Genomic DNA, 57241 nt, shown 5'->3' on the forward strand with positions numbered 1-57241 from the left:
ACCGGCATCCACGTCGGTGTCGACGTACTCATCAACCGACTTGAGCCGGGGAAGCGTCGCTTCTTCGTGCTGTTCGGCCTGCTGGCAGGCGCCTTGTTCACTGGTGCCATCGCCACCATGGGCGCGGGCTTCGTGTGGCACAACGGGGCAGACTTCGCCTTCCACCATGCCATGGGCATGGACACCAGCGAGCTCATCGAAGGCCCGACCACCCCAGACCTCGAGTGGCCCACCTGGATCATTTACTTGGCCATTCCGCTGGGGTCGTCGCTGATGTGCTTCCGCTTCCTGCAGGTCGCCTGGAACTTCGCCCGAGGCGGTGAACTGCCGCACCACGACCACGGCCACGTCGATGGTCTGGACGACGACGAACCAGCCAAAGCCAGCACCTGAGGAGCCTCAACATGAGTGGAATCATCATTTTCGGGCTGTTGTTGGCCCTCATGCTCACGGGCATGCCCATCTCCATTTCGCTGGGCCTGACCGTTCTGACCTTCATTTTCGGCTTCACGCAGGTGCCGGTGGAATCCGTCGCACTGAAGTTGTTCACAGGCATTGAGAAGTTCGAGATCATGGCGATCCCGTTCTTCATTCTCGCCGGCAACTTCCTGACCCATGGCGGCGTTGCCCGACGCATGATCAACTTCGCGACCAGCATGGTGGGTCACTGGTATGGCGGCCTCGGTCTCGCTGGCGTGGTTGCCTGTGCACTGTTTGCTGCTGTTTCAGGCTCGTCTCCGGCAACCGTGGTGGCCATTGGCTCGATCCTGCTGCCTGCCATGGAAAAGGCTGGTTTCCCCAAGCGCTTTGGCGCCGGGATCATCACCACATCCGGTGCGCTGGGCATCCTGATCCCGCCCTCCATCGTGATGGTGATGTACTCCGTATCGACCAACACCTCGGTGGGCTCGCTGTTCATGGCTGGTGTCATCCCGGGCCTGTTGCTGGCTTTCCTACTGGGGCTCACCGCCTGGTGGCGCGCTCGGAAGTTCAACTACCCGCGCATGGAAAAGGCGAGTTGGGGCCAGCGCGCCAAGGCGCTTCGTGAGTCCATCTGGGGTTTGTTGCTGATCGTCATCGTGATGGGCGGCATCTACACCGGCATCTTCACGCCCACAGAAGCCGCAGCCATGAGCGCCGTGTATGCGTTCTTCATCGCGGTGTTTGTCTACAAGGACATGCGCTTGAAGGACGTACCCCGTGTGCTGCTGAGCTCGGCCAACATGAGTGCGATGCTGCTGTACATCATCACCAACGCGGTGCTGTTCAGCTTCGTTCTGGCCAACGAAAACATCCCTCAGCATCTGGCTGACTGGCTCGTTGGCATGGGCCTGGGTCCCATCGCCTTCTTGCTGGTGGTCAATATCCTGCTGCTGGTGGCCGGCAACTTCATGGAACCCTCTTCCATCGTGCTGATCATGGCGCCCATCCTGTTCCCGGTGGCCATGCGCTTGGGCATCGATCCAGTGCACTTCGGCATCCTGATCGTGGTGAACATGGAAGTGGGCATGTGCCACCCGCCTGTGGGCCTGAACCTCTACGTGGCATCTGGCATCACCAAGATGGGCATCACCGAGTTGACCGTGGCGGTCTGGCCATGGCTGCTCACGATGCTGGGCTTCCTGATGCTGGTGACCTACTGGCCAGGCTTGTCACTGTGGCTGCCGCAGATGCTGGGCCGATAAGCTGCGACATACCCTCGAATTCACGCCGACATGCCTCCATGGCTGTCGGCGTTTTTTTTCGCCTGTGCGTTACCTAAAAACACAAACGCGCTACACTTCCGTCAAAATGTGCAAGTTACACTTTTGAATATGAAATCCAACGCTTATGGGGCAGTTGCGCCAACCGCATGGCCCAAGACCGTCCGCGCACTTCACTGGCTCACGGTGATGGTCATCCTGGCCACCTTCGCTTTGATTCTCGGTCGAGAGTTTCTTGATGACGATGATCTGCAAGCCCCCTTGCTGCAATGGCACCGCTACGCAGGCATGGCAGCGTGGCTCATCACACTGGCACGCATCCCGCTCAGAAGCATGGCCGATGCACCCGACCATGAGTTAGGTGCGATGGCCAGAAAAGTATCTTCAGCCGTACATGGCCTGCTCTACCTCATGTTGCTGGCCATGCCGGTGATCGGCTATTTACTGGTCTGCGCCAGAACGGGCAAGGTCGATTTCCTCGGTATGCCCCTGCCCGTTCTGATCGCCCGCAACCGGGATCTGGCCGAAACCATTGAAACCATCCATGGCGTCATCGGCTGGACCATGCTGGGGCTCATTGGCGCCCACGCTGCCGCGGCGCTATGGCACCACTTCTTTGTCAAGGACAACGTGCTGAAAAGCATGCTGGGCAGTCGCCCCCGACTGAACTGATTTTCCCCAACCGAAAAGGACCCCCCATGTCCCTCAAACAAACCCTGCAAAGCCACATCGGCTGGGTCGTGGCCACTGTGGTGACCGTGGCCTTCAGCCAAGCGGCCCAAGCGGTTCCGAGCTACGCCCGCCAAACCGGACAGGACTGCGTCGCCTGCCACATTGGTGGTTTCGGACCTCAGTTGACGCCCTATGGCATCAAGTTCAAGCTGGGCGGCTACACCGACACCGACGGCAAGGATGGCAAAGTGCCACTGTCCGGCATGGTCGCGGCCTCCTACACCAACAACAAGGACAAGACTGCTGACGCCGGCCGCAAGAGCGCCCTCGATGAAGCTTCCTTGTTTGTAGCAGGCAGACTGGCCGACAAACTCGGCACCTTCATCCAGATCACCAACGAACCAGCAGACCACCACACTGCACTGGATCAGGTCGACATCCGTTACGCGGTGCCGCTGACCCTGGCGGGCAAGGACAGCATCGTGGGCCTGTCGGTGAACAACAACCCCGGTGTTCAGGATCCGTTCAACAACCTGTCACCGTGGAGCTTCCCCTATCAGCCCAGCCACGGTGGCAATGCCGTTGGTGCCGAACGTGCCGGCCTGGGCGGACTGGAAGGCAACGTGATCGGCGCCAACGTCTACACCATCTGGGACAACGCGGTGTATGGCGAGCTGGGCCTCTACAACACCCTCTCCCCCACCGTGCAGTCGAAGACCGGCGTTGCATCCCTGCAGGACGCCATTGATTTCGGCCGTCTCAACAACGCTCTCTACTGGCGCCTGGGCTACATGCAGGATCTGCGCACCAGCGCCTGGTCGGTTGGTCTGGTCGGCTTCGACGGCAAGATCAAGGACCGCGGTGGCAACACGACGTTCAGCAACTTCTCGGACATCGGTGTCGATGCCAGCTATCAACTGCTGGGCACCCGTGAACACATCGTGACCGTGAATGGCAGCTACATCCGCGAGCACGACTCCGTCAGTGGCGTCAACACCAACGACTACAAGCTGACCAGCTCATACGTCTACCGCAACACCTATGGCGCAACCCTGGGCCTATTCAAGGCCACGGCCTCGGATCACCAGAACCAGAACAGCGGCTACATCCTGCAAGGCGACTTCACCCCCTGGGGCAAGGAGTCTTCCTGGGCTGAGCCATGGGCAAACCTGCGCTTGGGCGCCCAATACGTGGGTTACAACAGCTACACCGAAGAAGGCACGAAGTTCAAGGCCAGCGACAAGAACACCTTGTACCTGTTTGCCTGGACTTCATTCTGATCGGGACAAGGAGTACACAACATGAAATCACATGTCATGGCACTGCTGTCGGCCAGCATGCTGACGGTGTTGAGCCCGTTTGCGCACGCGGCCCCCAGCATCGAGCGTGGTGGTGATGTCTTCGACGGTCAATGTGCGGAGTGCCACAGCCTCAAGTCGGGCAAAAACAAGAAGGGCCCAAGCTTGTTTGCCAGCATCGGACGCAAGGCCGGCACGGTTCCCGACTATGTCTACTCTGAGGCCATGAAGCAAAGTGGCATCACCTGGACCCCGGAAAAGATGACGGCCTACATCGATGGCCCAAAGAGCGTCGTTCCAGGTGGCAAGATGAAGTTCGATGGCAAGCTGACCCCACAGGAGTCCGCTGACCTGATGGCGTTCCTGTCCACCGTTCATTGAACACGGGATTCCGGTCACGCCCCGGTATCTCGTGCAGAACTCGCAACGCCCCGGCCCTCCGGGGCGTTGTTTTTTCTGGTCATGGTCGTCAGGCCTGACATACAATTCGGCTCGCTAGGAGAGAGTTGCCTTTGAGGCAGCCGCCGAAGGCGCAGGGTCAGGTGCATGCAACTACCCGAACGCTCAGGCAAAAGGACTGGCAGACATGGTTGATTGCAACCATGATCCTCACTGGAGAGAGTCAGGTCACGTCAAACTGACAGCAGCCTGACCACCGAAGGGGCAAGCCCGCACCATGCTGCCAGGCAGCATGATGGGTCAATCTCTCAGGTAAAGCGGACAGCGAGGGCAGCCTATCTGTGTGGAAATCCGTTTCCAGCAGGTGGATCACAACGATTGCCCTCCCTGGTCTCACAAGGCCAGCTTTGCTCATGTCTGCTGAACTGCTCAAGACCCCGCTGCACGCCCTGCACATCGAACTCGGTGCCAAGATGGTGCCTTTCGGCGGCTATGACATGCCGGTGCAATATGCCTCCGGCATCATCACCGAGCACAAGCACACCCGCACGGCCGCTGGCCTGTTTGACGTGTCCCACATGGGGCAGGTCCTGCTGCAGGGTGAAGGTGCCGATGCCGCGCTGGAATCCATCGTCCCCGTCGACATCATCGATCTGCCAAAATTCAAGCAACGCTATGCCCTGTTCACCAATGACCAGGGCGGCATCCTTGACGATCTGATGGTGACCCGCCGCGACCATGATCTGTTCGTGGTCGTCAATGCTGCCTGCAAGGCGCAAGACATCGCCCACATGCAGCAACACATCGGGTCGCGTTGCACCGTGCGCCCTCTGCCAGACCAGGCCCTGCTGGCGCTGCAAGGCCCACAGGCCGTCACCGCCCTCGCCCGGCTGAATGCAGGCGTGCAGACCCTGGTCTTCATGACCGGTGGCCACGTCACGCTGGATGGCATCGACTGTTTCGTCACACGCTCGGGCTATACCGGTGAGGACGGCTTCGAAATCTCCGTGCCGGCAGACAAGGCTGAACAACTGGCCCGCGCCTTGCTGGCACAACCCGAAGTCAAGCCCATTGGCCTGGGTGCACGCGACACCCTGCGCCTGGAAGCCGGTCTGTGCCTCTACGGCCACGACATCGACACCACGACCACCCCCGTGGAGGGCAGCATCACCTGGGCCATTCAGAAAGTGCGTCGCGCTGGCGGCGCCCGTGCGGGCGGCTACCCGGGTGCCAGCGTGATCGATACCCAGCTGGCCCAAGGCGCGTCACGCAAACGCGTGGGCCTCATCAGCTCCGAGCGCATGCCCGTTCGTGAAGGCTCCCGGGTGATCACTGCCGATGGTACCGACATCGGCGTGGTCACCAGCGGCTCCCCCAGCCCCAGCCTGGGCCAACCCATTGCCCTGGCCTACGTCAGCAGCAAGCTGAGCGCGGTCGGCACCGAAGTCTTTGCTGTGGTGCGCGACAAACGTGTGGCCATGACAGTCACCACCCTGCCTTTCGTGCCCAACCGCTACTACCGCGGCTGATTCACCACGCCGTCACGGCTCAGGGCTGAGATACTCACGCCCGTTCGGCAAAACCAATTCAATTTCATTTTTTCAGGATGTCCATCATGACCATCAAGTACACGCCCGATCACGAATGGCTGCAGATCAACGCCGATGGCACGGCCACCGTCGGCATCACCCAGCATGCGCAAGACGCCTTGGGTGACGTGGTGTTCGTCGACCTGCCCGCCGTGGGCGCTTCGTTCCAGCCCAAGGATGTGGCTGGTGTGGTCGAGTCAGTCAAGGCGGCTGCAGACGTGTACATGCCTGTGACCGGCGACATCGTGGAAGTCAACGAAGCCCTGCGCGATGACCCCTCTCTGGCCAACACGGACCCGACCGGTGCAGGCTGGTTCTTCAAGGTCAAGCTGGCCAACCCGGCAGAAATCGACGCCCTGCTGGACGCCACCGCTTACGACGATCTGCTGAAGAACGCCTGAGCGAACGCGCCTGAGAAGGTCGCCTCTTGAGGTGACCTTCTCCCCCCTGTTGTCCTGCCGCCGCCGAACACCATGCCGAACATCACCTTGCCCACGCTCGCCCAACTCGAGAACGCCGCCGAATTCCAGGAACGCCACATCGGCCCCGGTGCCGAAGACCAGGCTCACATGCTGAGCGCCATTGGCGCCGCCAGCCGCGAAGCCCTGATCCGAGACATCGTTCCCGCTTCCATCCGTCGCCCTGCGCCAATGGAATTGCCTGCGCCCGTGACGGAATCCCAGGCACTCGCCGAGCTCAAGGCCATCGCATCGCAAAACAAGCTGATGCGCAACTTCATCGGGCAAGGTTATTACGGCACACACACGCCGGGCGTCATCCTGCGCAACATCCTTGAGAACCCAGCCTGGTATACCGCCTACACGCCATACCAGGCCGAAATTTCCCAAGGGCGCATGGAAGCCCTGGTGAACTTCCAGACCATGGTGACCGATCTGACCGGCCTGGCCATGGCCAACGCCTCGATGCTGGACGAGGCTACCGCTGCAGCGGAAGCCATGACCCTGGCGGCCCGGGCTGGTAAAAGCAAGAGCACCCGCTTTGTGGTCTGCCATGACGTGCTGCCACAGACCCTGGAAGTGATCCAGACCCGTGCTCGTCCACTGGACATCACGGTGGACGTGGTCCACGCCAGCGCCCTGCCGACCTACCTCGACAAGACCGAGTGCTTCGGCGCGCTGCTGCAATACCCTGGCGTGAATGGCCAGATCCGCGACCTGCGCCCGCTGATCAACGCGCTGCACGCCAAGGGTGCACTGGCCATTGTTGCCGCCGACCTGCTGGCGCTGACTGTGCTCACGCCACCGGGAGAACTGGGCGCGGACATTGCCCTGGGCTCCACCCAGCGCTTTGGCATGCCCATGGGCAATGGGGGTCCTCACGCGGCCTATCTGGCCACCAAGGACGAGTTCAAGCGTTCGATGCCAGGCCGCCTGGTCGGTGTCAGCGTCGACAGCCACGGCAACCCGGCCTACCGACTCGCCCTGCAAACCCGCGAGCAGCACATCCGCCGCGAAAAGGCGACATCCAACATCTGCACTGCCCAGGTGCTGCCGGCTGTCATCGCCAGCATGTACGCGGTCTACCACGGCCCCAAAGGGCTGCAGCGCATTGCGCAGCGGGTGGCCAGCTACACCGCCATCCTCGCCGAAGGCCTGAAGTCACTCGGTCGCGAGCTGCTGCATGACAGCTACTTCGACACCATCCAGGTGCTCGCCAACGATGCGGATGCCGTGATCGCCGCTGCGGAAAAGGCAGGCATGAACCTGCGCCGCGCCAGCATCGACACCATTTCGGTTTCGCTGGACGAGACCACCACCCGCAACGACATCATCGATCTGTGGACCGTCTTTGCCGGTGGCAAGGCCCTGCCCTCGTTCGCCGCGTTCGACAACGGCATTGCGCTCGCCGTGCCAGCTGGCCTGCGCCGGGAAAGCGGCTTCCTGACGCACCCGGTGTTCAACAGCCACCACAGCGAAACCGAGATGCTGCGCTACCTGCGCGCCCTGTCTGACAAGGACCTGGCGCTGGACCGCACCATGATCCCGCTGGGCTCTTGCACCATGAAGCTCAATGCGACCAGCGAGATGATCCCCATCACCTGGCCGGAGTTCGCGCACGTGCATCCTTTCGCACCGCGTGAACAACTCAAGGGCTACGACCTGCTCAATGAAGAACTGTGCGCCTGGCTGTCTCAAGCCACGGGCTATGCCGGCATCAGCCTGCAACCCAACGCCGGCTCACAGGGCGAATACGCCGGCCTGCTGATCATCAAGGCGTGGCACGAATCGCGCGGCGAAGGCCATCGCGACATCTGCCTGATTCCAGAATCGGCGCATGGCACGAACCCCGCCAGCGCCCACATGGCGGGCATGAAGGTGGTGGTCACCAAGTGTGATGCCGACGGCAACGTGGATCTGGATGACCTGCGCGCGAAGTGCGAACAGCACAGTGCCAACCTCGCGGCCGTCATGATCACCTACCCATCGACCTACGGGGTGTTCGAAACACGCGTCACCGAACTGTGCAAGCTGGTTCACGAACATGGCGGTCGCGTCTATGTAGACGGCGCCAACATGAATGCACTGGTTGGTTTGGCTGCACCGGGTCAATTCGGAGGTGATGTCAGCCACCTGAACCTGCACAAGACCTTCTGCATCCCCCACGGCGGTGGCGGGCCAGGTGTCGGCCCTGTCTGCGTGGCCGCAGACCTGGTCCCCTTCCTGCCCGCTCACCGCTCGGCCAGCCTGGGCACCGATGTGCAAGTGGGCGCTATTTCCGCAGCCCCGCTGGGCAACGCCGCCGTGCTGCCCATCAGTTGGATGTACATCCGCATGATGGGCGCCGAGGGCCTCAAGGCCGCCACAGAAGTGGCCATCCTCAATGCCAACTACGTGGCTGCCCGCTTGGCAGACCACTACGACATCCACTTCAGTGGTGGCAGCCAAACCGTCAAGGGCGGTGGCGTGGCACACGAGTGCATCCTCGATCTGCGTCCGCTCAAGGAAAGCAGCGGTGTCAGCGCCGAAGACGTCGCCAAGCGCCTGATCGACTATGGCTTCCACGCTCCGACGCTGAGCTTCCCGGTTGCCGGCACCTTGATGGTCGAGCCAACCGAGAGCGAATCCCGTTTTGAACTGGATCGCTTCTGCGACGCGATGATCGCCATCCGCGAGGAAATTCGCCAGGTCGAGCAAGGGCAATGGCCGCAGGATGACAACCCGCTCAAGCATGCTCCGCACACGGCCGCCAGCCTGATGACGAGCGACTGGGCACACCCCTATAGCCGCGAAACTGCCGCCTACCCGGTGGCTGCGTTGCGCCAGCAGAAGTACTGGTCGCCGGTCGGCCGCGTCGACAACGTCTACGGCGACCGCAACCTGTTCTGTTCCTGCGTGCCGGTCAGCGACTACGCTCAGTAAGTCAGCCGCTCGGGCTTCAAGTCATTGAGGATGGTCGTGGCGATCTCCTCAATCGACTTGTGGGTGGACGAGAGCCATGAAATGCCTTCACGGCGCATCATGGCCTCGGCCTGCGATACCTCATGACGGCAGTTTTCCAGGCTGGCATAGCGGCTGCCTGGGCGGCGCTCATTGCGGATCTGCGAAAGCCGTACCGGGTCGATCGTCAAACCGAAGCACTTTTTCTTGTGCGCCTTGAGCATCGGCGGCAGGAAGCCCCGGTCGAAGTCTTCAGGAATCAAGGGAACATTGGCCGCCTTGATGCCGTGCTGCATGGCCAGATACAGCGATGTGGGCGTCTTGCCGCATCGACTCACACCCACCAGCACCACATCGGCCATTTCCAGGTTACGCGCTGACTGACCGTCGTCATGCTCCAGGGCGAAGTTGATGGCGTCGATGCGGCTGTTGTATTCCGAATCCTTCGACACATCGCTGAATCGGCCGACCTTGTGGTTGGAGGGCAGGCCAAACTCCTCCTCCAGTGGCTCCACAAAGGTCTTGATCAGGTCAAAAACCTTGCCTTGACAGGTGCGGACAATGTCCAGCACATCGCGGTTCGCAAACGTGGTGAACACGATGGGGCGCTTGCCCTCGCGCTCAGCCACACCGTTGACCTCGCGAACCAGCTGGAACCCCTTGTCGACGGTATCAATGAAGGGGCGACGGATGTGACGTGCCTTGACAGCAAACTGGGCCATGATGGCGTTGCCCAGTGTCTCGGCAGTGATGCCCGTGCCATCCGACACGAAGAATACGGAACGATCAGACATGGAGACAAATCCGGCACGGCCGGCTCAAACCTGTGATGGCCGGATTGTCTCTCCAAAGAACACTGCCTGAAGGTCAAACGAGGTTCAATGTCACCTCGATATTGCCCCGTGTTGCGTTCGAGTAGGGGCAGACCTGATGCGCGGCCGCCACCAGCGCTTCTGCGACGTCACGTGGCCACTCGGGGACATGGATATTCAGCGTCACGGCAATGCCGAACCCTTTGTCCGTCGGGCCGATGCCCACGGCAGACTGGATCTGCGTGCCTGCCGGCAACAACTTCTTTTGTTGGCCAGCCACAAAGCCCATTGCGCCAATGAAGCAGGCTGCGTAGCCTGCAGCAAACAATTGCTCAGGGTTTGTGCCATCGCCCTTGCCGCCCATTTCGACGGGGCGAGCCAGAGCCACATCGAGTCGACGGTCGTTACTCACTGCTCGCCCGTCACGTCCGCCGGTAGCGGTTGCGTGGGCGGTGTAAATGACTTGCTTGAGAATCGTTGGGGTGCTCATGTCAGTACCTTTCATTTGACTTTCCATCAATTCAATTGTGTACAATTGAATTGATGGAAATGCTAAACAAGATCGAACTCAGGCGCAGATCGCACCCATAAAACCCTGCCAGCACGAGGGCAATTCGTCCGAAAACCCCGGATGACATGGTTTTACGAGCCCATGACCACCGCCAGGCCCGCCTTGCGCCTAAAATCCTCGCCAATCGTTGCAGCCAGACACCGTCGACCAGAACAACAACACCCAGTCGACTCCGTCAGCCAACCCGAATTTTTTACTATCTGGAGTTTGTAATGTCTCAACGCTTCGAGCCGACCGCTTTGGTCGTGCCCTTCGAACAATTGCGCATGTCCGACGTCGAAGTCGTCGGCGGCAAAAATGCCAGCCTGGGTGAAATGATCTCCCAGTTGCCCAACGGTGTACGTGTGCCTACAGGTTTTGCGACGACGGCTCACGCCTTCCGCGAGTTCCTCAAGCACGACGGCCTGTCGGACCGCATCAGCCAACGTCTGGCCACCCTCGACACCGAAGATGTCCGCGCCCTGGCTGCCGCTGGTGCAGAAATCCGCGGCTGGGTTGAAGCACAGCCCTTCCCTGCCGATCTGGAAAAAGCCATCCGCGACGCCTTCGTCACGCTCGCAGGCGACAACCTCGAAGCGTCCTTTGCAGTGCGCTCGTCGGCCACCGCAGAAGACCTGCCCGATGCATCGTTTGCAGGCCAACAGGAAACCTTCCTGAACGTCGTCGGCATCGAAGACATCCTCCACAAGATGAAGGAAGTGTTCGCCTCGCTGTACAACGACCGCGCCATTTCCTACCGTGTGCACAAGGGCTTTGCCCATGACGTGGTAGCCCTGTCTGCCGGTGTGCAGCGCATGGTGCGCTCGGACCTGGGCGCCGCTGGCGTGATGTTCACCATCGACACCGAATCGGGCTTCCCCGATGTGGTGTTCATCACCTCCAGCTACGGCCTGGGTGAAACCGTGGTGCAAGGTGCCGTCAACCCTGACGAGTTCTATGCTCACAAGCCAGCATTGAAAGCCGGCAAGCAAGCCGTCATCCGCCGCAACCTGGGTTCCAAGCTGATCAAGATGGAGTTCAGCACCCCGGAAGAAAAGGCCGCCACCGGCAAGCTGGTCAAGACCGTCGACACCACGGTCGAAGCACGCAACCGTTACAGCCTGACCAACGACGACGTCACCGAGCTGGCCAAGTACGCACTGATCATCGAAGAGCACTATGGCCGCCCGATGGACATCGAGTGGGGCAAGGACGGCATCGACGGCAAGCTCTACATCCTGCAAGCACGCCCTGAAACGGTGAAGAGCCAGCAAACCGGCCAGTCCGAGCAGCGCTTCAAGCTCAAGAGCACCGGCACCGTGCTGGCCGAAGGCCGCGCCATTGGTCAAAAGATCGGCACCGGCCCTGTTCGTCTGGTGCACTCCATCACCGAAATGGACCGCGTGCAACCTGGTGACGTCCTGGTCACCGACATGACGGACCCCAACTGGGAACCCGTGATGAAGCGCGCCAGTGCCATCGTCACCAACCGCGGTGGTCGTACCTGCCACGCCGCCATCATTGCGCGCGAATTGGGCATCCCTGCCGTGGTAGGTTGTGGCGACGCAACCGAGCGACTGAAGGACGGCGCCCTGGTGACCGTGGCCTGCTCTGAAGGCGATACCGGCTTCATCTACGACGGCCTGCTGGAAACCGAAGTCACCGAAGTGACTCGTGGCGAAATGCCGCACGTCGGCGTCAAGATCATGATGAACGTGGGCAATCCCCAACTGGCGTTCGACTTTGCCCAGATGCCCAACAGCGGCGTGGGTCTGGCTCGCCTCGAGTTCATCATCAACAACAACATTGGCGTGCACCCGAAGGCCATCCTCGACTATCCGAATGTCGACAGCGACCTGAAGAAAGCCGTCGAGTCGGTGGCCCGTGGCCATGCCAGCCCCCGCGCGTTCTACGTCGACAAGCTGGCCGAAGGCATCGCGACCATCGCTGCGGCTTTCTGGCCCAAGCCCGTCATCGTCCGCCTGTCCGACTTCAAGTCCAACGAGTACAAGAAGCTGATTGGTGGCTCGCGCTATGAGCCCGAGGAAGAAAACCCCATGCTGGGCTTCCGCGGTGCGTCTCGCTACATCAGCGAAGACTTTGGCGAAGCCTTTGCCATGGAATGCGAAGCCCTCAAGCGGGTGCGCATCGACATGGGCCTGACCAACGTCGAGATCATGGTGCCCTTCGTGCGCACCCTGAAGCAGGCTGAGCGTGTGACCAACATGCTGGCCGACCACGGTCTGATCCGTGGCGCCAAGGGCGGCGCAGATGGCCTGCGCGTCATCATGATGTGTGAAGTGCCCTCCAACGCCATCCTCGCCGAGCAGTTCCTCGAGTTCTTCGACGGCATGTCCATTGGCTCGAACGACCTGACCCAGCTCACACTGGGCCTCGACCGTGACTCCGGTCTCGAACTGCTGGCACAAGACTTCGACGAGCGTGATCCGGCCGTGAAGGCCATGATTTCGCGCGCCATCGCAGCCTGCCGCGCCACCGGCAAATACGTCGGCATCTGCGGTCAAGGCCCCAGCGATCACCCTGATTTCGCTGACTGGCTGGCCGACGAAGGCATCGTGTCCATCTCGCTGAATCCGGACACCGTGTACGACACTTGGCAACGACTGGCAAAAAAGTAATATAATCGAAAGCTTTTCACCCGTCAGTTAATGACTTTCGGGTGGAAAGAGTCCCCTTGCCGTCTGCGGGTTTGACGCTTCGCGGCGGCTTCCATCAACTGGAATCCACAAGGAGTTTCCATGCGTCACTATGAAATCGTGCTGCTGATCCACCCGGATCAAAGCGAACAAGTTCCGGCCATGCTGGAGCGCTACAAGACCCTGATCACCTCCAACGGTGGCCAGGTGCACCGCGTTGAAGACTGGGGTCGCCGTCAACTGGCATACCAGATCAACAAGCTGGCCAAGGCTCACTACCTGTGCCTGAACATCGAGACGACCAAGGAAGTTCTGGCCGAGCTCGAAACCGGCTTCAAGTTCAACGACGCCGTTCTGCGCCACCTGACGGTCCAGAAGTCGAAGGCTGATACCAATCCTTCGATCATGATGAAGCAAGTTGAGCGTGAAGAGGCCCGCAAGGCTGCTCAGCAGGAGCAGGCTGCTGCCTGATTGATGCCGCAAGGCATCCAGCCGTAACGTCTGCAGTTCATGAACCGCGTGCTGTTGTCAGCCCAGATCATTGAACGCAAGGCACTGAGATACACCCCCGCCGGCCTACCCGCCCTGGATCTCGTACTCAAAAACGAGTCTGAAGTCACAGAGGCCCAGTCTTCCCGCAAGGTGACACTGGAAATCAGGTCAGTGGCCATCGGTCCGATTGCACTGCAATTGAACAAGATGGAAATCGGTAGCCCCATCGGGGTCACAGGTTTTCTGGGCATGTCTCGAGCTGGACGTGGCGTGCTGCTGCACATCACCGAACTCAACGAATCTATTTAACGAATCTATCTGGACACAAAGAGGTCATCATGGCTATCTCTCGTTCCAAGAACGGCAAGTTCTCCAAGGACCGCAAGACCAAGCGCAACACGCAGTCGCTGCTGTTCCGTCGCAAGCGTTTCTGCCGCTTCACCGTGGCTGGCGTCGAAGAAATCGACTACAAGGATGTCGACACCCTGCGTGACTTCATCTCTGAAAACGGCAAGATCATCCCCGCCCGCCTGACCGGCACCCGCGCGATCTACCAACGTCAACTGACGACCGCCATCAAGCGCGCCCGCTTCCTGGCACTGCTGCCCTACAGCGATCAGCACAAGGTCTAAGGAGTCATCGACATGCAAATCATCCTCCTCGAAAAAGTTGTCAACCTGGGCAACCTGGGCGATGTCGTCAAGGTGAAGGACGGCTACGCTCGTAACTTCCTGATCCCATCGGGCCGTGCTCGTCGCGCCACCGCTGCTGCCATCAAGGAATTCGAAGCCCGTCGTGCTGAGCTGGAAAAGGCTCAAGCCGAGAAGCTGGCTGCTGCCCAAGCCCTGGGCGAGCGCCTGAACGGCAAGTCGGTCAGCATCACCCAGAAGGCTGGTGTGGACGGTCGCCTGTTCGGCTCCGTGACCAACCACGACATCGCTGACGCACTGAAGGCTGCTGGTTACGACGTGGCCAAGCAACAAGTTCGCATGCCTTTCGGTCCGATCAAGACCGTGAGCGAATCGACCGTTCAAGTGGCTCTGCACACTGACGTGGTCGTTGACGTGAACGTCACCGTCATCGGCGAACACGCCTGATCGACAACGCTCAACCGGGCTTCTTGCCCGGATGATGCACACAAAGCCGGCCGATGCCGGCTTTGTTCATTTGGGGCCGCGTGAAAGTTGTCCACGCAGATCCCCAGCATTTCCCCCGGCTACCCACAGCCTTATCCACAGGCGGATCCCGCTAGCCCACGTATCATCGCTGTATGTCTGCCGTCTTCCCCGACCTTCCTTCTGCCACAGCCAATCTCAGCAAAGATGAAGTGGCCCGTCTGCGCCTGCCACCGCATTCCATCGAGGCTGAACAGAGCGTTCTGGGGGGGCTGCTGCTTGACAACAGCGCCTGGGATCGTGCGGCCGACCTGCTCAATGACAGCGACTTCTATCGCCATGAGCACCAACTGATCTACGCCGCCATCCAGACCCTGGTCAACGCCTCACGCCCTGCGGACGTGATCACGGTGTTCGAGCACCTGCAGTCCCTGGGCAAGGACAAAGAGGTCGGCGGGCTGACGTATCTGAACGCACTGGCGCAATCGGTTCCCAGCGCCGCCAACATGCGCCGCTATGCGGAAATCGTCCGTGAGCGTTCGGTTTTGCGCAAACTGGTATCGGCCAGCGACGAGATCGCCACCTCCGCTCTCAATCCGCAAGGGCGGGACGTCTCCACCATCCTCGACGAAGCCGAAGGCAAGATCCTGAAGATTGGCGAAGAAGGCAACAAGGGCCGCTCAGGCTTCCATGCCATGCCCTCGCTGGTCGTCGACCTGCTTGATCGCGTTCAGGAACTGGCCGACAACGGCGCGGAAGATGTCACCGGCGTGCGCACCGGTTTTTTCGATCTCGACAAAATGACCGCGGGCCTGCAAAAAGGCGACTTGATCATTCTGGCTGCACGCCCTTCCATGGGTAAAACAGCCTTTGCCCTGAACATCGGCGAAAACGTCGCAGTCAACGAAGGGCTGCCCGTCGCCGTGTTCTCCATGGAAATGGGTGCCTCGCAGTTAGCGTTGCGGATGGTCGGCTCCATCGGCCGCATCAACCAGCAGAACCTGCGAACCGGCAATCTGTCCAACGACGAGTGGAGCCGCCTGAGCGAGACGGTTGAAAAGCTGCAGCAGGCCAATGTGTTCATCGACGAAACACCGGCACTCTCGCCCAACGAGCTGCGATCCCGAGCCCGGCGTCTGGCCCGCCAGTTTGGCGGCACGCTGGGTCTGATCATCATCGATTACCTGCAGCTGATGAGCGGCTCTGGCGGCAGCAGCGAAGAAAACCGTGCCACGGTGATCGGTGAAATCTCCCGGGGGCTGAAGGCACTCGCCAAAGAGTTGCAGTGCCCTGTGATTGCCCTGTCTCAGCTGAACCGCTCGGTGGAAACACGACCGGACAAACGCCCGATGATGTCCGACCTGCGCGAGTCTGGGGCCATCGAACAGGATGCCGACGTCATCATGTTCATCTACCGGGACGAGTACTACAACAAAGAGTCCAAAGTGCCCGGCACGGCCGAGATCATCATCGGCAAACAGCGTAATGGCCCCGTGGGCAGCCTTCACCTTGGGTTCATGAAGGCCAACACGCGATTCGAGAACCTGGCGCCGGGCAGCTACGGCTCAGACGAATACTGATCTTCGCCGGCCTTTTCGGTATCGCCCGCCGCCGAACCTGGCAACGGGCGATCAAGCTGACACTTACTCGCGCTCACCGCCCAGCACGCCAAGGATGCTCAAGAGCGACTGGAACACGTTGTAGACATCCAGGTAAACCGCCAGCGTCGCGGTCACATAGTTCGTTTCGCCGCCATCCACGATGCGCTTCAGATCGAACAGGATGAAGGCTGAAAAAATCACGACTGCCATGGCCGACACGGCCAGCATGAGCGCCGGCAGTTGCAGCCAGATGTTGGCCACACCGGCCAGCAACAGCACGATAACGCCCATGAACAGCCACTTGCCCCAGCTGGAAATATCACGCTTGATGGTCGATGCCAGCGAGGCCATGGCGGCGAACACCATGGCCGTACCACCAAATGCCAGAGAGATCAGCTGAACCCCATTCTTGAAGCCCAGCACCGCGCCAATCAGGCGCGACAGCATCAGCCCCATGAAAAAGGTGAAGCCCAGCAGCAGCAGCACACCCACGCCAGAGTTCTTGTATTTCTCAATGCCAAAGAAAAAGGCAAAAGAGATGCCCATGAAGAGCATGAAACCAATCAGCGGGCTGCCAGAGAAAAGACTGAAATTGAACGCCACGCCCAGCCAGGCCCCCAGCACAGTGGGCACCATCGACAGCGCGAGCAGCGCATAGGTGTTGCGTAGCACGCGCTGACGCTGCTGGGCATACGCGCCACCGAACACGACATCCAGGGGCTTCATTGACCGATCCATACAGACTCCTTTCAGATCAGACGACTCATGCTTTCTATGAGTCCAAACAATGCAATTGGTTCGCGCCGACAACTCATCAGGACAGACGTCGTCGCAGCGATTCGTAAAGACAAATGGCGGCGGCAGCCGCCACATTCAAGGACTCTTCTCCGCCCGGCTGGGGAATGGACACGGTATAGGCGCATTGGCGCATCAATGCCTCGCCAACGCCCTGCCCCTCATGCCCCATGACCCAGGCGCAAGGCTCAGCCAACGGCGCCTGGTGCAGTTCATGATCCGCATGGGAACTGGTGGCGATCATCTGCACGCCCAGGCTGACCAGATCTTCTGGCTGCACCTGCTCCACCAGATGCAACGCAAAATGGGCCCCCATGCCAGCGCGCAGCACTTTAGGTGACCACAGCGCTGCGGTGCCCTTCATGGCCACGACTTGCCTCACACCCAGGGCCGAAGCACTGCGCAGGATGCTGCCCACATTGCCCGCATCCTGAACCCGGTCCAACACCACCGTCGCCACACCGGACAACAAACTGGAGTGGGCTTCATCCATAGGGCGCGCAAGCAAAAAGCCCAGACGCGCGGGAGACTCCAGGCCAGAGAATGTGGCCCACAGTGCCTGAGGCACGACCACCACCCTGGCTGCCTGCCGGGCCAACTCGGTCAACCGGACCGCCAGCGGGTCTACCCCGCTACCCATACCATGCTCGCCCAGCCAGGCCACATCGGCAATGACGGCCACGGGCACCTGCTGCCCCCGCTCCAGGCATGCAGAGCACAGGTGATCCCCCTCCAGCCAGACTTCACCCAGCTTGCGGTAGGCATTCGGATCCTGGGCCAGCTTGCGCAGGCGCTGGATGGTCGGGTTGTCTCGCGACGTGATGAGCTGAACTGAAGTCATCTGATTCTTCGAAATCCGGGGAGGCTCAAACAGGGTCCTTCAGCACCGCCTTCACCGGCCCGAAACTTCGGCGGTGGGCTGCGATCGGTCCATGTTCACGCAAGGCTGCCAGGTGGTCTGCTGTGGGGTAGCCCTTGTGGGTTGCGAAGCCATATTCAGGATGAGCGAGATCCAATTCATCACACCAACGGTCACGGTGAACCTTGGCCAGAATGGATGCTGCAGAAATGGCAGGCACCTTCGCATCGCCTTTCACAATGGCCTCAGCGGGGATCTTGAGCACCGGAATGCGATTGCCATCGACCAGCACCATGCCGGGCTTGAGTCTCAAGCCCTCCACCGCGCGGCGCATCGCCAGCATGGTCGCCTGCAGAATATTGAGGCGATCGATTTCCTCCACCGAGGCCTCGGCAATGCAGAAGCACAGGGCTTTGGACCTGATCTCATCGAACAGCCGCTCGCGCTGGCGGGCACTCAGCTTCTTCGAGTCAGCCAGCCCCGCAATGGGCTGCTGATCGTCCAGTATGACGGCGGCAGCCACCACGGGCCCAGCCAAGGGCCCGCGCCCCGCCTCATCCACACCGGCCATCAGGGCATGAACCTGCCACGACAACCCCATTTGCTCAGACATGCGCACCTCCACCAAGCAGCGCTGCAATGGCGTCCGTGGCGCACCGAGCGGTGTCTCTGCGCAAAGTGTGATGCAGCGCCTCAAAGCGGACCTGCAAGGCCGCTACGTGCTCAGGCTGATTCAGCCAGGCCATGATATCTGCCGCAAGCTGCGCTGGAGTTGCTGCATGCTGCAGCCGCTCAGGCACCGCAAAATCACGCAGCAAGATATTCGGCAAGCCCACCCAGGGCAAATAGCCCAGGTTTTTCATCAGCAACCAACTCAGTGGGCTCACTTTGTAGGCGATCACCATCGGGCGCTTGAAAAGCGCCGCCTCCAGCGTGGCCGTGCCACTGGCGATCAACGTGACATCGCAAGCGGCCAATGCATCATGAGACTGCCCCTCTACAACCGCCAGAGGTGCATCTGGCGCGTACTGAGCCACCAATGGGTCGATCATGCTCCGCAGGCTGGGCACCGCCGGCAGCACAAAACGCAGGTTTGGATGCTGGCGACTCAATAGCGCGACAGTCTGCAAAAACGTCGGAGCGATGTGCGCAATTTCAGAACGGCGGCTGCCTGGCAGCACCGCCACGACTTGATCTGCCGCGGCAAAGCCCAAGCGCTGCCTGGCCCCCTCTTTATCCGGGATCAACGGAATCGCATCAGCCAATGGATGCCCTACATAAGTCGCTGCAATGCCCTTGGCGTGGTAGATCTCCGGCTCGAAGGGGAACAGGCAGAGGATGTGATCCGCGGAGCGCGCGATCTTGTTGATGCGCCCTCCCCGCCATGCCCAGATGGAAGGACTGACGAAATGGACCGTTTTGATACCCCGCGACTTCAGGCGCGCCTCCAGGCCCAGATTGAAGTCCGGGGCATCCACCCCGACAAAAACGTCAGGAGGGCTATCGAGCAGACGTTGGGCAAGCTGATCACGGATCCCGGCAATCTCGCGGTAATGCTTCAACGCATCCACGAAACCGAAAACGGACAGCCGCTCATGCGGCCACCAGGCATCAAAGCCTTGCCGGGCCATGTTCGGCCCACCAATGCCCGCAGCCTGCAGCCCCGGCCAGCGCTCGTTCATGCCACCAAGCAACAGGCTGGCAAGCAAGTCACCTGATGCCTCACCCGCGACCATGGCGACACGGGGTGACTGAGTTGCCCCAGCCCCCCCGGAAGGATCCCTTGCTTGCATCACCCGCTCAGCGCACGATGCCGCGAGACGCTTCCGCCAGGAAGGTCAGCATGTTGTCGATATCGACATCTGCCTCCGGCGTCTGCCCGCGCAGCCCTTCGATTTCGGCCTTGGCCGCGTCCAGCGTCAAACCCTTGCGGTACAGCAGCTTGTACATCTGCTTGAGCATGCTCAGGCGCTCTGCGGAGTAGCCGTGCCGACGCGGGCCTTCCTGATGCACGTTCTGAACTTCCCCAGGGTTGCCCGCAGCCATCACGAATGGTGGCAAATCCTGAGACAGACGGGTCTGGAAGCCCAGCATGGCGTAATCACCCACGCGCACAAACTGGTGGATGCCACTCATGCCGCCAATCAGGGTGTGATGGCCCACCGTGACGTGTCCAGCAAATTGCACCGAGTTGGCAATGGTGTTGTCATTGCCGATCACACAGTCATGCGCCACGTGAACGTAGGCCATGATCCAGTTGTCATCCCCGATCTGTGTCTGGCCCTTGTCCTGGACCGTACCTGTGTTGAACGTCGTGAACTCCCGGATCGTGTTGCGGTCACCAATGATGAGCTTCGTCGGCTCACCCTTGTATTTCTTGTCCTGGGGGTCTGCACCCACGGACGCGAATTGGAAAATCCGGTTCTCGCGCCCGATCGTCGTGTGGCCTTCGATCACGCAATGCGGCCCGACAACGGTTCCGTCGCCGATACGGACATGGGGACCCACCATCGTGTAGGCACCGATCGACACATCATTGCCCAGCTCGGCAGCTGGGTCGACCAGCGCCGTCGGGTGGATTTGAGCCATGGCTACCCCCTTCAACCCACCGTACGCTGTGTGCACATCAACTGCGCCTCGACAGCCACCTCGTCGCCAACCAAAGCTTTGGCCGAGAACTTGTAGATGCCAGCCTTCGCACGCTCGACCTTGACATCAAGGATCAGCTGATCACCGGGCTCAACCGGGCGCTTGAAGCGGGCGTTATCGATACCGACGAAGTAGTAGACGGTCTTCTGGTCAGCATTGATGCCCATGCCGTCGAACACCAGAATGCCCGCAGCCTGCGCCAGGGCTTCCAGCATCATCACACCCGGCATCACGGGACGGCCAGGGAAATGCCCCTGAAAGAACGGCTCATTGATGCTCACGTTCTTGATGGCCCGGATGCGAACGTTCTTTTCAATCTCCAGCACCCGATCCACCATCAGCATGGGGTAACGGTGCGGAAGCTTTTCAAGAATCTTGTGAATGTCCATCGTTGTCATGGTTTTTTAGCTGTTTTTCGATCGCCCGCAAGCGATCTCTCATGGAATACAAATGACGAGCTGTGGCGGCGTTCTTTTCCCATGCTGCGTTTTCGTCGAACGGGAACACACCGGTATACAGCCCTGGCTTGTGAATCGAACGGGTAACCAGGGTGCCGGACGACACATGCACGCCTTCGGCCAGCGTCAGGTGCCCCAGCACCATGCCCGCACCACCCACCGTGCAATGGGCACCGATTTTCGCACTTCCGGCCACACCTGCACAGCCGGCCATGGCTACATGCTCGCCAATGTGAACGTTGTGGCCGATCTGAACCAGGTTGTCCAGCTTGACACCGTTTTCAACCACCGTGTCGTCCAGAGCACCTCGATCGATGCAGGTGTTGGCGCCGATTTCGACATGGTCACCGATGCGAACCGCACCCAACTGCTCGATCTTGACCCACTGGCCCTCATGGGGTGCGAAACCGAAACCATCGGCACCGATCACGACCCCGCTGTGGAAAATGCAAGCGGCACCAACTGTGCAATCAAAACCGATCACCACATGGGCGGACAGCCGGGTCGATGCGCCAATCCGCGCATGGCGACCGATCACGCAGTGCGGACCGATCACAGCGTCATCACCGATCACCGCACCGGCTTCGATAACGGCCAAGGGGCCCACTGTGACGCGCTCGCCAATCACGGCGGTGGGGTCAACGACCGCGGAGGGGTGGATCTCGCAACTGGGCGCCGGTCGAGTTCGCGCCGCCCACCACTGGGTCAGCCTGGCAAAGTAAAGATAGGGGTCAGGCGTGACGATCGCTGCGCCACGCTCACATGCGGCGTCTTTCAGTGCCGGAGCAACGATCACGCAAGCAGCTTGTGTCGACTCCAGTTGCGATCGGTACTTGGGGTGGGCCAGAAAAGCGATGCTCTGGCTCCCGGCTGTCTCCAGGGGAGCCATGGTGGCGACCCACAGATCTGCCGCACCGACCAGTTCACCACCCAAAGCCGAAACAATCTCACCCAGCGTAGCCCCCAGGGCGCCGCTGCCCATGGGCTGCTGCGAGGTCATGGTCACTTACCTGCGCCGTTCAGGGCTCGAATCACCTTGTCGGTGATGTCCACGCGAGGGCCAGCAAAGACAGCCTCCTGCACGATCAGGTCATACTTCTCCTGATCGAATATCTGTCGGACCACCCGGTTGGCACGATCGAGCACCACATTGAGTTCTTCGTTCTTGCGCTGAGCCAGATCTTCTTGAAACTCACGGCCCTTGCGCTTGATCTCACGGTCTTGTTCAACCAAGTCGCGCTGACGGCGGGCACGCTCGGCCTCGGACAGCGCCGGGCCTTCCTTGTCAAAGCGATCCGATGCCGATTTCAGACGCTGGGTTCCGTCAACCAGCTCTTTCTCTCGACGGCTGAACTCCTGCTCCAGCTTGGCCTGAGCGGCCTTGGCGGGCGCAGAGTCACGCAAGACCTTGTCCAGATTCACATAGCCGATTTTCAGATCCTGTGCTTGCACGCAGGCCGCAGCCAGCAGCAAGGCCGCTGCCGGCAACAGAGTCTTCAAAGAGAATTTCATAGTCAGGATCAAAACGTCGAACCAATCTGGAACTGCAACTTCTGAATGCTGTCGGTGCTGTACTTGACCACAGGCTGGCCCCAGCTCAGCTTGAGAGGCCCGACTGGCGAGATCCAGCTGATGCCCATACCGACCGAAGCACGCAAGCCTTTGTGCTCGTCTTCAATCTCGTCGTTCCAGACGTTACCGGCATCAAAGTAGCCGAACAACCGCAGGGAGCGATCATTACCGGCCCCCGGGAACGGAATATACAACTCGTTGTTCATGGTGAACTTGCGGCTGCCACCAACGCTGGTGCCGTTGAAGTCCATGGGGCCCAGGGTATTTTGCTCAAAGCCGCGCACCGAGCCCAGGCCACCGGCATAGAAGTTCTTGAAAACAGGGAACTCCTTGCCCCCCAGCCCCTTGCCGTACCCCAACTCCATGTTGAAGCCGTAGGCATACTGACCACCCAATGGGATGTACTGCTGGAATTGGTAGCTGCTCTTGAAGTAGCGGGTGTCCAGTGCGACGCCCAACTCCAAATTCAAGCGCTGATAGCGCCCCTGTGTCGGTGTGATCACGCTGTCGCGCGAGTCACGCGCCCAACCCACGGTCAAAGGCAAGGACGAACTGGTGGAGCCGAACAGATCGCGGTAGTGGCGATAGTTCTCAGGCAAGCCCACATCGCCCTTGATGGTGGTTTGTTCCGCACCGATACCGAAGAACACCGTGTCATATTCGGTGAACGGCACCCCGAAACGCAGGGCCACACCGGGTGTTTCGATTTCGTAGTCACCACCTTGACTCGACAGCGGCTTGGACGTCCGATAGAAGATGTCGAATGACCGAGAAATACCGTCATCGGTGAAGTACGGGTCGACCGTGCTCAGCACGATGGCGCGGTTGTATTTGCTGGTATTGACTTCCAGCCCCAGCGAGTTACCCGAACCAAAGATGTTGTCCTGCTTGATCGAGGCTGTCAGCGACACCTTTTCCGAACTGGAGAAGCCCGCGCCCAGCATCAGGTTGCCGGTTGGTTTTTCTTCCACTGTCACGGTCAGGTCGACCTGATCCTGGGTCCCAGGCACTTCAACCGTGTCGACACTGACCTGCTTGAAGTAGCCCAGGCGGTCAACACGGTCGCGCGACAACTTGATCTTCTGACCGTCATACCAGGCCGACTCGAACTGACGGAACTCCCGGCGAATGACCTCATCGCGCGTCCGAGAGTTACCGGCCACGTTCACTCGACGCACATACACACGGCGCTGAGGGACTGCGTTGAACACGGCTACGACGGTACCCTTCTCCCGGTTGATCTCCGGGCGGAAGTCAACACGTGCAAAGGCGTAGCCGAATGCAGCGAAACGGTCCGTGAATGCCTTGGTGGTCGACGCCACATCTTCTGCACGATAGGCCTCGCCAGGCTGAACTGTCACCAGCGAGCGGAACTCATCATCCTTACCCAGGTAGTCGCCGTCAAGCTTCACACCAGTGACGGTGTACAGCGGACCTTCCGTCACATTGATGGTGATCGAGATGTCCTGCTTGTCTGGTGAAATCGCCACCTGTGTCGAGTCAATCTTGAACTCGAGGTAACCACGGTTCATGTAGTACGACTTGACGCGCTCCAGATCGGCATTCAACTTGGCTCGCGCGTACTGATCTGCCTTGGTGTACCAGGTCAGCCAGCCACCGGTGCGCAGATCCATCTGGGACACCAAGGTGCTTTCCGGGAAGGCCTTGGTCCCCGTGATTCGGATGCTCTTGATCTTGGCCGTTTCGCCTTCGTTCACTGTGAAAGTGACGTTGACACGGTTGCGCTCCATCGGCGTGATGGTGGTGACCACTTCCACGCCATAGAGCGAACGCGACAAATACTGGCGCTTCAACTCTGTTTCGGCACGATCTGCCAGGGCACGGTCGAAAGGCTGGCCCTCACCGATACCCACATCCTTCAGGGCCTTGACCAGATTTTCCTTGTCGAATTCCTTGGTGCCGACGAAGTCCACCTTCGCGATCACCGGACGCTCCTCAACGATCACCACGATGACTTTGCCATCGATCTCGATGCGAGCATCCTTGAAAAGGCCTGTTGCAAACAGCGAGCGCAGCGCCGTTGAGCCCTTGTCGTCCGTGTAGGTGTCGCCCACACGGAACGGCAACGATGCAAACACCGTCCCGGCATCTGCACGCTGCAGCCCTTCGACCCGAATGTCCTTGAGAACAAACGGCTCAACCGCAAAGGCAGCGGTGTGGAACATGGACACCGCGGCCATCGCGGCAACCAGAGTCGGCTTCAGCCGAAATACGTTCGAAGAGAGGAGTTGCATGCAGAAATCAATGCGAGGCCAGCAAGCGAGCCAGGTCGTTGTAAATAGCGAGGGACATCATCAGCAACATCACGGCTACGCCGCCACGCTGCAGTCTTTCCAGCCACATCGGTGAAATGGGCCGACCAGTCAATCCTTCGAAAAGATAATACATGAGGTGCCCACCATCGAGCACCGGCAAAGGCAAGAGATTCAATACGCCGAGGCTGACACTCACCAGTGCCAGGAACCCCAAATAATGCACCCACCCGAGTTCAGCAGTACGCCCAGCATAATCTGCAATCGTCAAGGGACCCGACAGGTTTTTCAAGGAAGCTTGCCCGATCAGCATTTTGCCAAGCATGCCCAAGCTCATCGCGGAGACATCCCAGGTCTTCCTGACGGCGCGGGTCACCCCTTCGATGGGACCGTATTGCACCTTGACGATGGCTGGCTGTGCGCCAATGCCCGCCTCGATGCGAGCCATCTGCTCACCCAGGATGGTCTTGATCACCGGGGTCACCGTCACGTTCAAGCGCTGGGTACCGCGCTCAATGAGCAAGTCGACGGGCTTGGCTTGCCCATGATCCTGGCTTTCGCGTATCCACTGGCGCAATTGCGAGGCATCGACCGGAATACGGCCATTCAATTGCAACACGCGATCACCTTCGCGCAGACCAGCCTGCGCAGCAGGACCTTCTGCCGGCACCATGGCAATCAAAGGCTCAGCGTAAGGGCCATTGAGCCCTAGCCGATCCAGCAGTCGACTGTCCACCTCTGCGGCGGGGATGCTACTGGTACGCAAACGCAGGATGCGATGACCTTGAACAGCCGGGCTGGCCTCGTCAGCACGCCCCGCCACCACATCCAGTTCGAGATCCACACCATCCAAAGCAGCCTGGGTGAACTGCCACTGCAGATCGCTGATGGAACGAATACGCTCCCACTCTCGCTCATGACCACTGGCTGCACCAGCCGGCACCCTGGCTACTGCCAACACCTCGTCGCCAGCCCGCAGGCCAGCCTGTTCCGCCAGGGAAGTAGATTTAGGTTGCCCCAACCATGGACGCAATTCGTCCACGCCAGCCCAGTTCACGCCGGCATACAACAAGACAGCCAGCAACAAATTCGCACAGGGCCCCGCAGCCACGATGAACGCCCGCTGCCAGAGCGTCTTGCGATTGAACGCACGAGCCCGCTCCGCGGGAGCGACGGCGCCCTCACGCTCATCCAGCATCTTGACGTAACCGCCCAAAGGCAAGGCTGACACGACAAATTCCGTTTCACCTCGCATGCGGCTCCAGATTACCTGCCCGAAGCCGACGGAAAACCGCAACACCTTGACGTCGCAGGCCACCGCGGCGCGGTAGTGGCCATATTCATGGATGACCACCAGTACACCGATGGTGACCAGAAATGCGAGGACGGTTAACAGCATGACTCAGACTCTGTTCGACACAGCGGCCGTCAGGCTACCATGGTTGAGACCAGACGGGCCGCTTCTCGGCGTGCCCGCGCATCCAGTTGAAGCAAACCGTGCACCGAAGCACACTCGCCCGCAGCTGCATGAACGGCATCCAGCGTCCGGACGTTCAGCTCATGGATCTGGTCGAAGCGGATACGCCGATTCAAAAACGACTCTACGGCGACCTCGTTGGCGGCGTTCAGGATGGCTGTCGACCCCGCAGGGGCCTTCAAGGTCGCCCAAGCCAACTGCAGACCTGGAAAGCGAGTTGCGTCAGCCTCTTCAAATGTCAGTGCGCTGAGTCTGGAGAAGTCGAGGACATCCGCCCCGGATTCGATGCGATTCGGCCATGACAGGCCGTAGGCAATTGGCACACGCATATCGGGCGTACCCAATTGCGCCAGAATCGAATGGTCACGGCAAACCACCATCGAATGGATGATGCTCTGCGGATGCAACACCACTTTGATGCGTTCAGGCTCCAGGTTAAAGAGCCAGCGCGCCTCAATGACTTCAAGCGCCTTGTTCATCATCGTGGCTGAATCGACGGAGATCTTGCGCCCCATGACCCAATTGGGGTGGGCGCAGGCCTCCTCCGGTGTCACCGAGGACAATGTCGCCGGGTCACGCTGCCGGAAAGGACCACCCGACGCGGTCAGAATGATGTGGTCAACGCGTGCGGACCAGGTCGACGGGTCCTGGGGCAGGCATTGAAAAATGGCTGAATGCTCGCTGTCTATAGGTAGCAACGTTGCGCCGAAATGGGTCACGGCATCCATGAAGAACGCCCCGCCTACGACCAAGGCCTCCTTGTTGGCCAGCAGCAGACGCTTGCCTGCGCGTGCCGCAGCCAGACACGGTGCCAGACCGGCCGCCCCGACGATGGCAGCCATCACCACATCCACATCCGGGTGCGCAGCCACCTCGCACAGCGCCTTGGCACCATCGAGCACTTCCGTCTGCAATCCCTGCTCGCTCAGGCGCTTGCGCAGTTCCCGTGCACGGGTCACGTCGGGCATGACCGCAAACCGAGGTCTCCATTGCACGCACTGCGCAAAGAGTTCGTCAACACGACTGGCACCCGTCAGTGCAAACACTTCAAATTGCCCTGGATGTCGAGACAAGACATCCAGCGTGTTCGTTCCGATCGAGCCAGTCGATCCCAGCACACAGATGCGCTGGCGCGCCACCTCCGGGAGGGGAGACTTCAGTTCAACCATGACACAAAGACATCAAAGCCAACGACATCGGGAAGACAGGCAGCAGTGCGTCGATCCGATCCAGAACTCCACCATGCCCGGGCAGCAATTGACTGCTGTCTTTTGCGCCGGCCTGTCGCTTGACCAATGATTCAAACAGATCACCCACCACACTCATGCCCGTCAAAGCCAGCAAGGCTGCGATCATGCCCCACCAATTCAATCCAGCGAGCAAATGACTGTAAAGACTGGGCGAATCCACGCCCACATGGCGGTCTATCCAGATCCACACACAAGCGAGCAGCATCACGGCCAACATCCCCGACCACACCCCTTCCCAACTCTTGCCTGGGCTGATGGTCGGCGCCAACTTGTGCTTTCCGAATGCACGCCCGCCAAAATAGGCACCGATATCGGCTGCCCAGACCAGGCAAAACACCGACAACAGAAAATTGAGCCCTTGCGCCTTGCTCTCAACAAGAGCCAACCACGCCATGGTCAATATGCAGACCCCGAGCACCGCGCGCCACGAGGAAGCGACCCACTTCCAGTGTGAGTTACCGAAGCGCAGCATGGCCGCACCACCCAAAACCCACAGTGCGGTAGCGACCCACCAAACCACCGACGGCACAACGAAGCCGACGAGCGGCAGCCCGGACAGGTGAACATGAGGCGCTGCAGCCTGCTCAGCCGGGCCGTACGCACCCAGGCCCCAGGGGTCCAGATGCGACGACTGGGCCAGCGCATTGGCCGCCAGAGCAACCACAACGGCCATCCACCAAGCCCTCACACCCGGCCATTCATTGAGTCGAGCCCACTCCCAGCCAGCCGCGCTGATGAACAGCAGGCTCAGCAGCGCAAATGGCCAGAGCGCTTGCACAGCGAGACAGGGTAGCAAGATGGCTACCAGGATGAGCGCGGTGATGACGCGTTGTTTGAGCATGTCGTTCAGTGCCCTGAAGGTTGATCGGTTGAGCCTACTGCCCCACCCAGTGCGCCAGCCCCCTGCCCTGACTCGCCAACGTCGCCAAAACGGCGCTCGCGTTGCGCGAAGGTCGACAGCGCCTGATCAAGTTGGCTGGCGTCAAAGTCTGGCCAGAGACAGTCGGAAAAATACAGCTCGGCATACGCAGACTGCCACAACAGGAAGTTGGAAAGCCTCACCTCGCCTCCGGTGCGAATCAGCAGATCAGGGTCTGGCGCATAAGCCATCGTCATATAGGAGGACAAGGCCGCCTCATCCAACTGTGCGGCAGCCAGGCCGTCGCGCATCGCTTTCTGGCATGCCTGCACGATGTCCCAGCGCCCGCCGTAATTGAAGGCCACGGTCAAGGTCAATCTGGAATTGGCCGCAGTCTTGGCCTGAGCGTCCAGCAATGCATCGCGAATCTTGGGCGACACATTCTCCAGATCGCCCGCGATGCGAATCCGCACGCCATCGGCACACAGCTTCGTGAGGTGCTTGGCAACGGCCACCAACAACAGACTCATCAGGCCGGAGACCTCTTCCTCTGGTCGCTTCCAGTTCTCGGAAGAAAATGCAAACACCGTCAGGTACTCGATACCGCGGTCGACACTGGCTTGCACAACCGAAACCAGCGCATCCACGCCAGCCTTGTGCCCCACGCCGCGCGGCATCATGCGTTTGCGCGCCCATCGGCCGTTACCGTCCATGACGATGGCCACATGACGGGGAACGGTCTCAAATGTTGGGGGCTGAGCCATGGTCTAAGACATTACAGAAATAAAAAGAGGCGGACGATCCGCCTCCTGACGCGTGGAGTCACACACCGGCATCCCGGCAGCAACCCCAACGCGGTGACATGTGCCGACACCTGGTCAGACAGCGAGGATTTCAGCTTCCTTGCCTTGCACCAGCTTGTCGATCTCGGCGATGGTACGGTCGGTCAGCTTCTGGATGTCATCCTGAGAACGACGCTCGTCGTCTTCAGTGATTTCCTTGTCCTTGAGCAGACGCTTGGCCTGTTCATTGGCATCGCGGCGCAGGTTGCGCACCGCCACCTTGGCATCTTCGCCTTCACCCCGAACCACCTTGGTCAGGTCACGACGGCGTTCTTCGGTCAGCGGCGGCATCGGGACACGAATCAGGTCACCTTGAGCCGACGGATTCAAGCCCAGATCGGATTCTCGAATGGCCTTCTCGATCTTCGGGCCAAGACCCTTTTCCCATGGCTGCACGCTGATGTTGCGCGCGTCGATGAGGGTCACGTTGGCAACCTGACTGACCGGCACCATCGAGCCGTAGTACTCGACGTGGACCTGATCGAGGATGCCGGGGTGGGCCCGACCCGTGCGGATCTTGGCCAGTTCATTCTTGAACGCTTCAACCGACTTGAGCATCTTGTGCTCGACGGTTTTCTTGATGTCTGCAATGCTCATGGAGTGCTCCGGATCACACGTGAACCAGGGTGCCTTCATCTTCGCCCATCACCACGCGCTTGAGCGCGCCGGGCTTGAAGATGGAAAACACCTTCAGGGGCAGATTCTGATCGCGACACAGGGCAAATGCCGTCGCATCCAGAACCTGAAGATTCTTGATCAAGGCTTCGTCGAAGGTGATCGAGCTGTAGCGCACAGCCTCGGGATCCTTCTTCGGGTCGGCGGTATAGACCCCATCGACCTTGGTGGCCTTCAGCATCACCTCCGCACCGACTTCCGCGCCACGCAAGGCAGCCGCGGTATCCGTGGTGAAGAAGGGATTGCCTGTGCCTGCGGCAAAGATGACCACCTTGCCCTCTTCCAGATACTGCAAGGCCTTGGGCCGCACATAGGGCTCGACAACCTGCTCGATGCTGATGGCAGACATCACGCGAGCGGTCATGCCTTCCTGGCGCATGGTGTCTGCCAGAGCCAGCGAGTTCATCACCGTCGCCAGCATGCCCATGTAGTCGGCAGTGGCCCGGTCCATACCGACTGAGCCGCCAGCCACACCACGGAAGATATTGCCACCGCCAATCACGACCGCGACCTCACAACCCAGCGCCGTGATCTCCTGAATCTCCTTGACCATGCGAACAATGGTTGCACGGTTGATGCCGTATGCATCGTCGCCCATGAGGGCCTCACCCGAGAGTTTCAGCAGAATGCGCTTGTAGGCTGGCATGCGATCGTCCTTGCAGCTTATTGTTGTGGGCGCATGAACGTGGCTCGATGCGCCTGCTTGAGAGGCAAAGCCGCGCGGGAAGTTCCCTTCCCGCGCAACCATCGGGTTTACTGACCCTTGGCAGCGGCCATGGTGGCGGCCACTTCAGCAGCGAAGTCGTCTTGCTTCTTCTCGATGCCTTCACCCACCACGAACATGGTGAAGCCCTTCACGGCGGTGTTGGCGCCCTTCAGGTATTGCTCGACGGATTGCTTGCCGTCTGCAGCCTTCACGAAGACCTGGTTCAGCAGAGAGACTTCCTTCAGGTACTTCTGCACAGCGCCTTCAATCATCTTGGCGGCGATGTCAGCAGGCTTGCCAGATTCGGCAGCCTTGGCCGTAGCGACACTGCGCTCGGTCTCGATCAGATCGGCAGGCACGTCAGCGGAGGACAGTGCAACCGGCTTCATGGCAGCGATGTGCATGGCCACGTCCTTGGCAGCCACATCATCACCGTCGAACTCGACGATCACGCCAATGCGGCTACCGTGCAGGTAAGTAGCCAGCTTGCCGCCAGCAGCGTAACGCTTGAAGCGACGGATCGACATGTTTTCACCGATCTTGCCGATCAGACCCTTGCGGACTTCTTCCACGGTCGGGCCAAAGCCGTCTTGCGACAGCGGCAGATCAGCGATGGCGGCCACATCAGCAGGGTTGTTCTGGGCGATCAACTGAGCGACCGACTTGGCGAAAGCCAGGAACGAATCGTTCTTGGACACGAAGTCGGTTTCGCAGTTGATTTCGACCAGGGCGCCAGTTGCGCCGTCCACCGTGGAAGCCACCACACCTTCAGCCGTCACGCGGGAAGCGGCCTTCGAAGCCTTGCTACCCAGCTTGACGCGCAGGATTTCTTCAGCCTTGGCGAAATCGCCATCGGCTTCCGTCAGAGCCTTCTTGCACTCCATCATGGGTGCGTCGGTCTTGGCGCGCAGTTCGGCAACCATACTGGCGGTGATTGCGGGCATAACTTTCTCCGTTTAGTTCAGGCGCGGTGTCATCACCGCGACATTTTCAGAATTTGTTGTAAAAAAGGGGCTGAATCAGCCCCCTGTGTGTGTGGCTCAGAGGCGATCAGGCCGCTTCGTTGACTTCCACAAACTCGTCGTCGCCGGTAGCGGCTTGCGCCACGTCGTTGACGGCGTTGGCGCGGCCTTCCAGCACGGCGTCAGCCACAGCCTTGGCGTACAGAGCCACAGCCTTGGCGGAGTCATCGTTGCCAGGGATCACGTAGTCGATGCCTTCGGGCGAGTGGTTGGTGTCCACCACGCCGATCACGGGAATGCCCAGCTTCTTGGCTTCAGCGATGGCAATCTTGTGATAGCCAACGTCGATCACGAACAGGGCGTCCGGCAGAGCAGCCATGTCCTGGATGCCGCCGATATCCTTTTCCAGCTTGGCCAGTTCACGTTGGAACAGCAGGCCTTCCTTCTTGCTCAGTTGTTCCAGACCGGTTTCAACTTGAGCTTGCATGTCCTTGAGCTTCTTCAGGGAACCCTTGACGGTCTTGAAGTTGGTCAGCATGCCACCCAGCCAGCGCTGGTCAACGAAAGGCACGCCAGCGCGCAGAGCTTCTGCAGCGACGAATTCACGTGCTTGACGCTTGGTACCCACCATCATGATGGTGCCGCGGCGAGCCGACAGCTGGCGCACGAACTTCATGGCCTCTTCAAACGCGGGCAGCGTCTTTTCGAGGTTGATGATGTGAATCTTGTTGCGATGCCCGAAGATGAAGGGGGCCATCTTGGGGTTCCAGAAGCGGGTTTGGTGGCCGAAGTGCACACCAGCTTCCAGCATTTCACGCATGGACACTGCCATTTTTTTGCTCCAGAGGTTTGGTCTAGAAGTCCGGCAAATATCGCAGCTGAACGCTGCAACACCTTGGTCGTGCCGGCTTCGCGATTAATTTGGCCGAACCATTTCGGTCAAACCTAAAGATTGTAGCACGTTAGCGAGCCTTTACCGCTTGCGGCTTGACTTTCGCCCCGACGCCTTGCCTGTGGACGTCTTCGCGCCAGCCGCATTGGGTGAACTTCCGCCGGACGATCGAGCCGGCACTTTCTTCGCCGCGCGTTTGGCTGCGCGCTTGACCTCCCGGTCCGTACGCTGAACCTCCAGCAACTCGTCCTGCGGGCTGCCAGCGCCATCCCACTCAGGATTCAACATGCGAGGCTTCTTGCGGCCCGAGGACGCGGATGATGCCTGAGTCGAGCCACCCTCCCCCTCTTTCACCAGGCGGAAATCGATCTTGCGGCTATCCAGATCGACGCGACTGACCTGTACGCGCACACGGGTGCCCACGCCATAACGCACCCCGGTTCTCTCGCCTCGCAACTCCTGGCGAGCCTCATCAAAACGGAAATACTCCCCACCCAATTCCGTGATGTGAATCAGCCCCTCGACATACAAGCTGTCCAACTGAACAAACAAACCGAAGCTGGTTGCCGCGCTGACCGTGCCACCATACTCTTCACCCAGACGCTCACGCATGTACATGCACTTGAGCCACGCCTCGACATCACGAGACGCCTCGTCGGCACGACGCTCATTGGCACTGCAATGAATCCCGGCTGTTTCCCAGGCCGCAACCTCTTCCGGCGGCAACTTGATCCGCATCGTTGACTTCGTTGGCGCCGGCGGCAAGCCCTTGCTTTGACCACCCCTCGAACCAGGCCGCCCCTTGAATGTCCCCACAGAAGATTGCACCGGTGGCAATTTGAGGATGTAGCGGCTGCTACCAAGCAAGGCCTTGATCACCCTGTGCACCAACAGGTCCGGGTACCGCCGAATCGGGCTGGTGAAGTGGGTGTAGGCCTCGTAGGCCAAACCAAAGTGACCACTGTTGATCGGGGTGTACATGGCTTGCTGCATAGAGCGCAGCAGCATGGTATGAATCTGCTGCGCATCAGGGCGGCCTTTGCTGGCCTCCGCCAGCGCCTGGAATTCGCCTGGCGTGGGCTCTTCACTCAGACTCAAGCCCAACCCCAGAGCCTTCAGATAGTTTTTCAGGGTGGATCGCTTCTCCGGCGTCGGCCCTTCGTGCACCCGAAACAGCGAGGGCTGCTTGGCGCGCATGATGAAATCTGCCGAGCACACATTGGCAGCCAGCATGGCCTCCTCGATCAGACGGTGGGCTTCTGTGCGGACACGCGGAACGATCTTGGCAATGCGTCCATTCTCGTCACAGACAATTTGCGTTTCAGTCGTGTCGAAATCAACTGCCCCCCGCTTGGCCCGCGCCTTCAGCAAGGCGCGATAAACATCGTGCAGATCGAGCAGATGCGGCACTACCGCAGCGCGCCGCAGCGCTTCCGGCCCGCGCGTGTTACCAAGAATCGAGGCAACCTCGTTGTACGTCAAGCGGGCATGCGAACAGATGACCGACGGATAAAACTGATAAGCATGGATCTCCCCTTCCGCGGAGATCAGCATGTCGCACACCATAGACAGGCGCTCGACCTCGGGGTTCAGCGAGCACAGCCCGTTGGACAACTTCTCCGGCAGCATGGGAATGACGCGGCGGGGAAAATAAACCGATGTGGCGCGCTCGTAGGCATCGCGATCCAGCGGATCACCAGGCTTCACGTAGTGGCTGACATCCGCAATGGCGACAATCAGACGCCAGCCGTTGGGCTTCTTGCCACGACCAACCACAGCAGGTTCGCAGTAAACCGCATCGTCGAAATCGCGGGCATCCTCCCCGTCAATCGTCACCAGCGGCACGTCGGTGAGATCAATGCGGTTGCGCTTGTCGGCAGGCCGCAATTTTTCAGGCAGCTTGGCCGCCTGGGCCAGCACGTCGTCATTGAATCGATGCGGGACCTCGTACTTGCGCACGGCAATCTCGATTTCCATGCCGGGGTCGTCAATCCCGCCCAGCACCTCGACAACCCGACCAACAGGCTGAGCATGCAAGGAAGGCACCTCGGTCAACTCGACGGAAACAACCTGCCCAGGCTGCGCGCTGGCGATGCCTTTGGCCGGGATGATGATGTCCTGACCAAACCGGCGATCTTCTGGCGCCACGAGCCAGACCCCACCCTCATTCAGCAAACGGCCGATGATCGGGGTCTTGCGACGCTCCATGATTTCAAGAACCTGCCCCTCGGGTCGCCCTCTGCGGTCAAAACGCAACACCCGAACTTTGACGCGGTCACGGTGCAGGACGCTGCGCATTTCCTGGGGAGACAGATAGATGCTGACAGCTCCATCGTCAGACACAACAAAGCCATGCCCGTCACGGTGGCCCTGGACTTCGCCGACGATCTCGCTCATCAAATTCACAAAATGTGGTGTGGTGCTTGTCATAAGCTTGATTTTGATGCTAGAATTCAATTCTTCGCTGCTGACAACAAAACAAATTTGTTGACGACAGCAAGACAACCAAGTTGCGGGCGGGCCGAAAGGCCTACAAGCTGACTAAAAAAGCTTGCCCAGGTGGCGGAATTGGTAGACGCACTAGTTTCAGGTACTAGCGGGTAACTCCGTGGAGGTTCGAGTCCTCTCCTGGGCACCAAGCAACGCAACATGGATGTCTTTTGAAGATCAGTACCTGCCCAGGTGGCGGAATTGGTAGACGCACTAGTTTCAGGTACTAGCGGGTAACTCCGTGGAGGTTCGAGTCCTCTCCTGGGCACCATATTCAAGAAAAGCCGCATGAGTCACATCATGCGGCTTTTTTCTTGGCCAAACGGTCAGCCATCGTGTCTACACAATAAAAAAGGCAACCCCCTTGCGGGATGTTGCCTTTGGCAGACAGGCGCAAAACGCCAATCAGACAGCAAAGCGCTTGGCCAGCCCTTCGGGACGCAGCGTGTCGTACTCTTCAAACGGCTGGTGGATCCAGGGGCTGGTCGGCAGCGTTTCGACGTAATAGTCGGGCGTGAAGGTGGAAATACCCTTCACCCACAAGACAGCGGAACGCAACTCGGTGATAGCCGGCATGCTGCGCAGTCGCTCCACAACGGCAGCCAGCGTCACACCGGAGTCAGCGAGGTCGTCAACCAACAACACACGCCCCGCCAACTCACCCTTCGGCATCGTGATGTACTTGGCCATGTCCAGGCGCCCCTGGATGGTGCCACCTTCCGCGCGGTAGGAGCTGGTTGCCATGATGCCCAGAGGCTTGTCGAAAACACGCGACAACACATCACCAGGACGCAGACCACCACGAGCCAGACACAGGATCTGATCGAATTGCCAGCCGGAGTTGTGAACCTTCAGGGCGAGACGCTCGGTGATGTTGTGATACTCGTCCCAGGATACATACAGGTGCTTGCCATCATCGGTCAGCATGGGATCTCCAATCTTCCTTCGGTGCAACCAGCAGGACAGCCTGCCGGCTTGGTTGTCGTTGATTTGAATTGAATACGCTCGCCATCAGCCCTTGTAAGGGTGACGCAGCAGGATGGTGTGGTCGCGGTCGGGGCCAGTAGACACCATGTCAATGGGCGCACCGATGAAAGCCTGCACACGCTCCAGATAGGCGCGCGCATTGGCTGGCAGCGCATCCCATGAAGTCAGGCCAAAGGTCGTGCCTTCCCAGCCCGGGAAGGTTTCATAGATGGGTTTGCATGATGCGATCTCGTCGGCATCCAGGGGCAGGATATCGACCCGCTCGCCATTGAGTTCATAGCCCACGCACATCTTGATTTCAGAAAGACCATCCAGCACGTCCAGCTTGGTGATACACAAACCGGACACCCCGTTGATCAGTACGGAACGCTTCAAGGCTGCGGCATCAAGCCAGCCACAGCGACGCGCACGCCCCGTGACCGTGCCACGCTCCTGACCCACCGTAGACAAATGGTGGCCAACGGTGCCAGGCTCATCCATGTCCAGCTCTGTCGGGAAAGGACCGCTGCCAACGCGCGTGGTGTAGGCCTTGGTGATACCCAGGATGTAGTGAAGCTTGTCGGGGCCCACACCGGAGCCGGCCGCTGCATTACCAGCGACACAGTTGCTCGACGTCACGAACGGGTAGGTACCGTGGTCGATGTCCAGCAAGGTGCCTTGTGCGCCCTCGAACAGGATGCTGCCACCCTTTTGATTGGTTTCGTGAATGCGTACACCCACGTCCGCCAGCATGGGCAGGATTTCCTGAGCGGCCTTCATGGCGTTCTCGTAGATCGGCTGGAATTCCAGCGTCGAACCCTTGAGGTAGCCAGCCAACGCGAAATTGTGCAGGTCAAGCAATTCACGCAGCTTGCGGGCAAAGCGGTCAGGATGCTTCAGGTCCTGCACGCGCAGGGCGCGGCGGGCCACCTTGTCTTCGTAGGCGGGGCCGATGCCTTTGCCTGTCGTGCCGATCTTGCCACTGCCGCTGGACTCGCGCAGTGCCTCACGGGCACGGTCCACTTCGACGTGGAACGGCAGAATCAATGGGCAGGACTCGCTGATGAACAGACGAGAGCGCACGTTCAGGCCAGCCGCCTCCAGACGCTTGATTTCCGTCAGCAGGTGCTCGGGATCAACCACCACACCGTTGCCGATGTAGCAGGCCACGCCATCGCGCATGATGCCCGACGGGATCAGCTGGAGAGCGGTCTTCTTGCCATTGATGACCAGGGTGTGGCCAGCGTTGTGACCACCCTGGAATCGCACCACACCAGCGGCGTGGTCAGTGAGCCAGTCAACGACTTTGCCCTTGCCCTCATCACCCCATTGGGTACCCACGACCACAACATTGCGGCCAACCGAGGCTGTACTGGTACGAGCCGACGCGGGATTACTTTGCATGACTGAATCCTGTATCCAAATCGTTGTCGGACAGACGAGCCTCAGCGGGCTCGAACCGTCCATTGTCCATCCACCTGCACCAGTTCCCGGTTGCAGTTGAACACCTGGACTTCTTCTTCGTGTCCGGGCAGCACACTCACCACCGTGAGGCCCTGCTGCCGCAGTTGACGGATGGCCTGGCGCAGGGATGCATCCTGAGCCCAGGGGGCACGGATGGCGTCCTCGACAGGCGCATCAGATTGCCCTGCCAGCAGTTCGGCCACCACCTTGAGATCAAGGCTGAAGCCAACCGCTGGACGACGACGCCCGAAGATGGCGCCCACTTCGTCGTATCGGCCACCCCGCAGCACAGCGTGCGAACAACCCTGCGCATAAACAGCAAACCGGCTGCCACTGTAGTACGCGTAGCCGCTCAGGTCAGACAGATCAAAGCCGATCCGGACCTCGGGGTGCGCGGCACGCAGTTGCGCCGCCAGCCACGCCAGCTCGGTCAGCGCCTGCTCAACGAGCGGGTGCGCGGGCAAAATGGAGCGGGCACGGACCAGCACCTCATCGCCACCGTACATGGTGGTCAATGCCGCCAGCGTCTCACCAACGCCGGACGGGAGCACTGAAAGCAACTCGCGAATGGTGGCGGCATCCTTGGCAGCCAGCGCAATCAGCAGTTCGCTCTTCAACGCAACAGACAGCTGATCTGCCACACCCAGACCTGCCAGAACGCCGTCGAGCAAGCGGACATCGGCCAGATCACACACGAGACCGCTGACACCGGTGGCTTTCAGCCCCTCCAGCGCAAGCTCCTGCACCTCGAGATCGGCCTCAATACCGGCGTGGCCAAAGAGCTCGGCGCCAAACTGAAGCGGCTCACGACTGGCATGGGGGCCCGCCGGACGGGTATGCAACACCGGACCGCAGTAACACAGACGGGTCACACCAGGGCGATTCAGCAAGTGGGCGTCAATGCGTGCAACCTGTGGCGTGCTGTCTGCACGGATGCCCAGGGTGCGGCCACTCAGCTGGTCGACCAGCTTGAATGTTTTGAGATCAAGGGCATGCCCCGTACCCGACAGCAAGGACTCGATGTGCTCGAGCAAAGGAGGCATCACCAACTCGTACCCGCAGGCACGCGAGGCATCCAGCCACACGCGACGCAGCTCCTCCAGGCGTCTCGCCTGCGCGGGCAAGACATCGGCAATGTGCTCTGGCAACAGCCAAGCAGACGACATAAGAAATCAGAGGGGGGTTAAAAATGGGATTTTACCGGGGTCTGGCCCCAGTTGGCGGAGCAAATTTACTCACCAGCCGAATCTGGGCGGTGATCCTCGGCAAATTCGCGGCTCGGCGACGGGGTCAGGAGGCCCAGAACAGGGCCACCAACCCCACACCAATGCTGATCAAACCGAGAAAGCGCAGCTGACCATCAGACAGTTGAAGCGCCTGCTCGAACACCCGACGCCAGCCTTCCGGGTTGAAGAAGGGCAACAGGCCCTCAATCACCAGAACGAGGGCCAGAGCCTGCCAGAGGCTGACAGACATCCCTTACTTGTGAGATGACTTGGCGGCTGGCGCCACACCCGCACCGCGCATCGCCTTGAAAAACTCGGTGTTGGGATCGAGCACCATCACGTCAGACTTGCTACGGAAGGTGCTGCGATAGGCTTCCAGGCTGCGGTAGAACTGGGCAAATTGAGGATCGCGACCAAACGCCTCTGCGTAAATGACGGACGCCTTGGCATCCCCCTCGCCCTTGATCTTCTGCGCATCCTTGTAGGCTTCCGCAATGATCACTTCGCGCTGGCGATCGGCATCAGCCCGAACCTTTTCACTCTCGGCAGAGCCCTGAGAGCGCAGTTCGTTGGCCACGCGCTTGCGCTCGGACTCCATGCGCCGGTAGACGGAGTCGGTGATGTTGGCAGAGAAGTCAACGCGCTTGATGCGCACATCGACCACCTCGATACCAAAGGCCTTGGCGTCATCGCCCAGGCGGGCAATCACGCCACGCATGACCTTTTCGCGCTCCGAAGACAGGACCGCACCCACCGTGCGCTTGGTGACCTCTTCATTGAGAGCAGCCTGAACGATCGGGCTAAGACGGGTTTCCACGCTCTGAATGTCCGTGCCGGTGTTGCGAATGAACTGGAGTGGATCACGGATGCGCCACTTGACCAGCCAGTCGATCACCAGACTCTTCTTTTCAGCAGTGAAGATGGGTCGCGACTCGGGGCTGTCCAGCGTCTGAACGCGGCGATCCAGAAACACCACGTTCTGCAGGGGCGCTGGCAGCTTGAACTTCAGGCCCGGCTCGCTGACGACCTCCTTGACCTGGCCAAGTGCGTACACAACGGCAAAACGTCGCTGGTCAACAACAAACATGGAAGAGGACAGTACGACAAGCGCAAGGACTGCCCCGATGAGAATGGTTGCAATGCGATTCATGGTCAGATTCCTGGTCTCTGTCGATCAGCGTCCGTCACGGTCGCGGCTGCGAAGGTTGTCACGTGAACGGGCATCAGACGATGAACCCGAGTTGTTGCTTGATGCGCTCGAAGTGGCCTCACCCGCCGAGGAAGCAGCTGCTCCAGCAGCTGGTGCAGCGGAGGTCGAGCCATTGCCGCTGGTTGCCTGCAACACCTTGTCAAGCGGCAGATACAGCAGGTTGGAGCCAGAGCGCGCATCGATCATCACCTTGGTGACATTCGAGTAGACCTGCTGCATGGTATCGATGTACAGGCGATCACGGGTCACGCCCGGCGCTTTCTGGTACTCGGCCAACACGGCCTTGAAGCGTTGCGCATCGCCTTCAGCCTGTGCAACAACCCGGGCAGAGTAGGCCGCGGCCTCCTCTCGCAAGCGAGCTGAGGTACCTTGCGCCTTGGGGATCACATCGTTGGCATAGGCCTGGCCTTCGTTCTTCAAGCGCTCACGGTCCGCACCGGCCTTGAAGGCGTCATCAAACGCCGCCTGCACCTGCTCGGGCGCCTGCACACTCTGCACGTTCACGTTTTGAACGACCACACCGGCCTTCAGCTTGTCGAGCTGCGACTGGATGGACTTCACCAGCTCTGCGGCGATGGCGTCACGCTGCTCGTACAAGACGGAATCCATGGTGCTGTTGCCCACGATTTCACGCACGGCAGACTCCGCCGCCTGCATGACAGCCTCGTCAGAGCTGCGGTTCTCGAACAAATACTGCCTCGCATCGCTCAAGCGATACTGCACCGTGAAGCGAATGTCCACGATGTTCTCGTCACGCGTCAGCATCGAGGAGTCACGCAGACCCGTCGCCGGCATCACGGAGTTGCTGCCGACATCCACTGAACGCAACTGCGTCACATTGACGATTTCGTGGCTTTGGAAGGGGTAAGGTGCGCGCCACTGGAATCCGGCATCAACCGTGTGGCTGTAGCGCCCAAATGACGTCACGACGGCCTGCTGACCTTCCTGAACAATGAAAAAGCCACTGCCCAGCCATACCAGCACCACCAACCCGCCTAGCAGACCGAGGCCGATACCAGCGCCACTGTCCGACGGCGGCATCCCACCTTGTGGACCGCCATCACCGCCGCGCCCTGAAAAGAGTCCACGCAGCTTGCGATTCAGATCGCGATACAACTCATCCAGGTCGGGCGGGCCATCCTGCCGACCATTGTTGAGGGTCACCTGCGCCCCCTGAGGAAACGGCAAAGCCTGCCGCAGCATCCGGCCAGAGCGCCAAATTCCGCGTTGCAATGCGCCTGCTGCAAATGCGGCGACGGCGACGGCCACCTGCTTCAATGGCAGGGGATGCGATCGGGTTGGCTGAGCGCCAGGTTCCTGATTGAGCATGTTCATGTTCAAACTGATGTCGAGACATCCAGCACATCGGGCTGCACGACGACTGGTTGAGATTGGTCGGGATTGTGCATGGTGAATGAGCCAGCCAAACCCGGAAAGGTTCCGATATCTTCCGGTATACCGTTCAATGCCGTCTCGGCGATGACACCTCGCAACACGTCCAGCCCCTGCCCCTTCAAGGCACTGACAAAAACGCGCAGGCACCGACGCCCGGACGGCAACTCGTAAACGTCCAGTTGATGGCGGGGTTGCTGGTGGGGCCCCAGGCAGTCGCACTTGTTGAAGACGAGAACCTGGGGAATGTCTGCTGCGCCAATTTCGCCCAGCACCCGGATCACTTCCTCCAACTGTTCCAGCAGCACAGGACTGGCCGCATCGACCACATGCAAGAGCAGGTCGGCCTCGGCCGCCTCCTGCAAGGTGGCCTCGAAAGACTCCACCAGGCTGTGGGGCAGATCACGGATGAAACCCACCGTATCAGACAAGGTGATGCTGCGCTGCGCCTGGGTTAGATAGAACTGACGCGTGGTGGTATCGAGGGTGGCAAACAACTGGTCTGCCGCATACGAACCCGCCTTCGTGAAAGCATTGAACAGTGTCGACTTGCCCGCGTTGGTGTACCCGACGAGAGAAACGCGGTAAGTACCGGTACGCTCCCGCGCCCGCCGCTGCGTATTGCGCTGACGCTTGACCTTGATGAGCTGAGCTTTGAGCGACTTGATGCGCTGGTCGATCATGCGGCGGTCAAGCTCGAGCTGACGCTCGCCAGGACCACCCCGATGGCCGACACCACCGCGCTGCCGCTCCAAGTGGCTCCAACGACGTACGAGACGCGTTGAGAGGTATTGCAGGCGAGCGAGCTCGACCTGCAACTTGCCTTCATGGCTGCGCGCGCGAGCCCCGAAGATTTCGAGGATCAGACCCGTACGGTCCAGCACCTCTACACCCAGGTGGCGCTCCAGATTACGTTGCTGCGCAGGCGACAAGGCCTGGTCAAAAAGGACCGCCTTGGCCTGATGCAGCGTGACGATGTCTCTGATTTCGTCTGCTTTACCTGAGCCCACAAACAATGCCGCATCCGGTGCCTTGCGTCGGGCAATGACTTTTTCAACCGGATAGTCTCCGGCTGATTCAGCCAGCAAGGCCAGCTCGTCCAGCGTGGGGTCAAAAGATGAACCGGGGCCAAGGTCGACCCCAACGAGAACCACGCGCGGAGCGCCCCGCTCCGGCTGAATGGACGATGTGGACTGGGACAAAGTGTCTGTGATAGCTCAGGCTGAAGTGACAAAAAGCGCCAAAAGGAAACTCAGTTGGTTTCTTCAGGCGAATCGGACGCGTGGAAATTCACCGCGCGGCCTGGCACCACGGTGGAAATCGCGTGCTTGTAAACCATCTGGGTCACCGTGTTGCGCAGCAGCACAACATACTGATCGAAGGACTCAATGTGGCCCTGCAGCTTGATGCCGTTGACGAGGTAGATCGAAACCGGCACGTGCTCTCGACGCAGAAGGTTCAGAAACGGGTCTTGTAGGAGTTGCCCTTTGTTGCTCACGATATGCTCCGTGTTGAAAAGTTAGAGAATCCGCACCTTAACACAGCACCGCTGGGGCTGCGCTGCAAGAGTGCGGTGAATTACGGCAAAGGGGTTATTCTTTGTCGGTAAACGGGTTGTGGGACGTCTTCATCTCAATGCGCAGGGGCGTGCCAAACAGCTTGAAGTGCGTACGGAAGCGGCCTTCCAGATAGCGCTTGTAGGCATCTGTGACATGCTCCAGGGCATTGCCGTGGATGACGATGATGGGCGGGTTCTGACCACCCTGGTGGGCGTAGCGCAGCTTGGGCCTGGACATGCCAGCCCGCTTCGGCTGCTGGAATTCAACAGCTTCCTGAAGCAGGCGGGTCAGAACAGGCGTCGGCATCTTGCAGGTTGCCGCATTCCAGGAATCGATCAATGCTTTCCACAACGGCCCCAATCCCTGCCGCTTTTTGGCAGAAATATGGATAAGAGGCGCGAACTTCAGAAAAGCCAGGCGAGATTCGATTGAACGGTTCAGCATCTCACGCTGATAGCTGTCCACTGCATCCCACTTGTTCACAGCGAGCACCACGGCGCGTCCACTTTCTAGGATGTAACCAGCAATGTGGGCATCCTGGTCAGTCACCCCCTGGGTTGCATCCAGCAGCAACAGCACCACGTTGGCATCAGAGATGGCCTGCAGTGTCTTGACCACCGAGAATTTTTCGATGGCCTCAAAAACACGTCCCTTGCGACGCAGGCCAGCCGTGTCGATCAACTCGAAGCGCTTGCCATCACGCTCGAACGGCACGCTGATCGCGTCACGGGTCGTCCCGGGCATGTCGAAAGCCACGAGGCGCTCTTCGCCCAGCCAGGCATTGATCAGCGTCGATTTGCCAACATTGGGCCGCCCGGCCACCGCCAGGCGGATCGTGCGCTCGACCTCTTCACCAGGCTCTTCCTCGTCTTCTTCATCTGAGAAAAAGCCCTCCAACGCCATGTCGATGAGGCTGCGCACACCTTGACCATGCGCTGCAGAAACAGGAACGGGCTCACCCAAGCCCAGCTCAAAGAACTCGACCAGTTGCACGCCACCCTTCATGCCCTCTGCCTTGTTGGCAGCCAGGATGACTTTCTTGTTGGCTGTGCGCAGGTAGTTGGCGATGTCCTGATCTTGCGCCGACAGGCCGCCGCGCACGTCGACCACGAAGATCACGGCATCGGCTTCAGCAACAGCCTGACGCGTCTGCTTGGCCATCTCCTTGAAGATGCCATCGTTGCTATCAGGCTCAAAACCGCCGGTATCGATCACGATGAACTCGCGACTACCAGCTCGGCCTTCCCCATAGTGGCGATCGCGTGTCAGGCCCGCGTAGTCCGCCACGATGGCATCACGACTCTTGGTCAGGCGATTGAACAACGTCGATTTGCCGACGTTGGGTCGTCCGACCAGGGCAATGACAGGTTTCATGAAACTCCAGAGAAATCAGTTGGCACGCAGGCCGTACACCGTGCCCGATCGTGTCGCCACGATCAGGATGTTGTCGATCAGCACCGGTGCGGCACTCAGCGTGTTGTCGAGAGAGATACGCGCTACCGTGCGGCCATCCGCAGCAGACAGCACGTGCAGATAGCCATCGTGGTCAGCCACGGCAACCAGTTCACCCCAGACGGTAGGCGCGGACAAGCCGCGATATTGGAAACGGTCGACACGCCAGCGCACGTCGCCACTGTCGGTACGCCAGGCGGACAAGCGATCGGCACTGTCCGCACCAACCACCAGGCTAGCAGACGCACCCACGGCAGCAGCCCCCGTCTGAGGCTTCGTCCACACCAAGCGCCCGCGAGACATGTCTACACAACCAACGGACAACTGGTATGCGCGCACGCAAATGCTGTCACCCACGCGGGCTCCCGGGCCCACCAGATCAGCCAGGCGCTCCACCTCATTGGTACCGCGGGGCGTACCCAGGCTCAAGTCAAACAACACGCTGCCGCGGGTGGGGTCCAGCCCGACCAGGCGACTACCCTGCCCGACAGCCAGGGTATTGCGATAGGGCTGAAGCAGACCAGGGGCGGACAAGGACAGCGGGTCGCTGCCGGGGCGCTGGTATTGCCAGAGCCAACGCCCATCCTTGACGTCATACGCACGCACGGAGCGATCCACACCCTGGACGAAGACACGCTCGCCGGCGACCAGGGGGGCGGTGATCACACGCCCCGGCTGACGATCACGCCAGAGCACTTTGCCCTGATCCATGACTACCAATTCGTTTTCAGTGGTCACCACAGCGGCGTATCGACCGTCGCTGCCCACGCCAGCCGCCACTTTCGCGTCGACCTGACCACGCCAGCGGGTTGCGCCGGTGGTCGCATCCAGTGACACGACCTGACCGTCAGTTGTCGCCCACGCCACGGTTGTTCCAGTCACGGCAAGATTGGTGAAGCCGTCGGCTGACCCAATGCGCTGACTCCAGAGTACCGACACCTTCTGAGTCGGTGTCAGGTTTTCCAGCGGAGCAGGCTGCGGCTTGGTCGAGCCACAAGCAGTCAAGGCCGCAGCCACCACCCCCAGCGCAACAGCACTGATCAGGGAGCGTTGCGAACGGCGAACGGCAGAAACGATGGCAGAGCTGGTCATGATGGGAAACAGGTTCATGAACTTGAAAAACTTCAGTTCGAAGCCGCAGCAGAAGCCTGTGGCGCATGGCCCAGAGCGATCAGCTTGCCTTCGACAAAGCGACGGTATTCGACGGTGGGGGCCATGTCTTTCCAGGCCGCCTCGTAGGCTTTGATGGCCTCGGCAGATTTACCCTGCGCCATCAGCACATCACCGCGGCGATCGTCAGCCAAGGGTTTGAACCCGGCCGGCATATCAGCCTCCAGCGCCTTCAAGGCCGGATCATATTGCTTGGCATCCATGAGAAGTCCGGCCAGACGCAGGCGGGCAATCGCGACCAGGTCTTTGTTCTTGCCATGCTCGACTTCCCATTGCAGGGCGGCCCGGGCCGCATCGTCCTTGCTGGCAGCCAATTGGGCACGCGCCGCCAGCAGTGCGCCCTGCTCGGCATAGGTGGTACCCGCATAGTTCGCCGTGATGTCGTCAAATGCCTTGGAGGCTTTTGCCGCATCACCAGCCTGAACAGCACGATCAAGCTCCTCGTACAGGCCTGCTGCGGCCAATCCGCGCTTTTGCTGCCAGTAGCGGTAGCCAGTCCAGCCAGCGTATGCAGCCAAGGCCAGAATCAAAACCCAGGTGATCAGGTTGCCGTACTTTTTCCAGAAGTGCTTGACGTCCTCAAGCTGCTCCTGCTGTTCCAGATCGTATGTCGCCATGGATAGTGCGTTTGTTTTGTATGAGATTGAGATTATGACGGGCTACCAACCTGCAACATCGCTGCCCAGGCACCGATATCCTGCAAAGATTGTTGCGTCTGCTCGCCATTGTCTCGCAAGGGCTTGACCGACACTTGCCCCTGAGCCACTTCGTCGGGCCCAAAGACCAATGCAAAACGGGCACCGCTGGCATCGGCCTTCTTGAATTGAGACTTGGGGCTGGCTGGGCCCTCCTTGCCGGCGGGATTGAGTTGCACCGTCACACCACAACGACGCAACGACTCGATGGCCACCATCACAGGGGCCAGCGGCGTTCCCGCCATCACGACAGCGAAAGCATCAGGGGTCCGCACAGGAGCCTGGATCCCCACTTCCTGCAACAGCAGCAACATGCGCTCCATACCCAGGCCCCATCCAACTGCTGGGGCAGGTTTGCCGCCCAACTGCTCGATCAGACCGTCGTAGCGCCCGCCCCCGCAGACCGTTCCCTGAGAACCCAGCCGCTCCGTGACCCATTCGAAAACAGTCAGGTTGTAGTAGTCCATTCCCCGCACCAGACGGGTGTTGACCCGGTAGGCCACCCCGGCGGCACCCAGCACCGCACGCACCGCGTTGAAGTGCGCCAGCGAGGCTTCCCCCAGGAAATCCATCAACTTGGGTGCAGCTTCCACCACGGCTTGCATGGCGGGATTCTTGGTGTCAAGGATGCGCAACGGGTTGCTGTGCAGCCGTCGGCGAGCTTCCTCGTCCAGCAAGTCCGCATGTGCCTCCAGGTGCTTGATCAGGGCCTCACGGTGTGCCCGACGCTCGTCCGGCTGCCCCAGGCTGTTGAGCTCAAGCTTGACGTCTTCGCCCACCTTGAGCCCCAGGTCCTGCCACAGGGCCACCGTCATCAGGATCAGCTCGGCATCCACATCAGGACCCGAAAACCCGAGGACTTCGGCACCAACCTGATGGAACTGGCGGTAGCGCCCCTTTTGAGGCCGCTCATGCCGAAACATGGGTCCGATGTAGTACAGCCGCTTGCCACCTTCATACAGGAAGCTGTGCTCGTTGATGGCGCGCACGACACCAGCCGTACCTTCAGGACGCAGTGTCAGTTGGTCACCATTGAGGCTGTCGGCAAAGGAATACATTTCCTTTTCAACGATGTCCGTTACCTCGCCAAGGCCGCGCACGAACAAGGCGGTTGGCTCGACGATGGGCGTACGGATGTTCTGGTATCCGTAGCGACGCATCAGCTTGCGCACGGTTTCCTCGAACCATTCCCAGCGCGCCGATTCCGGCGGCAGGATGTCATTCATGCCTTTGATGGCCTGCAGCGTTTCTGCCATGTGAACAAGAAAAAGAGTGGCGGGACCAGCCCGCCAGGTCAATCAACAAAGAAGGCAGGCTATTGGCCGGCCTCCGGATCAGCTGCGGGGACCTCCCGCAAACCGCCGCTCGACGTAGTCTTGCACGATTTGCTGGAACTCGGTAGCGATGCCCTCGCCCCGCAATGTCATGGCTTTTTCGCCATCGATGAACACCGGCGCAGCTGGCGCCTCACCCGTACCAGGCAAACTGATACCGATGTCAGCATGCTTGCTTTCGCCCGGGCCATTGACGATGCACCCCATGACTGCCACCTTGAGTTTTTCAACCCCAGGGTAACTGGCGCGCCAAACTGGCATCTGGGCGCGCAGGTAGTCATCGATTTGCTTGGCCAACTCCTGGAACACCGTGCTGGTGGTCCGCCCACAACCTGGGCACGCGGTGACGCTGGGCACAAAGGTCCGCAAGCCAAGGGCCTGCAGAATTTCCATGGCCACCACGACTTCCTGGGTACGTGCCTCGCCAGGCTGCGGCGTCAGTGACACACGTATCGTGTCACCGATGCCTTCCTGAAGCAGGATGGACAGGGCTGCTGCACTCGCCACAGTGCCCTTCGTGCCCATGCCGGCCTCCGTCAGCCCAAGGTGCAAGGGGTAATCGCACCGCTGCGCCAAGCCACGATAAACGCTGATGAGATCTTGTACGCCACTGACCTTGCACGACAGGATGATCTGCTCGGGCCGCATACCCAGATCCTCAGCCTGCCGCGCAGACTGCAATGCCGAGTCGACCAACGCTTGATACATGACCTCTTGCGGAGACCATGGTTGCGGACGGCGTGCATTGTCATCCATCAGGCTGGCCAGCAACTCCTGGTCCAGGCTGCCCCAATTGACCCCGATGCGCACCACCTTGTCATAGCGCAGCGCCACCTCGATCATCTGTGCGAACTGGCGATCTTTTTTCTCACCCTTGCCGACATTGCCAGGGTTGATGCGGTACTTCGAGAGCGCTTCGGCACATGCCGGGTAGTCTGTGAGCAGGCGATGGCCGTTGTAATGGAAATCACCCACCAGGGGCACGTTCACCCCCATTCGGTCGAGCTGCTCACGTATGTAAGGCACAGCCTCGGCTGCCTCTGGCGTGTTGACCGTGATGCGAACCAACTCCGACCCGGCCTGCGCCAACTCCTTGACCTGGATAGCGGTACCGACCGCATCTACCGTGTCGGTATTGGTCATGGATTGAACACGGACAGGGGCATCCCCTCCCACGGTCACGACATGATCACCCCAGGCAATACGCGCCTGACGAGAGCGCCGTGGCGCTGGGTTGGCGATGGGAATCGGCAATCCGTCTGACAAAGCCTGACTCATTTCAGTTCAATTCGCGCCACGTTATTGCGCGTGTAGGGGGTCAGATCAACGGTCTGCCCACGGAAGGAAACCTGCATGCCCATGGCGTTACCAACCAGCAGGTGAAGCGGGGCCTGACCATCGATGCCGACTGTTTCACCCGCCGTGATGCGACGGGAGATGAGCTTCTGACCTTGTGCGTCTTTCACCTCGACCCATGCCGGGTCCTTGGCGAGCAGGACAAGGGGGGCTGCCGTTGCTGCGTTGCCGGTGACCACAGCAGAGGCTGCAGGGGTGGGTGCAGGTGCAGGCGCAGACGGGACAGCAACCGACTCGGTTGCACTGGCCACGGGTTCAGCCATGGGCGCGCTCGCACCCTGCGACTCTGAAGCAACGGCATCTGGCGCAGAGGCCGCCGACACCAGCGGCACTGAAGCAGGCATCGCAGGGGTAGAGGCGGCGGATGCGGCTGTCGGCGCCCCCAGGTGCGGCCACTGAATCGAATCTGGCAGGAGGTAGATGATCAAGGCTACCAGCAACAGCCCCAGCGGAGCGAGCCACTGCGGCCGCAGGAACGACTTGAGATCCAGATGCCAGCCACCATCAAAGCTGAGGTTGGCACTGCGCGAAGACTCTTTGAAAGGCTGATTCAAAGCCGGCTTGTCAGACACCAGCGGCATGGCCTTGGCAGCAGGCAGCGCCGCCAGCACAGGGACAGGATCGATCTTCAAGGCGCGACACACGGTCATGGCCAATGCCCGCGCAAAGTTGGCATCCAGCAGTTGATCCAGACGCCCCTCTTCCAGCGCGGTGATTTTGCCCGGCGCCACTTTGATTTGCGCAGCCAGCACATCGACCGCAAGCCCTTGCTGTATACGGGCCTCACGCAAGATCTGGCCTGCACTCAAGCCAGCAGATGAATCAGGTTGAACACTGTCAGTCATTGAATCGACCCAGTTCGAGGGCAATGGCTTCACGGGAGTTCGGGAAGCGGTTGCGCAAGGTGGCAGCAAGCTCGTCACGGGCAGGTGCATTGCCCAGCTTCTGCTCGATACGGACTCCCAGCCACAAGGAATCGGGCGTCACACGTTCAGCCACGTCGTTGACTCGGCGGATATAGAAACGGGCACGGTCATAGTCACCGCGCAAATAGAGCACGTTGGCCATGTTGTATGCAGCAGCGGGATTGGCGGGAGCCAACTCGAACGCATGCTGAAGCGTCTTCTCGGCATCCGGCAACAAGCCTGCCTTGGTCTGACAGACACCACGCGCCAGCGTCGTCCTGCCAGTATCAATGGACTTCGGGTAATTAACGGCCTTGGCAAACAACGCATCTGCTTCCGCGAACCTGCCCTGGTTGCAGAGCATCCACGCATAGTTATGCATGGCACTGCCGTTGCCCCCATCCAATTGCAAGGCGTATCGGAAACTTTCTTCTGCGAGCTTGGGCTCGGTCATGGCGCTGTAGATCAGGCCACGCAACTCATAAGCCTCAGACAGGCTGCCATCTACTGCAATGACCTGCTTGACTTCGTCCAAAGCAGTTGGGTAGTTGCCTTGCGAGAAATATGCGGCCGCCAACTCCAGACGAATCCGTGCCCGCTTGCGCGTAGGCGTGTCATCGGACTGGGTTGCAAGGTCATCAGAACGAGCACCAAAGGGTGCAGCCTTGACCGTACCGGGCAACACGGGCACCACCGACAGGATGGCCATCAGCACCAGTGATGCACCAGACATCCGACTGCTCAAAATCCTCATGCCTCAGTCTCCTTGCGCGTTGGATACAGCCATTCAACCCGTTGTAGACCCACCACCGACCTCAAGGCGCACCACCTGAACGGCAATGGGCTGGCGGGTCATGCGCTGATTGGCATTGGTTCGATCCTGAACCTCTCCTGCCAATTGACCACATGCGGCATCGATGTCATCACCCCGAGTTTTCCGGACGGTGGTGACGATACCAGCATCTGCCAGCAGCCGCGCAAAGGCCAGGACACGCTCATGTTTGGAGCGATGCAGTCCAGACTGCGGAAACGGATTGAATGGAATGAGATTGAACTTGCACGGCACCTTTCCCTTGACAAGGGAAATCAACTGCCGCGCATGCTCGTCTGTGTCATTGACACCATCGAGCATGCAGTATTCGAAGGTAATGAAATCGCGAGGTGCCGCTTGCAGGTAATCCTTGCAGGCGGCCATCAACTCGGCGATGGGGTACTTGCGATTGAGCGGCACCAGCTCGTCGCGCAACGGGTCGTTCGGTGCATGCAACGACACCGCCAGCGCCACAGGGCAATCTGTCTTGAGGCGCTCGATCATCGGCACCACGCCAGAGGTCGATACCGTCACACGGCGACGCGACAGCCCATAGCCATGGTCATCCAGCATGATTTTCAAAGCTGGAATCAGTGCATTGTAGTTCTGCAGGGGCTCGCCCATGCCCATCATCACCACATTGCTGATGATGCGATCAGAGGTGCCCAGACGCTTGCGCAAGCTGTGCTCGGCAAACCAGAGTTGCGCAATGATTTCACCGGTGGTCAGGTTGCGACTGAAACCCTGGTGACCCGTCGAACAGAAACGACACCCGACAGCGCAGCCAGCCTGGGAAGACACGCAGAGCGTGGCCCGGTCATCTTCGGGGATATAGACACTTTCGACGGCATTGCCACCGCCAACATCGAACAGCCATTTGATGGTGCCATCCGAGGAAACGTGTTCACTGATCACCTTCAGAGGTGTCAGTGTAGCCAAGCCTTGCAGCTTGCCACGAAGGGACTTGGCGAGATCCGACATCTGCTCGAAATCGGTCGCTCCCTTCTGATGTATCCAGCGAAACAACTGGGTGGCGCGAAACCGCTTCTCACCCAGTTTTTCGCAGAACGCCGCCAACCCCTCGAGGTCGAAATCAAGCAGATTGACAGCGCTCATACTTCTTCAGCTGAATCCGTTCAACCGCCGATCAGCGGCTGTAAACGTTCATGGCGGGGAAGAAGAAAGCCACTTCAACGGCGGCAGTTTCGGGGGCATCCGAACCGTGCACGGCGTTGGCGTCGATGCTGTCAGCGAAGTCAGCACGGATGGTACCGGCAGCAGCCTTCTTGGGGTCGGTAGCGCCCATCAGATCACGGTTCTTGGCGATGGCGCCTTCACCCTCGAGCACTTGCACGAACACAGGACCGGAGACCATGAAGTCCACCAGATCCTTGAAGAAAGGACGTTCCTTGTGCACAGCGTAGAACTGCTCGGCTTCACCGCGCGACAGTTGCACCAGCTTGCCAGCCACAACCTTCAGGCCAGCGCCTTCAAAGCGGCTGATGATTTGACCGATCACGTTCTTGGCGACAGCATCGGGCTTGATGATCGACAGGGTGCGTTCGATAGCCATTTGTAATTTCTCCTGAGTCCAAAAGACTTGACAAAACCCGGCATTGTATCGCCGGGTCATTTCAATTTGAAGTTAAAACCTGAAATCAGCGACGACCGCGTCGGCCACCACCGCCACCGGAACGGCCACCGCCGCCCGAGCGGGTGTTGAAATACGCGTCCGCCCCGATATAGCCGACCGACGTCTGCATCGGATCAGGCTGACGCGGACCGCCCTTGCGGTTATCCGACGAGGTCCGGTTGCTGTCCTGATCCGGACGACCAAAGCCCTGACTGATGCGCTTGGAGCCCTTGGCAAAACGCTTGTCAAAGGTCTGCTCCAATGGATTCGGAATAGGCCCGATGTGGTCCTGATCGTCGTCGTAATCCGACTGAGCGGCACGCGGCGCACCTTGAGGGGGGCGCTGGTCACGCGGCGGGCGATTGTTGCCGCCCTGGTTGCCGCCGGACTGGAAGCCCTGCTGCTGGCGGTTGCGACCTTGCTGGGGCTTGTTGTTGCCCTTGCCGCCTTGCTGCTGACGACCCTGACGACCACCCTGGCGGTTGCCATTCAGCCCGACCATGCTCTTGACGGCCCGCACATCGGACTCGCCCAACTCAACCCAGACACCACGCTTGAGGCCACGCGGCAGCACGATGGCGCCATAGCGCACACGGATCAGACGACTGACCGTGAGGCCCACAGCCTCGAACAATTTGCGCACTTCACGGTTGCGGCCTTCGGTGATCACCACGCGATACCAGTGGTTGACCCCCTCGCCGCCACCGTTTTCAATCGACTTGAATGAGGCCACCTGCCCTTCGATGTTGACGCCTTCCAGCAGACGTGCGCGCGAACCCTCGTCGAGCAAGCCCAACACGCGCACCGCGTACTCGCGCTCCACACCGAAGCGCGGGTGCATCAATTGGTTCGCCAGCTCACCGGAAGTCGTGAACAACAGCAGGCCTTCGGTGTTGAGGTCAAGACGCCCCACTGACATCCACTTGCCGTGCTGCAGCCGCGGCAACCGACGGAAAACCGTAGGGCGCCCCTGCGGATCGTCATGGGTCACCACCTCGCCCACGGGCTTGTGATAGGCCAGGATGCGCGCAGGTTGAGGCGCGATGCGGATCTTGACCGGCTTGCCAGCCACCTTGACCTGGTCACCAAAGGACACACGCTGACCGATATGGGCCACCTCACCGTTCACGGTGATCTGACCATCCTCAATCATCTGCTCGATGTCACGACGCGAACCCACGCCCGACTGAGCCAGCACTTTCTGCAACTTGGGCGCATCAGGCTCAGGCAGCAGCACACGCTTGGTCGATTCTGCCCCCTCTTCCACCTCTTCGGCGCGCTCGGCGTCGAAGTTGCCGGAAGTCAGCTCGGCAAACACCTCATTGGCCTGCTCAGAAGCAATAACAGCCCGGCGGGAAGCCCCGCCTTCCTCGGCATCCGAACCAGATGGCTCTTCGCCGCCGGCCGCACCACGGTCAGCACGCGGTTCACGATCACCCCTGTCGCCACGGTCTCGCCGATTGCGATCCCGACGACCTGGACGATCACGACGCTGCCCATCACCCTCACCACGAGCCTCGACCGAATCACCTTCGGCTGAGACCTCGCCATCGGCATCAGCAACCACGCCATCAGGCTTGGCGGCCAACTCTTCTGGCGCAAGCGACAAGAACCCACCGCCAGCAGGCTCTTGTGCAACCGCAGCAGGCACGCTGTCGTCGGCGGCATTCGCAGCTGCCGCAACGTCCACAGCCTCATCTGCCACAACAGCCTTCTTGCGCGGAGCGCGTTTGGGCTTGGCCGCAGGGACATCGCCCTCGGCAGCCTGGGCTGGAGCCGGCGCCTCAGGCGCCTCAGCTGCCTCGACCTTGCGACGACGAGGCGCACGCTTCACGGCCGGAGCAGCATCCTCCTGAGGACTGGATTCGGAGGCAACCGCCTCCGCCTTAGGGGCCACCCGGCGCGTGCGCTTGGGCTTTTCAGCCGGTGTCGCCGCCGTCTCAGCTGGCTGATTTACGGGATCGTTCGAGTCTTGCATGGACGCGTCTTCAGAGGTCATGAGCAGGTGGTGAATAGTCGGACGACCCGTTCACCGGCTCGTCGTTATCTGTTGTCGTTTCAGCGGGTGAGGTATGTGCCGCCGGCTGTGAAAGGTGGGGCTCGGAATCTGGCAAGAGTTCAGGCTGGGCCTCGATCAGATCGCCTTGGTCTGTGTCGACCGCACCGGCAACCAGCGACTCGTCGTCAAGCACAGCTTCCAGCCCAGGCAGCAGCCCTTGCGCACCAGGCAGGTCATCCAACGCAGGCAACTGCGAGAGGCTGGCCAGACCCATGTCATCGAGAAACTGCCGCGTGGTGGCGTAGAGACCCGGTCGCCCGGGGCCATCACGATGCCCAATAACCTCGATCCAGCCCCGATCTTCCAGTTGCTTGACCATCTGCGTGCTGACTGTCACACCACGGATGTCTTCGATGTCGCCGCGGGTGACAGGCTGCTTGTACGCGATGATGGCCAGCGTTTCGAGTGTGGCACGGGTGTACTTGGTCGGCTTTTCCGGATTGAGCCGATCCAGATAAGCCTGCACATCGGCACGAGTCTGGAAACGCCACCCGGAGGCAAGCTCACGCAACTCGACACCGCGGTCATCCCAATCGGCAGAAATGGCAGCCAGCATGGCACGCACCCCGTCCGCAGACAGCGTGTCGTCAAACAAGGTACGCATTTCGCGCACCGTCATCGGCTGGTCGGCACATAAAAGTGCTGCTTCCAGAATGCGTTGGGCATCCTGAGGATTGAGGATTTCCATCTCTTCAATCGAAAAATACGGGCAACCCATCTGGGCTGAAGGCCGTCCGCCATGCGATCAATGCGGTACAGGCTTGAACGAACGCTCTTGCGGCCTGGGAAACCGGCTTCTCCGGTTTGTTGGGCGTGTAGACACCGTGGACCGAGACCCGATCACTCACCGCGCTTGGGCACACCGGCCCACCTCGCACGATGCGATGCTGAACACATTATGCACCAGTTGCCGCTTTTTCGGCGGCCTCCTGCAAAATGCGCCACGCCGAAGCCATATCTGACGGCAAGGGGGACTCAAATTGACAGGCTTCCCCGGTTGAGGGGTGGATAAAGCCGAGCCTGAATGCATGCAAGGCCTGTCGCCCCATGCCCAGCGCAGGCTTGCCGCCATAAAGCACATCCGCAACCAGGGGCAGACCTTTGCTGGAGAGATGCACGCGAATCTGATGTGTACGACCAGTATGCAGTGTGCACTCCACCGCGCTGTACTGTCCCCAGCCATCATCCAGCCGTGCCCGCGTACGCATGAGGCAACGCACATCGGTCCGAGCCGGCTTACCCGCCCCCTGTACGGCCATGCGTACCCGACTGACAGGATCTCGACCGATCGGGGCATCGACCTCCATGGCATCGGGAGCCAGGCCGTGGACAAGCGCCACATACTGCCGCCGCACGGCGCGGTCGGCGATGGCGCGCGACAGCGCTGTCACGGCCTCGATGGTCTTGCCGACCACCATCAGGCCACTGGTGTCCTTGTCGAGCCGATGCACGATGCCCGCACGAGGCAAGGCACTCGCCCCAGCGTGATGAGCCAGCAAACCGTTCATCAAGGTGCCACTCCAGTTGCCTGCGGCAGGGTGAACCACCATTCCCGGAGGTTTGTTGATCACGATGAGTGCGTCATCTTCATAGACGATGGGCAGGTCCATCTTCTCGGCAACAAATGCCTGACTTTGCGCCGTGGGACGCAGCAGAACGGCAATACGCTGCCCAGGAACAACCTTGCGCGAGGCAGTACTGACAAGCGATCCGTCCACGGTGACACACCCCGACTCGATCAGCGTCTTCAGGTGACTGCGTGAGTACTCGGGCGCCAACACCGCCAGCCATGCATCCAGCCTATGCCCGCGATCAGCTGTTGCTACAAGTGATTCTTTACTCGCCCATTCCGGCGGCGCCTCCACCTGCCCTGCTGCCCCTTCATCATCTCCGTCCCATTCTTCTGCACCGGACTGGACAAGAGTCTCCTCTACGGATGAAGACGCCGGGGAATGGGGGGGAGTCGGGCGAGAAGCCATGGTGTAGCAAGCGAGAGGAAGAGGCAATTGGAAAGAATTGACCCCGCCAACCTTCTATACTGCGGGGTAAGCGCAATCTTGCGGAACTCAGTGCGGCGTCAAGCTGCTGTCAACACACGTGAAACTGCAGAAAAACACCTTGTGGGGTCGCTCCACCAAGATCAAGTCCGGACTGGCCATCAGCCTGATGGCAGCCACATTGCTGGGCAGCCTGGGTGGTTGCGCATCCGCTCCGGAAGACGAGTTCGCGAAGTTCAACAACGATCAATTGTACGCAGATGCCAAGGACGAGCTTGGCGAAGGCAACTACGAGAACGCCATCAAGCGCCTGGAAAAGCTGGAGGCCCGCGCATCGGGCACCATGCTGTCGCAACAGGCTCAACTGGACCTGGCCTACTCGTACTACAAGACAGGCGAAAAGGCCCAGGCACTGGCGAAACTCGAACGATTCCTGCGCCTGCACCCGACCAGTCCGGCAGTGGATTACGCCTTGTACCTCCAGGGCTTGATCAACTTCAACGAGGATCTCGGGCTGTTCAGCCGCATCTCCCGCCAGGATCTGTCGGAACGAGATCAACAGGCATCCAAGGACGCATACGAGTCGTTCAAGCAACTGATTGAGCGCTTTCCCAACTCGAAATACGCGCCCGATGCCCGACTGCGGATGAACTACATCGTCAATTCACTGGCAGCCGGTGAAGTGCATGTGGCTCGCTACTATTTGCGCCGTGGAGCCTATGTGGCTGCCGCCAACCGTGCGCAAACCGCTGTGACCGAATACCGCAACTCGCCCGCGATTGAAGAGGCGCTCTACATCATGGTGCAGTCCTACGACAAGCTGGGGCTGACGCAGTTGCGTGATGATGCGTCCCGCATCCTCAAGCAAAACTTCCCTGAATCTGCCTACCTGACAGCAGAAGGGCCCAAGGCCAAAGAGAAGCCCTGGTGGCAGCTTTGGTAAACACGCGGTGCACCCGCAAAAATG

General features: G+C 60.1%; 55 protein-coding genes, 2 tRNA genes and 2 riboswitches (1 of these 59 running past the window's edge). Of the genes, 17 read left to right on the forward strand and 40 right to left on the reverse strand.

The annotated features are described in order from the left end of the window. The 8 genes from ACE3PH_RS10700 to gcvP all read left to right on the forward strand — a co-directional run. A protein-coding gene (locus ACE3PH_RS10700; protein WP_374318726.1) for a TRAP transporter small permease crosses the window boundary here: on the forward strand, positions 1–393 show its 3' portion. 216 nt of this gene lie to the left of the window's left edge; only the last 393 of its 609 coding nucleotides appear in the window; its start codon lies off the left edge, out of view; its stop codon occupies positions 391–393. 11 nt (positions 394–404) lie between these two features. Next, entirely contained in the window at positions 405–1685 is a 1281-nt protein-coding gene (locus ACE3PH_RS10705; RefSeq protein ID WP_374318728.1) for a TRAP transporter large permease, read from the forward strand. A 129-nt stretch (positions 1686–1814) separates the two neighbouring features. After that, positions 1815–2375 carry a cytochrome b gene (locus tag ACE3PH_RS10710; protein WP_374318730.1) on the forward strand — a complete coding sequence of 187 codons (561 nt, stop codon included), beginning with the start codon at positions 1815–1817 and terminating at the stop codon, positions 2373–2375. Positions 2376–2401: 26 nt separating this feature from the next. Continuing rightward, complete coding sequence (locus tag ACE3PH_RS10715) at positions 2402–3655, forward strand: hypothetical protein (RefSeq protein ID WP_374318732.1); 1254 nt, start codon at positions 2402–2404, stop codon at positions 3653–3655. Between the two features lie 21 nt (positions 3656–3676). Beyond that, positions 3677–4054: a cytochrome c family protein gene (locus ACE3PH_RS10720; RefSeq protein WP_374318734.1), complete on the forward strand. Its 378-nt coding sequence runs from the start codon at positions 3677–3679 to the stop codon at positions 4052–4054. A 105-nt stretch (positions 4055–4159) separates the two neighbouring features. Next, positions 4160–4263: riboswitch (glycine riboswitch) on the forward strand. Positions 4264–4275: 12 nt separating this feature from the next. Beyond that, a riboswitch (glycine riboswitch) is annotated at positions 4276–4407 on the forward strand. A 78-nt stretch (positions 4408–4485) separates the two neighbouring features. Next, complete coding sequence (gcvT, locus tag ACE3PH_RS10725) at positions 4486–5601, forward strand: glycine cleavage system aminomethyltransferase GcvT (RefSeq protein WP_374318737.1); 1116 nt, start codon at positions 4486–4488, stop codon at positions 5599–5601. Positions 5602–5687: 86 nt separating this feature from the next. Next, complete coding sequence (gene gcvH, locus ACE3PH_RS10730; RefSeq protein ID WP_374318739.1) at positions 5688–6062, forward strand: glycine cleavage system protein GcvH; 375 nt, start codon at positions 5688–5690, stop codon at positions 6060–6062. A 72-nt stretch (positions 6063–6134) separates the two neighbouring features. Then, complete coding sequence (gene gcvP / locus ACE3PH_RS10735) at positions 6135–9041, forward strand: aminomethyl-transferring glycine dehydrogenase (RefSeq protein WP_374318741.1); 2907 nt, start codon at positions 6135–6137, stop codon at positions 9039–9041. Here gcvP and ACE3PH_RS10740 read toward each other — a convergent pair. Together ACE3PH_RS10740 and ACE3PH_RS10745 are read right to left on the reverse strand one after the other, a co-directional pair. Further along, entirely contained in the window at positions 9035–9853 is an 819-nt protein-coding gene (locus tag ACE3PH_RS10740; protein ID WP_374318743.1) for a pyruvate, water dikinase regulatory protein, read from the reverse strand. The genes gcvP and ACE3PH_RS10740 overlap by 7 nt on opposite strands. A gap of 73 nt (positions 9854–9926) precedes the next feature. Further along, entirely contained in the window at positions 9927–10361 is a 435-nt protein-coding gene (locus ACE3PH_RS10745; RefSeq protein ID WP_374318745.1) for an organic hydroperoxide resistance protein, read from the reverse strand. A 293-nt stretch (positions 10362–10654) separates the two neighbouring features. On the opposite strand from ACE3PH_RS10745, the gene ppsA reads away from it, so the two are divergent. The 6 genes from ppsA (at position 10655) to dnaB (ending at position 16265) form a co-directional block, all read left to right on the forward strand. Next, complete coding sequence (gene ppsA, locus ACE3PH_RS10750) at positions 10655–13060, forward strand: phosphoenolpyruvate synthase (protein ID WP_374318747.1); 2406 nt, start codon at positions 10655–10657, stop codon at positions 13058–13060. A 120-nt stretch (positions 13061–13180) separates the two neighbouring features. Next, a complete protein-coding gene (rpsF, locus tag ACE3PH_RS10755) occupies positions 13181–13549 on the forward strand; it encodes a 30S ribosomal protein S6 (RefSeq protein ID WP_374318749.1) in 369 nt (122 codons plus the stop codon). Positions 13550–13588: 39 nt separating this feature from the next. Continuing rightward, entirely contained in the window at positions 13589–13879 is a 291-nt protein-coding gene (gene priB / locus ACE3PH_RS10760; RefSeq protein WP_374318751.1) for a primosomal replication protein N, read from the forward strand. A gap of 29 nt (positions 13880–13908) precedes the next feature. Next, positions 13909–14202, forward strand: coding sequence for a 30S ribosomal protein S18 (gene rpsR, locus ACE3PH_RS10765; protein ID WP_374318753.1), 294 nt, complete (start codon positions 13909–13911; stop codon positions 14200–14202). Between the two features lie 12 nt (positions 14203–14214). Next, positions 14215–14667 carry a 50S ribosomal protein L9 gene (rplI, locus tag ACE3PH_RS10770; protein ID WP_374318755.1) on the forward strand — a complete coding sequence of 151 codons (453 nt, stop codon included), beginning with the start codon at positions 14215–14217 and terminating at the stop codon, positions 14665–14667. A gap of 173 nt (positions 14668–14840) precedes the next feature. Beyond that, positions 14841–16265: a replicative DNA helicase gene (gene dnaB, locus ACE3PH_RS10775; RefSeq protein ID WP_374318757.1), complete on the forward strand. Its 1425-nt coding sequence runs from the start codon at positions 14841–14843 to the stop codon at positions 16263–16265. 63 nt (positions 16266–16328) lie between these two features. Here the strand turns inward: dnaB and ACE3PH_RS10780 are convergent, their stop codons facing one another. From ACE3PH_RS10780 to rnr, 18 genes are all read right to left on the reverse strand, one after another. Beyond that, positions 16329–17012, reverse strand: a complete 684-nt coding sequence (locus ACE3PH_RS10780; protein ID WP_374318759.1) for a Bax inhibitor-1 family protein — start codon at positions 17010–17012, stop codon at positions 16329–16331. A gap of 88 nt (positions 17013–17100) precedes the next feature. Continuing rightward, positions 17101–17922, reverse strand: a complete 822-nt coding sequence (locus tag ACE3PH_RS10785) for a TrmH family RNA methyltransferase (protein WP_374318761.1) — start codon at positions 17920–17922, stop codon at positions 17101–17103. A 25-nt stretch (positions 17923–17947) separates the two neighbouring features. Next, on the reverse strand, positions 17948–18553 hold the full coding sequence (gene rnhB / locus ACE3PH_RS10790) for a ribonuclease HII (protein WP_374318763.1): 606 nt from the start codon (positions 18551–18553) through the stop codon (positions 17948–17950). After that, positions 18546–19733: a lipid-A-disaccharide synthase gene (lpxB, locus tag ACE3PH_RS10795; protein ID WP_374318765.1), complete on the reverse strand. Its 1188-nt coding sequence runs from the start codon at positions 19731–19733 to the stop codon at positions 18546–18548. Before lpxB ends, rnhB begins: the two co-directional genes overlap by 8 nt. A 7-nt stretch (positions 19734–19740) precedes the next feature. Continuing rightward, entirely contained in the window at positions 19741–20529 is a 789-nt protein-coding gene (lpxA, locus tag ACE3PH_RS10800; protein WP_374318767.1) for an acyl-ACP--UDP-N-acetylglucosamine O-acyltransferase, read from the reverse strand. 11 nt (positions 20530–20540) lie between these two features. Beyond that, positions 20541–20978, reverse strand: a complete 438-nt coding sequence (gene fabZ / locus ACE3PH_RS10805) for a 3-hydroxyacyl-ACP dehydratase FabZ (RefSeq protein ID WP_374318769.1) — start codon at positions 20976–20978, stop codon at positions 20541–20543. Continuing rightward, complete coding sequence (lpxD, locus tag ACE3PH_RS10810) at positions 20956–22014, reverse strand: UDP-3-O-(3-hydroxymyristoyl)glucosamine N-acyltransferase (protein WP_374319006.1); 1059 nt, start codon at positions 22012–22014, stop codon at positions 20956–20958. The genes fabZ and lpxD overlap by 23 nt, the downstream gene beginning before the upstream one ends. Before the next feature lie 35 nt (positions 22015–22049). Further along, complete coding sequence (locus ACE3PH_RS10815) at positions 22050–22559, reverse strand: OmpH family outer membrane protein (RefSeq protein WP_374318771.1); 510 nt, start codon at positions 22557–22559, stop codon at positions 22050–22052. 8 nt (positions 22560–22567) lie between these two features. Beyond that, positions 22568–24874, reverse strand: coding sequence for an outer membrane protein assembly factor BamA (gene bamA, locus ACE3PH_RS10820; protein ID WP_374318773.1), 2307 nt, complete (start codon positions 24872–24874; stop codon positions 22568–22570). A 7-nt stretch (positions 24875–24881) separates the two neighbouring features. Continuing rightward, on the reverse strand, positions 24882–26291 hold the full coding sequence (gene rseP, locus ACE3PH_RS10825) for an RIP metalloprotease RseP (protein ID WP_374318775.1): 1410 nt from the start codon (positions 26289–26291) through the stop codon (positions 24882–24884). A gap of 29 nt (positions 26292–26320) precedes the next feature. Then, on the reverse strand, positions 26321–27538 hold the full coding sequence (gene ispC / locus ACE3PH_RS10830; RefSeq protein WP_374318780.1) for a 1-deoxy-D-xylulose-5-phosphate reductoisomerase: 1218 nt from the start codon (positions 27536–27538) through the stop codon (positions 26321–26323). Then, positions 27531–28460, reverse strand: a complete 930-nt coding sequence (locus ACE3PH_RS10835) for a phosphatidate cytidylyltransferase (protein ID WP_374318782.1) — start codon at positions 28458–28460, stop codon at positions 27531–27533. Before ACE3PH_RS10835 ends, ispC begins: the two co-directional genes overlap by 8 nt. Positions 28461–28465: 5 nt before the next feature. Beyond that, positions 28466–29242: a polyprenyl diphosphate synthase gene (gene uppS, locus ACE3PH_RS10840; protein WP_374318784.1), complete on the reverse strand. Its 777-nt coding sequence runs from the start codon at positions 29240–29242 to the stop codon at positions 28466–28468. A 114-nt stretch (positions 29243–29356) separates the two neighbouring features. Continuing rightward, positions 29357–29917, reverse strand: coding sequence for a ribosome recycling factor (gene frr / locus ACE3PH_RS10845; protein WP_374318787.1), 561 nt, complete (start codon positions 29915–29917; stop codon positions 29357–29359). 13 nt (positions 29918–29930) lie between these two features. Then, entirely contained in the window at positions 29931–30641 is a 711-nt protein-coding gene (pyrH, locus tag ACE3PH_RS10850) for a UMP kinase (protein WP_374318789.1), read from the reverse strand. 107 nt (positions 30642–30748) lie between these two features. Beyond that, positions 30749–31645 (reverse strand): translation elongation factor Ts, encoded by an 897-nt coding sequence (gene tsf / locus ACE3PH_RS10855; protein ID WP_374318791.1) that lies wholly within the window; start codon positions 31643–31645, stop codon positions 30749–30751. 106 nt (positions 31646–31751) lie between these two features. After that, positions 31752–32495 (reverse strand): 30S ribosomal protein S2, encoded by a 744-nt coding sequence (gene rpsB, locus ACE3PH_RS10860; RefSeq protein WP_374318793.1) that lies wholly within the window; start codon positions 32493–32495, stop codon positions 31752–31754. 141 nt (positions 32496–32636) lie between these two features. Next, complete coding sequence (gene rnr / locus ACE3PH_RS10865) at positions 32637–34952, reverse strand: ribonuclease R (RefSeq protein ID WP_374318795.1); 2316 nt, start codon at positions 34950–34952, stop codon at positions 32637–32639. 156 nt (positions 34953–35108) lie between these two features. On the opposite strand from rnr, the gene ACE3PH_RS10870 reads away from it, so the two are divergent. Both ACE3PH_RS10870 and ACE3PH_RS10875 read left to right on the forward strand, forming a co-directional pair. Further along, positions 35109–35193: transfer RNA gene (locus ACE3PH_RS10870), tRNA-Leu, on the forward strand. A gap of 38 nt (positions 35194–35231) precedes the next feature. Further along, positions 35232–35316, forward strand: a tRNA-Leu gene (locus ACE3PH_RS10875). 134 nt (positions 35317–35450) lie between these two features. Here the strand turns inward: ACE3PH_RS10875 and ACE3PH_RS10880 are convergent. The 20 genes from ACE3PH_RS10880 to ACE3PH_RS10975 form a co-directional block, all read right to left on the reverse strand. After that, positions 35451–35972, reverse strand: a complete 522-nt coding sequence (locus tag ACE3PH_RS10880; protein ID WP_374318797.1) for a phosphoribosyltransferase — start codon at positions 35970–35972, stop codon at positions 35451–35453. 84 nt (positions 35973–36056) lie between these two features. After that, a complete protein-coding gene (locus tag ACE3PH_RS10885) occupies positions 36057–37415 on the reverse strand; it encodes an adenylosuccinate synthase (RefSeq protein WP_374318799.1) in 1359 nt (452 codons plus the stop codon). Positions 37416–37456: 41 nt separating this feature from the next. Beyond that, a complete protein-coding gene (locus ACE3PH_RS10890) occupies positions 37457–38641 on the reverse strand; it encodes an ATP phosphoribosyltransferase regulatory subunit (protein WP_374318801.1) in 1185 nt (394 codons plus the stop codon). 124 nt (positions 38642–38765) lie between these two features. Next, the gene (locus ACE3PH_RS10895; RefSeq protein ID WP_374318803.1) at positions 38766–38951 is read right to left on the reverse strand and encodes a DUF2065 domain-containing protein; all 186 of its coding nucleotides are present in this window, start codon (positions 38949–38951) and stop codon (positions 38766–38768) included. Between the two features lie 3 nt (positions 38952–38954). Then, entirely contained in the window at positions 38955–39851 is an 897-nt protein-coding gene (gene hflC / locus ACE3PH_RS10900; RefSeq protein ID WP_374318805.1) for a protease modulator HflC, read from the reverse strand. Between the two features lie 24 nt (positions 39852–39875). Beyond that, positions 39876–41114: an FtsH protease activity modulator HflK gene (hflK, locus tag ACE3PH_RS10905; protein WP_374319008.1), complete on the reverse strand. Its 1239-nt coding sequence runs from the start codon at positions 41112–41114 to the stop codon at positions 39876–39878. Between the two features lie 134 nt (positions 41115–41248). Next, entirely contained in the window at positions 41249–42457 is a 1209-nt protein-coding gene (hflX, locus tag ACE3PH_RS10910) for a GTPase HflX (protein WP_374318807.1), read from the reverse strand. Between the two features lie 98 nt (positions 42458–42555). Further along, positions 42556–42801 (reverse strand): RNA chaperone Hfq, encoded by a 246-nt coding sequence (hfq, locus tag ACE3PH_RS10915; RefSeq protein ID WP_374318809.1) that lies wholly within the window; start codon positions 42799–42801, stop codon positions 42556–42558. A gap of 94 nt (positions 42802–42895) precedes the next feature. Then, positions 42896–44236, reverse strand: a complete 1341-nt coding sequence (gene der / locus ACE3PH_RS10920) for a ribosome biogenesis GTPase Der (protein WP_374318810.1) — start codon at positions 44234–44236, stop codon at positions 42896–42898. A 15-nt stretch (positions 44237–44251) separates the two neighbouring features. After that, the gene (locus tag ACE3PH_RS10925) at positions 44252–45424 is read right to left on the reverse strand and encodes a PQQ-binding-like beta-propeller repeat protein (protein ID WP_374318812.1); all 1173 of its coding nucleotides are present in this window, start codon (positions 45422–45424) and stop codon (positions 44252–44254) included. Positions 45425–45438: 14 nt separating this feature from the next. Further along, a complete protein-coding gene (locus ACE3PH_RS10930) occupies positions 45439–46101 on the reverse strand; it encodes a YfgM family protein (protein WP_374318814.1) in 663 nt (220 codons plus the stop codon). Positions 46102–46133: 32 nt separating this feature from the next. Next, positions 46134–47435: a histidine--tRNA ligase gene (gene hisS / locus ACE3PH_RS10935; protein WP_374318816.1), complete on the reverse strand. Its 1302-nt coding sequence runs from the start codon at positions 47433–47435 to the stop codon at positions 46134–46136. Between the two features lie 78 nt (positions 47436–47513). Next, the gene (ispG, locus tag ACE3PH_RS10940) at positions 47514–48791 is read right to left on the reverse strand and encodes a flavodoxin-dependent (E)-4-hydroxy-3-methylbut-2-enyl-diphosphate synthase (protein WP_374318818.1); all 1278 of its coding nucleotides are present in this window, start codon (positions 48789–48791) and stop codon (positions 47514–47516) included. Beyond that, positions 48788–49714, reverse strand: a complete 927-nt coding sequence (locus ACE3PH_RS10945) for a helix-turn-helix domain-containing protein (protein WP_374318820.1) — start codon at positions 49712–49714, stop codon at positions 48788–48790. The genes ispG and ACE3PH_RS10945 overlap by 4 nt, the downstream gene beginning before the upstream one ends. Next, positions 49707–50528, reverse strand: coding sequence for a type IV pilus biogenesis/stability protein PilW (gene pilW / locus ACE3PH_RS10950; protein WP_374318822.1), 822 nt, complete (start codon positions 50526–50528; stop codon positions 49707–49709). The genes ACE3PH_RS10945 and pilW overlap by 8 nt, the downstream gene beginning before the upstream one ends. A 33-nt stretch (positions 50529–50561) precedes the next feature. Beyond that, positions 50562–51701, reverse strand: a complete 1140-nt coding sequence (gene rlmN, locus ACE3PH_RS10955) for a 23S rRNA (adenine(2503)-C(2))-methyltransferase RlmN (protein WP_374318824.1) — start codon at positions 51699–51701, stop codon at positions 50562–50564. A 31-nt stretch (positions 51702–51732) separates the two neighbouring features. Further along, complete coding sequence (ndk, locus tag ACE3PH_RS10960; protein WP_374318826.1) at positions 51733–52158, reverse strand: nucleoside-diphosphate kinase; 426 nt, start codon at positions 52156–52158, stop codon at positions 51733–51735. Positions 52159–52243: 85 nt separating this feature from the next. Continuing rightward, positions 52244–54196 (reverse strand): 23S rRNA pseudouridine(2605) synthase RluB, encoded by a 1953-nt coding sequence (gene rluB, locus ACE3PH_RS10965; protein ID WP_374318828.1) that lies wholly within the window; start codon positions 54194–54196, stop codon positions 52244–52246. A 10-nt stretch (positions 54197–54206) separates the two neighbouring features. Next, the gene (gene scpB, locus ACE3PH_RS10970) at positions 54207–54965 is read right to left on the reverse strand and encodes an SMC-Scp complex subunit ScpB (protein WP_374318830.1); all 759 of its coding nucleotides are present in this window, start codon (positions 54963–54965) and stop codon (positions 54207–54209) included. Between the two features lie 208 nt (positions 54966–55173). Then, positions 55174–56256, reverse strand: a complete 1083-nt coding sequence (locus tag ACE3PH_RS10975) for an RluA family pseudouridine synthase (RefSeq protein WP_374318831.1) — start codon at positions 56254–56256, stop codon at positions 55174–55176. Between the two features lie 187 nt (positions 56257–56443). Here ACE3PH_RS10975 and ACE3PH_RS10980 point away from each other — a divergent pair, with 187 nt between their 5' ends. Next, positions 56444–57217, forward strand: a complete 774-nt coding sequence (locus ACE3PH_RS10980; protein WP_374319010.1) for an outer membrane protein assembly factor BamD — start codon at positions 56444–56446, stop codon at positions 57215–57217. Positions 57218–57241 lie beyond the last annotated feature (24 nt).

It is taken from the genome of Aquabacterium sp., from assembly GCF_041909175.1.
Lineage (GTDB): Bacteria > Pseudomonadota > Gammaproteobacteria > Burkholderiales > Burkholderiaceae_C > Aquabacterium.

Bases quoted from the DNA above. Each gene is read 5' to 3' on its own strand.
- ACE3PH_RS10975 (WP_374318831.1), bottom strand. From the start codon at position 56,256: ATGGCTTCTCGCCCGACTCCCCCCCATTCCCCGGCGTCTTCATCCGTA.
- ACE3PH_RS10710 (WP_374318730.1), top strand. From the start codon at position 1,815: ATGAAATCCAACGCTTATGGGGCAGTTGCGCCAACCGCATGGCCCAAG.
- rluB (WP_374318828.1), bottom strand. From the start codon at position 54,196: ATGCAAGACTCGAACGATCCCGTAAATCAGCCAGCTGAGACGGCGGCG.
- priB (WP_374318751.1), top strand. From the start codon at position 13,589: ATGAACCGCGTGCTGTTGTCAGCCCAGATCATTGAACGCAAGGCACTG.
- ACE3PH_RS10890 (WP_374318801.1), bottom strand. From the start codon at position 38,641: ATGTCGTCTGCTTGGCTGTTGCCAGAGCACATTGCCGATGTCTTGCCC.
- scpB (WP_374318830.1), bottom strand. From the start codon at position 54,965: ATGGAAATCCTCAATCCTCAGGATGCCCAACGCATTCTGGAAGCAGCA.
- pilW (WP_374318822.1), bottom strand. From the start codon at position 50,528: ATGAGGATTTTGAGCAGTCGGATGTCTGGTGCATCACTGGTGCTGATG.
- ACE3PH_RS10720 (WP_374318734.1), top strand. From the start codon at position 3,677: ATGAAATCACATGTCATGGCACTGCTGTCGGCCAGCATGCTGACGGTG.
- ACE3PH_RS10715 (WP_374318732.1), top strand. From the start codon at position 2,402: ATGTCCCTCAAACAAACCCTGCAAAGCCACATCGGCTGGGTCGTGGCC.
- tsf (WP_374318791.1), bottom strand. From the start codon at position 31,645: ATGCCCGCAATCACCGCCAGTATGGTTGCCGAACTGCGCGCCAAGACC.
- ACE3PH_RS10740 (WP_374318743.1), bottom strand. From the start codon at position 9,853: ATGTCTGATCGTTCCGTATTCTTCGTGTCGGATGGCACGGGCATCACT.
- rpsF (WP_374318749.1), top strand. From the start codon at position 13,181: ATGCGTCACTATGAAATCGTGCTGCTGATCCACCCGGATCAAAGCGAA.
- hflC (WP_374318805.1), bottom strand. From the start codon at position 39,851: ATGAATCGCATTGCAACCATTCTCATCGGGGCAGTCCTTGCGCTTGTC.
- ispC (WP_374318780.1), bottom strand. From the start codon at position 27,538: ATGGTTGAACTGAAGTCTCCCCTCCCGGAGGTGGCGCGCCAGCGCATC.
- gcvH (WP_374318739.1), top strand. From the start codon at position 5,688: ATGACCATCAAGTACACGCCCGATCACGAATGGCTGCAGATCAACGCC.
- ppsA (WP_374318747.1), top strand. From the start codon at position 10,655: ATGTCTCAACGCTTCGAGCCGACCGCTTTGGTCGTGCCCTTCGAACAA.
- rpsR (WP_374318753.1), top strand. From the start codon at position 13,909: ATGGCTATCTCTCGTTCCAAGAACGGCAAGTTCTCCAAGGACCGCAAG.
- frr (WP_374318787.1), bottom strand. From the start codon at position 29,917: ATGAGCATTGCAGACATCAAGAAAACCGTCGAGCACAAGATGCTCAAG.
- fabZ (WP_374318769.1), bottom strand. From the start codon at position 20,978: ATGGACATTCACAAGATTCTTGAAAAGCTTCCGCACCGTTACCCCATG.
- hflK (WP_374319008.1), bottom strand. From the start codon at position 41,114: ATGCTGCGGCAGGCTTTGCCGTTTCCTCAGGGGGCGCAGGTGACCCTC.
- ACE3PH_RS10885 (WP_374318799.1), bottom strand. From the start codon at position 37,415: ATGCAAAGTAATCCCGCGTCGGCTCGTACCAGTACAGCCTCGGTTGGC.
- dnaB (WP_374318757.1), top strand. From the start codon at position 14,841: ATGTCTGCCGTCTTCCCCGACCTTCCTTCTGCCACAGCCAATCTCAGC.
- uppS (WP_374318784.1), bottom strand. From the start codon at position 29,242: ATGGCTCAGCCCCCAACATTTGAGACCGTTCCCCGTCATGTGGCCATC.
- ACE3PH_RS10745 (WP_374318745.1), bottom strand. From the start codon at position 10,361: ATGAGCACCCCAACGATTCTCAAGCAAGTCATTTACACCGCCCACGCA.
- ACE3PH_RS10705 (WP_374318728.1), top strand. From the start codon at position 405: ATGAGTGGAATCATCATTTTCGGGCTGTTGTTGGCCCTCATGCTCACG.
- lpxB (WP_374318765.1), bottom strand. From the start codon at position 19,733: ATGCAAGCAAGGGATCCTTCCGGGGGGGCTGGGGCAACTCAGTCACCC.
- pyrH (WP_374318789.1), bottom strand. From the start codon at position 30,641: ATGCCAGCCTACAAGCGCATTCTGCTGAAACTCTCGGGTGAGGCCCTC.
- rlmN (WP_374318824.1), bottom strand. From the start codon at position 51,701: ATGAGCGCTGTCAATCTGCTTGATTTCGACCTCGAGGGGTTGGCGGCG.
- ACE3PH_RS10930 (WP_374318814.1), bottom strand. From the start codon at position 46,101: ATGGCGACATACGATCTGGAACAGCAGGAGCAGCTTGAGGACGTCAAG.
- ACE3PH_RS10835 (WP_374318782.1), bottom strand. From the start codon at position 28,460: ATGCTCAAACAACGCGTCATCACCGCGCTCATCCTGGTAGCCATCTTG.
- rnr (WP_374318795.1), bottom strand. From the start codon at position 34,952: ATGAGCGAGATCGTCGGCGAAGTCCAGGGCCACCGTGACGGGCATGGC.
- rseP (WP_374318775.1), bottom strand. From the start codon at position 26,291: ATGCTGTTAACCGTCCTCGCATTTCTGGTCACCATCGGTGTACTGGTG.
- lpxA (WP_374318767.1), bottom strand. From the start codon at position 20,529: ATGGCTCAAATCCACCCGACGGCGCTGGTCGACCCAGCTGCCGAGCTG.
- ACE3PH_RS10925 (WP_374318812.1), bottom strand. From the start codon at position 45,424: ATGAACCTGTTTCCCATCATGACCAGCTCTGCCATCGTTTCTGCCGTT.
- ACE3PH_RS10980 (WP_374319010.1), top strand. From the start codon at position 56,444: ATGGCAGCCACATTGCTGGGCAGCCTGGGTGGTTGCGCATCCGCTCCG.
- ACE3PH_RS10895 (WP_374318803.1), bottom strand. From the start codon at position 38,951: ATGTCTGTCAGCCTCTGGCAGGCTCTGGCCCTCGTTCTGGTGATTGAG.
- der (WP_374318810.1), bottom strand. From the start codon at position 44,236: ATGAAACCTGTCATTGCCCTGGTCGGACGACCCAACGTCGGCAAATCG.
- rnhB (WP_374318763.1), bottom strand. From the start codon at position 18,553: ATGTCTGAGCAAATGGGGTTGTCGTGGCAGGTTCATGCCCTGATGGCC.
- ACE3PH_RS10945 (WP_374318820.1), bottom strand. From the start codon at position 49,714: ATGACTGACAGTGTTCAACCTGATTCATCTGCTGGCTTGAGTGCAGGC.
- rpsB (WP_374318793.1), bottom strand. From the start codon at position 32,495: ATGGCAGTGTCCATGCGTGAAATGCTGGAAGCTGGTGTGCACTTCGGC.
- ACE3PH_RS10780 (WP_374318759.1), bottom strand. From the start codon at position 17,012: ATGAAGCCCCTGGATGTCGTGTTCGGTGGCGCGTATGCCCAGCAGCGT.
- ndk (WP_374318826.1), bottom strand. From the start codon at position 52,158: ATGGCTATCGAACGCACCCTGTCGATCATCAAGCCCGATGCTGTCGCC.
- hisS (WP_374318816.1), bottom strand. From the start codon at position 47,435: ATGGCAGAAACGCTGCAGGCCATCAAAGGCATGAATGACATCCTGCCG.
- ACE3PH_RS10785 (WP_374318761.1), bottom strand. From the start codon at position 17,922: ATGACTTCAGTTCAGCTCATCACGTCGCGAGACAACCCGACCATCCAG.
- ACE3PH_RS10880 (WP_374318797.1), bottom strand. From the start codon at position 35,972: ATGCTGACCGATGATGGCAAGCACCTGTATGTATCCTGGGACGAGTAT.
- gcvP (WP_374318741.1), top strand. From the start codon at position 6,135: ATGCCGAACATCACCTTGCCCACGCTCGCCCAACTCGAGAACGCCGCC.
- ACE3PH_RS10815 (WP_374318771.1), bottom strand. From the start codon at position 22,559: ATGAAATTCTCTTTGAAGACTCTGTTGCCGGCAGCGGCCTTGCTGCTG.
- gcvT (WP_374318737.1), top strand. From the start codon at position 4,486: ATGTCTGCTGAACTGCTCAAGACCCCGCTGCACGCCCTGCACATCGAA.
- rplI (WP_374318755.1), top strand. From the start codon at position 14,215: ATGCAAATCATCCTCCTCGAAAAAGTTGTCAACCTGGGCAACCTGGGC.
- ispG (WP_374318818.1), bottom strand. From the start codon at position 48,791: ATGAGTCAGGCTTTGTCAGACGGATTGCCGATTCCCATCGCCAACCCA.
- bamA (WP_374318773.1), bottom strand. From the start codon at position 24,874: ATGCAACTCCTCTCTTCGAACGTATTTCGGCTGAAGCCGACTCTGGTT.